Annotated in this window: 40 protein-coding genes (1 of these 40 only partly in view); 17 read left to right on the plus strand and 23 right to left on the minus strand. The window is 44.3% G+C overall.

Annotated elements, in window-relative coordinates; translation table 11 throughout:
- A protein-coding gene (locus tag GPUN_RS09400) for a TonB-dependent receptor (RefSeq protein ID WP_006006032.1) crosses the window boundary here: on the minus strand, window positions 1-1943 show its 5' portion. 517 nt of this gene lie to the left of the window's left edge; only the first 1943 of its 2460 coding nucleotides appear in the window; the start codon lies at window positions 1941-1943; its stop codon lies off the left edge, out of view.
- A 334-nt stretch (window positions 1944-2277) separates the two neighbouring features.
- Here GPUN_RS09400 and GPUN_RS09405 point away from each other — a divergent pair, with 334 nt between their 5' ends.
- From GPUN_RS09405 to msrA, 3 genes are all read left to right on the plus strand, one after another.
- Window positions 2278-2622 carry a DUF1294 domain-containing protein gene (locus GPUN_RS09405; protein WP_006006034.1) on the plus strand — a complete coding sequence of 115 codons (345 nt, stop codon included), beginning with the start codon at window positions 2278-2280 and terminating at the stop codon, window positions 2620-2622.
- A gap of 135 nt (window positions 2623-2757) precedes the next feature.
- Window positions 2758-3207: a peptide-methionine (R)-S-oxide reductase MsrB gene (gene msrB / locus GPUN_RS09410; protein WP_006006035.1), complete on the plus strand. Its 450-nt coding sequence runs from the start codon at window positions 2758-2760 to the stop codon at window positions 3205-3207.
- Window positions 3207-3704, plus strand: a complete 498-nt coding sequence (msrA, locus tag GPUN_RS09415; protein ID WP_006006036.1) for a peptide-methionine (S)-S-oxide reductase MsrA — start codon at window positions 3207-3209, stop codon at window positions 3702-3704. The genes msrB and msrA overlap by 1 nt, the downstream gene beginning before the upstream one ends.
- 90 nt (window positions 3705-3794) lie before the next feature.
- Here msrA and dld read toward each other — a convergent pair whose 3' ends face one another.
- The 6 genes from dld to arfB form a co-directional block, all read right to left on the minus strand.
- The gene (gene dld, locus GPUN_RS09420; RefSeq protein WP_006006037.1) at window positions 3795-5615 is read right to left on the minus strand and encodes a D-lactate dehydrogenase; all 1821 of its coding nucleotides are present in this window, start codon (window positions 5613-5615) and stop codon (window positions 3795-3797) included.
- Between the two features lie 310 nt (window positions 5616-5925).
- Entirely contained in the window at window positions 5926-7302 is a 1377-nt protein-coding gene (locus GPUN_RS09425; protein WP_006006038.1) for an NAD(P)(+) transhydrogenase (Re/Si-specific) subunit beta, read from the minus strand.
- Window positions 7292-7585, minus strand: a complete 294-nt coding sequence (locus GPUN_RS09430) for an NAD(P) transhydrogenase subunit alpha part 2 (RefSeq protein ID WP_006006039.1) — start codon at window positions 7583-7585, stop codon at window positions 7292-7294. The genes GPUN_RS09425 and GPUN_RS09430 overlap by 11 nt, the downstream gene beginning before the upstream one ends.
- Window positions 7585-8733, minus strand: coding sequence for an NAD(P) transhydrogenase subunit alpha (locus GPUN_RS09435; protein ID WP_006006040.1), 1149 nt, complete (start codon window positions 8731-8733; stop codon window positions 7585-7587). Before GPUN_RS09435 ends, GPUN_RS09430 begins: the two co-directional genes overlap by 1 nt.
- A 293-nt stretch (window positions 8734-9026) precedes the next feature.
- A complete protein-coding gene (locus tag GPUN_RS09440) occupies window positions 9027-9506 on the minus strand; it encodes a CreA family protein (protein ID WP_006006041.1) in 480 nt (159 codons plus the stop codon).
- Between the two features lie 96 nt (window positions 9507-9602).
- Complete coding sequence (arfB, locus tag GPUN_RS09445; protein ID WP_040520847.1) at window positions 9603-10016, minus strand: alternative ribosome rescue aminoacyl-tRNA hydrolase ArfB; 414 nt, start codon at window positions 10014-10016, stop codon at window positions 9603-9605.
- 300 nt (window positions 10017-10316) lie between these two features.
- On the opposite strand from arfB, the gene GPUN_RS09450 reads away from it, so the two are divergent.
- The 3 genes from GPUN_RS09450 (at window position 10317) to GPUN_RS09460 (ending at window position 12026) form a co-directional block, all read left to right on the plus strand.
- Window positions 10317-11243, plus strand: coding sequence for a M14 family metallopeptidase (locus GPUN_RS09450; RefSeq protein ID WP_006006043.1), 927 nt, complete (start codon window positions 10317-10319; stop codon window positions 11241-11243).
- Window positions 11244-11280: 37 nt separating this feature from the next.
- A complete protein-coding gene (gene cdd / locus GPUN_RS09455) occupies window positions 11281-11679 on the plus strand; it encodes a cytidine deaminase (RefSeq protein ID WP_006006044.1) in 399 nt (132 codons plus the stop codon).
- A 104-nt stretch (window positions 11680-11783) separates the two neighbouring features.
- Window positions 11784-12026: a hypothetical protein gene (locus GPUN_RS09460; protein WP_006006045.1), complete on the plus strand. Its 243-nt coding sequence runs from the start codon at window positions 11784-11786 to the stop codon at window positions 12024-12026.
- A 95-nt stretch (window positions 12027-12121) separates the two neighbouring features.
- On the opposite strand, the gene GPUN_RS09465 is transcribed toward GPUN_RS09460, so the two are convergent.
- Window positions 12122-12952 carry a LysR family transcriptional regulator gene (locus GPUN_RS09465; protein WP_006006046.1) on the minus strand — a complete coding sequence of 277 codons (831 nt, stop codon included), beginning with the start codon at window positions 12950-12952 and terminating at the stop codon, window positions 12122-12124.
- 212 nt (window positions 12953-13164) lie between these two features.
- Between GPUN_RS09465 and GPUN_RS09470 the strand changes: the two genes are divergently transcribed.
- On the plus strand, window positions 13165-15216 hold the full coding sequence (locus GPUN_RS09470) for a S9 family peptidase (protein WP_006006047.1): 2052 nt from the start codon (window positions 13165-13167) through the stop codon (window positions 15214-15216).
- Window positions 15217-15358: 142 nt separating this feature from the next.
- Here GPUN_RS09470 and GPUN_RS09475 read toward each other — a convergent pair whose 3' ends face one another.
- Genes GPUN_RS09475 through GPUN_RS14655 form a run of 3 tightly spaced genes read right to left on the minus strand, consistent with a single transcriptional unit; the run spans window position 15359 to window position 16971 of the window.
- Window positions 15359-16069: a hypothetical protein gene (locus tag GPUN_RS09475; RefSeq protein WP_006006048.1), complete on the minus strand. Its 711-nt coding sequence runs from the start codon at window positions 16067-16069 to the stop codon at window positions 15359-15361.
- A 33-nt stretch (window positions 16070-16102) separates the two neighbouring features.
- Window positions 16103-16783 carry an SDR family oxidoreductase gene (locus tag GPUN_RS09480; protein ID WP_006006049.1) on the minus strand — a complete coding sequence of 227 codons (681 nt, stop codon included), beginning with the start codon at window positions 16781-16783 and terminating at the stop codon, window positions 16103-16105.
- A gap of 20 nt (window positions 16784-16803) precedes the next feature.
- The gene (locus GPUN_RS14655) at window positions 16804-16971 is read right to left on the minus strand and encodes a DJ-1/PfpI family protein (RefSeq protein WP_081483943.1); all 168 of its coding nucleotides are present in this window, start codon (window positions 16969-16971) and stop codon (window positions 16804-16806) included.
- A 498-nt stretch (window positions 16972-17469) separates the two neighbouring features.
- Here GPUN_RS14655 and GPUN_RS09485 point away from each other — a divergent pair, with 498 nt between their 5' ends.
- On the plus strand, window positions 17470-18318 hold the full coding sequence (locus GPUN_RS09485) for an alpha/beta hydrolase (protein ID WP_006006050.1): 849 nt from the start codon (window positions 17470-17472) through the stop codon (window positions 18316-18318).
- Here the strand turns inward: GPUN_RS09485 and GPUN_RS09490 are convergent.
- The 4 genes from GPUN_RS09490 to iadA all read right to left on the minus strand — a co-directional run bounded on the left by GPUN_RS09490 (window position 18311) and on the right by iadA (window position 25026).
- Window positions 18311-20035, minus strand: coding sequence for a Mur ligase family protein (locus GPUN_RS09490; protein WP_006006051.1), 1725 nt, complete (start codon window positions 20033-20035; stop codon window positions 18311-18313). The genes GPUN_RS09485 and GPUN_RS09490 overlap by 8 nt on opposite strands.
- A 31-nt stretch (window positions 20036-20066) precedes the next feature.
- A complete protein-coding gene (gene cphA / locus GPUN_RS09495) occupies window positions 20067-22886 on the minus strand; it encodes a cyanophycin synthetase (RefSeq protein ID WP_006006052.1) in 2820 nt (939 codons plus the stop codon).
- Between the two features lie 167 nt (window positions 22887-23053).
- Window positions 23054-23872: a cyanophycinase gene (locus GPUN_RS09500; RefSeq protein WP_006006053.1), complete on the minus strand. Its 819-nt coding sequence runs from the start codon at window positions 23870-23872 to the stop codon at window positions 23054-23056.
- A 5-nt stretch (window positions 23873-23877) separates the two neighbouring features.
- Entirely contained in the window at window positions 23878-25026 is a 1149-nt protein-coding gene (iadA, locus tag GPUN_RS09505; protein WP_006006054.1) for a beta-aspartyl-peptidase, read from the minus strand.
- Window positions 25027-25312: 286 nt separating this feature from the next.
- On the opposite strand from iadA, the gene GPUN_RS09510 reads away from it, so the two are divergent.
- From GPUN_RS09510 to GPUN_RS09520, 3 genes are all read left to right on the plus strand, one after another.
- On the plus strand, window positions 25313-26260 hold the full coding sequence (locus tag GPUN_RS09510) for a hypothetical protein (protein ID WP_006006055.1): 948 nt from the start codon (window positions 25313-25315) through the stop codon (window positions 26258-26260).
- 72 nt (window positions 26261-26332) lie between these two features.
- Window positions 26333-28537 (plus strand): prolyl oligopeptidase family serine peptidase, encoded by a 2205-nt coding sequence (locus GPUN_RS09515; RefSeq protein WP_006006056.1) that lies wholly within the window; start codon window positions 26333-26335, stop codon window positions 28535-28537.
- A gap of 276 nt (window positions 28538-28813) precedes the next feature.
- Complete coding sequence (locus GPUN_RS09520) at window positions 28814-31954, plus strand: PAS domain S-box protein (protein ID WP_006006057.1); 3141 nt, start codon at window positions 28814-28816, stop codon at window positions 31952-31954.
- Between the two features lie 44 nt (window positions 31955-31998).
- Here the strand turns inward: GPUN_RS09520 and GPUN_RS09525 are convergent, their stop codons facing one another.
- The 3 genes from GPUN_RS09525 to GPUN_RS09535 all read right to left on the minus strand — a co-directional run bounded on the left by GPUN_RS09525 (window position 31999) and on the right by GPUN_RS09535 (window position 34468).
- Window positions 31999-32997, minus strand: coding sequence for a branched-chain amino acid aminotransferase (locus GPUN_RS09525; protein ID WP_006006058.1), 999 nt, complete (start codon window positions 32995-32997; stop codon window positions 31999-32001).
- Between the two features lie 317 nt (window positions 32998-33314).
- On the minus strand, window positions 33315-33845 hold the full coding sequence (locus GPUN_RS09530; protein ID WP_006006059.1) for a hypothetical protein: 531 nt from the start codon (window positions 33843-33845) through the stop codon (window positions 33315-33317).
- 122 nt (window positions 33846-33967) lie between these two features.
- Window positions 33968-34468: a hypothetical protein gene (locus GPUN_RS09535; protein WP_006006060.1), complete on the minus strand. Its 501-nt coding sequence runs from the start codon at window positions 34466-34468 to the stop codon at window positions 33968-33970.
- A gap of 359 nt (window positions 34469-34827) precedes the next feature.
- On the opposite strand from GPUN_RS09535, the gene GPUN_RS09540 reads away from it, so the two are divergent.
- The 3 genes from GPUN_RS09540 (at window position 34828) to GPUN_RS09550 (ending at window position 38966) form a co-directional block, all read left to right on the plus strand.
- Window positions 34828-35763, plus strand: coding sequence for a MipA/OmpV family protein (locus GPUN_RS09540; RefSeq protein ID WP_006006061.1), 936 nt, complete (start codon window positions 34828-34830; stop codon window positions 35761-35763).
- A 9-nt stretch (window positions 35764-35772) separates the two neighbouring features.
- Window positions 35773-36951, plus strand: a complete 1179-nt coding sequence (locus GPUN_RS09545; RefSeq protein WP_006006062.1) for a JmjC domain-containing protein — start codon at window positions 35773-35775, stop codon at window positions 36949-36951.
- Between the two features lie 101 nt (window positions 36952-37052).
- Complete coding sequence (locus GPUN_RS09550; RefSeq protein ID WP_081483945.1) at window positions 37053-38966, plus strand: alpha-amylase family glycosyl hydrolase; 1914 nt, start codon at window positions 37053-37055, stop codon at window positions 38964-38966.
- 96 nt (window positions 38967-39062) lie between these two features.
- Here the strand turns inward: GPUN_RS09550 and GPUN_RS09555 are convergent, their stop codons facing one another.
- The 3 genes from GPUN_RS09555 to GPUN_RS09565 form a co-directional block, all read right to left on the minus strand.
- Complete coding sequence (locus GPUN_RS09555) at window positions 39063-40571, minus strand: tryptophan halogenase family protein (RefSeq protein WP_006006064.1); 1509 nt, start codon at window positions 40569-40571, stop codon at window positions 39063-39065.
- 22 nt (window positions 40572-40593) lie between these two features.
- Complete coding sequence (locus GPUN_RS09560; RefSeq protein WP_006006065.1) at window positions 40594-43482, minus strand: TonB-dependent receptor plug domain-containing protein; 2889 nt, start codon at window positions 43480-43482, stop codon at window positions 40594-40596.
- 359 nt (window positions 43483-43841) lie between these two features.
- A complete protein-coding gene (locus GPUN_RS09565) occupies window positions 43842-45170 on the minus strand; it encodes a M14 family zinc carboxypeptidase (protein ID WP_006006066.1) in 1329 nt (442 codons plus the stop codon).
- Between the two features lie 122 nt (window positions 45171-45292).
- Here GPUN_RS09565 and GPUN_RS09570 point away from each other — a divergent pair, with 122 nt between their 5' ends.
- The 3 genes from GPUN_RS09570 (at window position 45293) to GPUN_RS09580 (ending at window position 48652) form a co-directional block, all read left to right on the plus strand.
- Window positions 45293-46141 (plus strand): SIS domain-containing protein, encoded by an 849-nt coding sequence (locus GPUN_RS09570; protein ID WP_006006067.1) that lies wholly within the window; start codon window positions 45293-45295, stop codon window positions 46139-46141.
- Window positions 46142-46790: 649 nt separating this feature from the next.
- On the plus strand, window positions 46791-47129 hold the full coding sequence (locus tag GPUN_RS09575) for a BrnT family toxin (protein ID WP_238528968.1): 339 nt from the start codon (window positions 46791-46793) through the stop codon (window positions 47127-47129).
- Window positions 47130-47254: 125 nt separating this feature from the next.
- Complete coding sequence (locus GPUN_RS09580; protein WP_238528969.1) at window positions 47255-48652, plus strand: ATP-binding protein; 1398 nt, start codon at window positions 47255-47257, stop codon at window positions 48650-48652.
- A 130-nt stretch (window positions 48653-48782) separates the two neighbouring features.
- On the opposite strand, the gene GPUN_RS09585 is transcribed toward GPUN_RS09580, so the two are convergent.
- Complete coding sequence (locus GPUN_RS09585) at window positions 48783-49007, minus strand: type II toxin-antitoxin system CcdA family antitoxin (protein WP_006006070.1); 225 nt, start codon at window positions 49005-49007, stop codon at window positions 48783-48785.
- A gap of 346 nt (window positions 49008-49353) precedes the next feature.
- Window positions 49354-50129, minus strand: a 776-nt coding sequence (locus GPUN_RS09590) for an enolase C-terminal domain-like protein (protein WP_274378077.1), incomplete at its 5' end; no start/stop codon positions are given.

Below are 50129 nucleotides of genomic sequence, written 5' to 3' on the forward strand. Positions count from 1 at the left end.
GCTAATACAAAGCCGGTGCCCACAAAGGTGCTAGACTGAAAGCCTTCTATTGTTTGGTCGAACAAGGTAATGTTAAACGCGCCTAGTTTAAAGCGTGATTTCATGCCAATTTCGAACACTTCTGACTCTTCTGGACCCGCAAAACGCGTGCCATAGCTCTGATTTTTCTGCAACAGGCCGGCTGTGCTCAAGTCACCTTGGTCTGCCGGGAAGGGGCGAGTATCGCGCGATAGGTTCCACGAGGTGGCTTTAAAGCCCGTCGCGGCGGTAGCAAAGAAGTTGAAGTTTCGGTTTAACTCATAGGCTAAACGTATGCTGTAAGTAGTTTGACTGTCATCGCTTTTACCGTCTTCGATCGCATTGGGGAAATCGAGTTGCTGTGGCAAAAACTGCACTGTTTGCAAGGTCGGTATAAAAATCCCCGTTATACCTGGAACGGAGCCTAAGGGTATGCCAAATACCGTTAAGTCATTTACTAAGTCAATGCTTGACAACACTTCAACATTGTTAGTTATCAACGACACTTCTTTTTGATCGTCGGTGTAGCTTGCGCCAAATGTTGCGGTTACATCTTGGGTAAGCTTATAGTCTAAATTGACGAACAGTGAAAAGGCGTCGTTTTGCTGTAAAAATTCAGAATTAACTGCTAAACCTTCCTGAAAGAATGTGCCGGGGGCTTGATTAAATAAGCTTTCGGCTGTCTCAAATAAAGGTTGCAACCCTAAGACATTAAAAAATGGCCTGGCGCCATTGCCGTAAATTAAAGAGTCACCGGTGTCTACTTCTTCACTGAAGAAAAATGCACCTGCCATCCAGCTAAAATCGTTATCACCCGTTGAGGTTAAGCGCAATTCTTGGGTGAAGGTCTCAATTTCGGTATGGCCCTCTTCGGTCAAAATATCTAAGGAGGTATAGTCAACATCTACCAAATAATTAGCATCGTTGTTGCGCAAAGCGGTAATTGACGTTAACGCAAAGGTATCAAAATCAACGTCTATTTGCATTGAGATACCGCTATCTTCTACCGTGTTGTTTGGGTCTATATTAAGCGCTGACTCAAAAGCGAATGGATCGGCTGTGTCAAGAACCACACCGCCTAATGCACGAACTGCTGCGGTTGTGGGTCCGTTAACTATATCGGCAACGGTACAGCAAGCTTCATCAAGCTCACTGGTGTCGGCTATGAAGCGAATAGTGACATCGTCAGTCGCTTGGAATAGCAATTGAGCGCGTAAATTCCAGCGATCACGATCATTTATATTGCCTAGGCCTACCACCGACTCGGTATAGCCATCGCTTTTATTGATGCCGCCAGACACACTAAACGCTAGGGTATCTGACAAACCACCGGTAAAGTGCCCGCGCAGCAGTGATTGACCATAATTACCAACACCAAACTCAATTTTTGCTTGGTTGTCGAATGATGGCGCGGCTGTGCGCACATTAATAACGCCCGCAGAGGCATTTTTTCCAAATAAGGTGCTTTGAGGACCGCTTAATATTTCCACTTGTTCTAGGCGGGGTAAATCGCCAATTTGCGCTGCTGCGCGTGAGCGATAAACACCGTCTATGAATACGCCCACAGAAGGCTCTATGCCGGTGTTATTAGCACCGTTACCAAATCCGCGAATTGAAAAGTTGGTATTGTAAGAACGCTGCAAAGGCGCAACGCGCAAAGTAGGTACCAAGCTTTGTAGATCTTGTAAATCCAATATGCGCGCTTGTTCTATTTCTTCAGCGCTAGTAACGCTAACGGCAATAGGTGTTTGCTGCAGGCTGGTGGGGCGTTTAGAAGCGGTTACCATTATAACTTCTAAGTCGTCTTCTTGATCTGCAGCGGGTGTTTCTTGTGAAATTGCAGCGGTAGATGATAGCCCTAACGAAAGCGCAATAATTGCTGCTAGGGGAGTGCGACTAAATATAGATGAAGTTTGTTTAAGCATATTTTTCTCGTGTGCCGTGTGTAGCATCGTAAGTGTGGTGAATTCTTTGCCCTATTTTGGGCGCCCTTTTTGCACTATCTGGCTAACTTCTGTGTTGGCAATAGTAGCCTGCAGTATTTAAGCATTTTTACATAAGTGCTCTACCTATGAGAATAGCAAAATTTATTATTAAAAGTAAATTATTTGTTAAGCGAGTGTAAATAAACTTTAGCGCTTCGGCAATAATCGCGATAAGTGTGCCGATCGCTATTTGCTTTATGCAGGGTGCAATTGTAAAGTTACGCGTATGGCATGGCATAACTAATCGTATTTACAAAGAGGGAGCGACTGCAGTATGCAATTCATTTATTTATCGCTTGCACTGTTGCTAGCTTTATTACTCGCCTTCTTTTTAGGCAATCTTCATGAAAGGTTTGTGCTTGGATACTTGGGCCTTAGTGTTATTACTTACTATGCGTATGCGCTCGACAAATCAAGATCTAAAAGGGGTACATGGCGAATACAAGAAAGTACATTGCACTTGCTCTCTTTACTTGGTGGTTGGCCAGGGGCAGCTTTCGCGCAGCAATATTTACGGCACAAGTGCTCGAAAAAGTCGTTTCAAATTACATACTGGGGCACTGTTATTGCTAATCTCGCCTTATTTGTGGGACTTATCTATTATATTAAAGTCAAATAACATGCTGGTTTTATTAAAGTGATTCCGCACATTTTGGTCTGTTCGCTATCTCAAAGCGTAAACCATACAGTCTAGGTCTACTTTTTAGCACAAGCTAGTCCAACATTGCAGACATTTATTAACAAAGAGGAAACTATGGGTAACTATCAAAAGTCGACGCAAGCAATCTCAGCTTTATCACCAGAGCAATATCGAGTGACGCAAGAAAATGGTACCGAGCATCCCGGCACCGGCGAGCTACTTCACAATACCGAAGTGGGAATATATGTTGATGTCGTTTCAGGGGAGCCTTTATTTGCTTCGTCTTCTAAATATGAGTCAGGGTGCGGTTGGCCTAGTTTCACCAAAGCCATAGACCCAGTCAATGTGAATGAAATTACCGATACGTCTTTAGGCATGATGCGCACTGAAGTTCGCTCTTCTCATGGTGATAGTCACCTTGGGCACGTATTTCCTGATGGACCTGCTGACCAAGGCGGTTTGCGCTATTGCATTAATTCAGCCTCACTGCGCTTTGTGCCAAAGGATGAAATGGCTAAGCAAGGCTACGAAGCCTATTTAGATCAAGTGCAGGAGTTATCATAATGGCAAGTGAACGCGCAGTATTAGCCGGCGGCTGTTTTTGGGGCATGCAGGACCTAATTCGCAAGCGAACTGGGGTTCTAGCAACCCGCGTGGGTTATACGGGCGGTGAGGTCGTAAATGCGACTTACCGCAATCATGGAACGCACGCCGAAGGCATTGAAATTGAATTTGACAATGACGTCACGAGCTACCGTGAAATTTTAGAATTTTTCTTTCAAATACACGATCCGAGCACTAAAAACAGGCAGGGCAACGACCTTGGAGTGTCTTATCGCTCCGCTATTTACTTTGTGTCGCAAACGCAAAAAGATGAGGCACTTAACACGATTGCCGACGTTGACGCCTCAGGTATATGGCCGGGTAAAGTAGTTACAGAAGTAGAGCCTGTTGGCGATTTTTGGGAAGCTGAGCCAGAGCATCAGGATTATTTGGAAACGCGTCCTAACGGATATACCTGCCACTTTCCAAGACCAAACTGGAGCCTACCTAAACGATAAAGACAAGTGTAGAGCGCATTGGCCTGTGCTTTGCAGCTTCTAATTACTCGCTTAAGTAAGCAAAACATGCCATTAGCAGACATGTTCGCGTTATAAGCAGCAATTACAGTTACGCTGATTTTTGTCCATTTTGCCTATACCTGGATTGAAAGTGTTGCTGGGATCGAGCTCTTTATAAAAGTCTCTCAAGGGGTCATCAGCTTTATATAAGTGGCCAACATTATGCTCTGCTGGATACTTAGCGCCGCGCTGGTCTAGCTGGGCTAGCATCAGCTTCTTAACATGGTGGGCATTAGCACCTTTCTTTAAAATATAGTCCTGATGGAAAACATGGCAAAAAAAATGGCCGTAATAGAGCTTCTTTTCAATGTGCTGTTCGATGTCTGGCGAAAATATTTCCACCCAGTCGCTCTCGTTGCGTTTAAGCGCAATGTCTAAAGCCAAAATGTCACCCACGTCTTTGCTGTGCATGGTGTGATATCTGATGGCGGCGCCAGCGGCGGCAAAACGGTGTAAATAAGCGCGGTTAGCTTCTGTAGTCGTGCATTCGAAAAAACCGCCTGACTGTTTGTTGTCAAAGTAGTTTTGTAATATTGTTTTGCCTTTTGCAACTGACGACCCACTAAGCTTCATAATCAAATGGTGCTCGTATTGCTGCCTATATTGGAGCATTCGTTTAGGTAAATGTTGAGGGAATAATCGACTAAATCCCTGTAGTAAACGATCGCTCAAATATTCAGGTAGCCATGTTTTTTTATTCAGGTAGGCATCTACAGCGCCCTTCATCGATAACATTTTAGGTAAACGCTTTGTGCCTAAATACAGTACGCTTAGAAAGGTGTCTTTTCCATATTTTTGCGCAACATCGAACATATCTCGATGCATATATTCACCCATTTCAGGCAGGTCATCTAGCTTAGATAACAGTAAGCGCCTAAGTTGATATAAGTCGCCCGGATCGTTGGTGCCGATATAAAAACTGGCCTGTTTTTCTGCTACCGGATAAGTATCTACCCGCACCGCGAATACGGCAACTTTTCCGGCGCAGCCGCTTGATTCATACAATCTTCGAGGATCAGCGTTAAAGCGACTGGGTGTGTCTGCATCAATATCTTTTACGCGTGCCTGATACAGTGTGTCACTGGCTTTGCGCTGACCTTGGCCAAGCCCTTGTGTGGCGAAGCTGCCGTCACTTAAGGTTTGAATTATAGCGTCTGGGTTGTTACCAAGATCTATACCCAAGTGGTTCACTAAGATCAGTTCCCCGTGTTTATCAATTTGCGCATATACCGATAATTCGGTGTAGGCGGGTCCTCTTTTAACCAAAGCGCCACCAGAATTATTGGCGATACCGCCTACAATTGACGCACCTAAGGAAGAAGACCCAATAACAGAATGTGGCGCCCTGTTAATTTTTATAAGTTCGCTTTGCAGCTGATACAGTGTGGCCCCCGGCATGCCGATAGCTTGAGCACCCTCATTAATGATGTGTAAGGCATTAAGAAAGCGTGTATTAATAATTACAACGGGTCGGTCGTAGTTGTTGCCACTAGGTGTTGAGCCTTCGGTTAAACCGGTATTAGCGGCCTGCATGACAATAATTAGATTATGACTGACCGCAATTTTTAAGGATCCCCAAAGCTGAATCAATGTTTGCGGGAACAGCACGGCAAGTGCGCTTCCTTCGCCAGATCGCCAGCCCGTGCGATAATGTGCATTCTTGCTTGGGTCAGCACTGATATTTTTAGCGCTTAAGACCCTTTCAAAAGCGCTAAGAATGTCTAAATGAGACTTAGCGTCAACGCCAAATTTTGGCTGGCGTATACCCGTTTCAAATACAACATCTAGCTCACATGGCGCAGCTGTCTTGTTTGCGCTCGAAGAAGTGTTACTTTCGATTGTTTCATTCATTATCTTTTGCCCTTGTATGTACATGTATTTGTTCATAGTAGTGCAGTTTAAGCAGAGCCTTTATTGAAAGACCCGGCCCGCAATATTTAACGTGTCCATGCTCTTACCTTTTAAGCTATTTTTTAAATTATTTGTTACAGCTTAGTAGGTTTTAAGGATAAGAAAAAGAGATAAAACAGCCATCACTTTTGCCAAAAAGCCTATAATCGTACGCTGATCATAGGCTAAATAGAAAACATTATGCTGTAAGCCATCAATAGTACAGTGGTAGCGGCGACTATTTCTGTCGCCATATTACACATCAATATTATTAGTCAGCAAACTGCCGAATGATGGCGTTAATAGAGTCTTTTGCATCGCCAAATATCATGCTGGCGTTGTCTTTAAAGAAAAGCGGGTTGTCTATACCCGCAAAACCTGAGGCCATACCGCGCTTCATAATAAACACGTTTTTGGCGAGATCGGCATTTATAACAGGCATGCCGTAAATCGGGCTTTCTTTAATTTCTCTAGCGGCTGGATTCACCACGTCGTTTGCGCCAATAACAATGGCTACATCGTAGTTTTCCATACGCGGATTCACTTCGTCCATTTCAAGCAATAGTTCGTATGGGACATCAGCTTCGGCCAGCAGTACGTTCATGTGACCTGGCATGCGCCCTGCTACAGGGTGAATGCCATAAACAACTTCTGCGCCGTTTCCTTCCAATAGAGATTGCAGCTCTTTCATGGCATGCTGAGCTTGTGCCACCGCCATTCCATAACCGGGGATCACAATGACCGACTGCGCAGCTTCCAATACATAATAAGCATCTTCACAGGAAATAGCTTTCACTTCGCCTTCAATTTTAGTGCTAACGCTAGACACTTCTTTAAAGCCAGAAAAAAGCACGTTTGTTAACGAACGATTCATTGCTTTACACATTATACTGGTCAAAATGATACCGCTTGCACCCACTAAAGCACCTGCCACAATAAGCAAGTTGTTATTTAGTGCTATACCGGCAGCACACGCCGCTAAACCTGAATAGCTATTGAGCAGTGAGATGACCACGGGCATGTCTGCGCCGCCAATAGGCAGTACAAGCATCACACCTAGCGCTAAACACAATATTACAAATACGAACACCAAAAACGTCATCTGCGGTACAAAAGATATTCCCACCGCAAATAAAACGATAGCTAACACCAGCAGCGAGTTAGCTATAGCTTGGCCTTTAAACACCATTGCTTTGGTCTGAATAATATTACCAAGCTTGCCGCTTAACTTTGCCCAAGCCACTAAACTGCCGGTAAACGTTACCCCACCAATTGCAATGGCTATTAATAATATTACCACTATATACGTTGCTAATGAGCCACCTACCACCATGGCAAAGGCCACCGCTAAACTAGCCAAGCCGCCAATACCGTTGAGCAATGAGACCAGTTCAGGCATAGACGTTAAGGCGATTTTTCTTGCCACTACCGCGCCCACAATACTGCCCGCGGCTAGGGCAATAAGAATCCATTGGTAGCTAACTATCTGCTGGTCAATTAAGGTGATGCAAATGGCCACCAGCATGCCCACAGCAGACAACAAGTTCCCTCGGCGTGCGGTGCTAGGATGGCTGAGTAATTTTAGGCCAATGATAAACAGTGCGGCGCTTATTAGATAAACCACATTAATTATGAATTCATTTTGCATTGCGGTCTCCTTTTCCTTTGAACATAGACAGCATACGATCAGTCACCATGTAGCCGCCAACCACGTTTATAGTGGCCAAAAATACCGCCAATACGCCAAAAAACTTGGCTAGACCGCCCATGTCATTGCCGGCAAATACAAATGCCCCAATTACCGTAATGCCTGAAACCGCATTTGCGCCCGACATTAAAGGCGTGTGCAAGGTAGCAGGCACCTTGCGTATAAGCTCAAAGCCTAAAAATATAGCGAGTAGTAACACCATGGCTAACGAAATAAAAGACATTACGCGGTCTCCTTTGTATATTGTGATTTCAAAATAGGGTTAATAACTTCACCGTTATAGGTGACTAAAGCAGACTTTAAAACATCGTTTTGCGCATCAACAGTAAATAACGACGTTTCGGTGTTATACATATCTTGTACCAAGGCCATTAAGTTATTGGCATACATTTGACTGGCATCTAATGCCACTTCGCCTGCCCAATCGCCGTCTCCCACTATTTTTACCGCTTTGTATATTATGGTTTCACCAGCGACAGAGGCCTCAACATTGCCGCCGTCTAGCGCAGCCATATCGACAATGACGGAGCCAGGTTTCATACGCAATATAACATCGTTTGAAATTAACAATGGGGGCTTGCGGCCAAACAACTGAGCGGTGGTTATCACAATGTCAGAATCGGCAATGCAGTCGGCCTGTGCCTGCTGCTGTAAAGTTAACTGTTCTTCGCTTAAGGCTTTAGCGTAGCCTTGGTCGGTCGACTCAGTCACACCTAAATCAATATTCAAAAACTTAGCGCCCAACGATTGAACTTGCTGAGCGCACTCTGGGCGGGTGTCATAGGCAATGACATTGGCACCCATGCGTTTAGCGGTCGCAATGGCCTGTAGTCCGGCAACGCCAACCCCAATAATAAACACTTTGGCTGGCTTGAGGGTACCTGCCGGCGTCATCATCATGGGTAAGGTTTTGTGCAAATTAGACATGGCTTTTAGGACCATGACATAACCCGCTAAACTAGCTTGCGAGCTTAAGGCATCCATTTTTTGGCAGCGCGTACTACGGGGAATTAGTTCCATACTAATGCAAGAGCGCTTGTTATCTAAAAGAGAGGTTATTTTGTCAGGGCTGTTGAAAGGGTCAAAAAAACTAATGCTGCAGCAAGACTGTGGTGTTTGTGCTAACTCTTCAAGGGCAAGCGGCCTGACCGATAGCACTGCATGGGCTGTTGACAGGGCAGCGCTGCGGTCGGTGAAAATTTCAGCACCAGCGTCAATGTAGTGCTGGTCTGTAAAGCCTAAGGTGTCGCCTATTTGGCTTTCTACCTGAACAGTCGCCCCAAGGCGCTTATAAATCTTAACGTTATCGGGAAGTAAAGCGCAGCGCTTTTCCAAGTGATAAGGTTCTTTCACGAACACGAGTACGCTCATAGCAATTCCTTAAATTTAAGCAGTGTTTATCACGCCAGCCTGTTTGACTAGTGCAGTTATTCTCGGTCGTTAGGTATATGCCTTTTTAAAAAGGTCTCTTTTTTATACTTCACTCCACTAAATAAGATAGCGTGATTTATCATTTGTGAATATAACGTAAATAGCAGTTGATAACATTTTTATAGTGTGGTTTTGTGAATTGATTACCTTAAAGTGTATTGCTTAGTGAACATCAGCTTACTTGCAAATCTAAATATTTCGAAAGACTAACTCGTTTTATTATATTTTGCGCGCTAATGGGCTGGCGTGTCAAATTTAGTGTAAGCGCCTGTGCCCCATAAAGGCACAGTTGACAAGCTATGCTTATAACTGCCGGTTGTTTCTTTAGTCGAATACGAGACGTACATTAGTGTTTGAGACCTTGGGTCAAAGATGCGTCTAACTTTCATGTTTTTGAAAAATATACTCTTTGATTTTTTGAACACGACTTCTCCTGATGCGCTTTTATCTATCTTGGCTATCATTTCTGCGCTGATGTTACCGGTTTGTCTACACGAAATTGAGCTGTCGGAAGGATCGGCTAAGTCTAAGTTCGCTTCTATACTGGCAATATGGCAGGTGACGCCGCTCACAATAGGATCTGTAAGTGAGTCAATTTTTATGTCTTTGGTAGTGAATACACCAAGCGAGACGTCGCCTACTTCGCTATCGCTACAGGCGCTCAACAAAAGCACAGTTACGCTAAATGCTAAGGTCGTGACTAATTTGTTCATTGGGTTTACTCCTTGTTTAAAGCTTGCTTACTGTGGTAGGAAAGCCTCATATAAACTTGGGATGGAATTAGATTTTTTGGGCGCTAGGAGGCTTTGTTAAAAGTCTACTTTACCGCGCAAGCTTTTGGTAGCACCACTTTTCTTTTTGCTTTCAATGCGTTTTCTTTTTGCGTTTAGCGAAGGTCTAGTGGCTTTTCTCGACTTAACTTCTTTCGTGGCTGATATTACCAGCATCCGCAAACGCTTAAGTGCATCTTCTCGATTTTTCTCCTGCGTTCTAAACGACTGCGCCTTTATTATCAGCACGCCTTCTTTGCTAATACGGTTATCGTTCAAGGCTAACAGTTTTTGTTTATAATGGTCAGGTAGTTGCGACGCATTAATATCGAAGCGTAAATGTATAGCGCTCGACACTTTGTTCACATTCTGTCCGCCACTGCCCATAGCCCTTATTGCAGACAGTTCGACTTCACTGTCTTCTATGACTATATTTTCAGTTATTTTCAACATCGTTTGCATGAGTGTGGTATTTTCATTTAGGCTAGCATATAAAAATCTCCAATTTATACTAATTTTCAAGGCATTTGGCCGTCACTTAATTACTTATTAAGTGAAATAAGCTGTTAAAACGAGCGATGCCAATAACGATGCCAATAATAGTGCAGACTAATAGTTAGCACGAACTGAATTTGCATACTTTGTATGCCAAACTGATCCTATAATGCTATAAAAACATTAAATGCAGCTGCACGCTGACCTTGCTTAACCACATAATAGCTTAAAACGATAACCCAAAATGCGAGATTTTTTATGCAAGATTACCCAATAGGCAGAACCGACATCCCTTGGAATGAAGATGAAAAAGACGAATGGCTAGAGTCGCAAACTATACAGCGAAGCTATGCTGATGAAGTACTCAGTAAATTTATCCGTATTAGCAAAGATTTCAAAAAGAACCACTACGGTGTTCTCCCCATAGACGCCAGCCGCTATCCACTATATGCATTTACCACCTCAAAGTGGGATGTCAACAAGCCCAATGTGCTGATAACCGGTGGCGTACACGGTTATGAAACGAGTGGTGTGCAAGGGGCTATCGAGTTTTTAATACATCATGCGCCTCGTTATTCGAGGCATTTCAATTTCATTGTTGCGCCGTGTGTATCGCCTTGGGGCTACGAAACCGTGAATAGATGGACTACTAACGCCTACGATCCAAATCGTTCTTTTGCGCCAATTAGTTTTTCAGCCGAAGCGCAACTGCTTATGGACTTTGTTAAGGGTTTTATAAGCTCAGAAGCGAAGGCGCTGCTGGCACACTTCGATTTACATGAAACTACCGACACTGACAACTCTGAATTTAGACCAGCCTTAGCCGCCCGCGACGGTTTACATATAGATAAATGGCAAATACCAGACGGTTTTTATACTGTTGCAGACACCAAAAAGCCGCAGTTGTCATTTCAACAAGCAATAATAGCGTCGGTCGAAAAAGTCACTCACATTGCACCTAGCGATGACGAAGGCAGAATAATTGGCGCAAAGATAATCTCTACCGGCGTAATTTGTTACGATAAATCGTCACTATTACTGTGTGGTGGCTTCACCGATGCTGAATATGTAACCACTACTGAAGTGTATCCTGACAGCCCAAATGCGACGCCACAAAGCTGTATTGAAGCACAGGTTGCGGCCATTACCGGCGGCTTAGATTTTCTTTTATCGCATGCAAAGTAAGTCATCATTCATCAACCGCAAGGCACACCTTAGTACCATGGAAACATCAGATATCAAAACGCAGTTAAAAGAGCTTCTGAAAAAAGCCTACAGTCCTTATTCAGCGGTGAAAGTAGCCGCCGCAGTTAAGTATGAAGTTGACGGAGAAAGCCGGATTGCCTATGGTGTTAACGTTGAAAATGTGTCTTACGGTTTAACGGTTTGTGCCGAGCGCTCGGCTATATCAAATGCCATTTTAAACGGTATGGCCAAGGTTACCGCGGTTTACGTTATGTCTAATCAAGCATCCCCCATTTCACCCTGTGGCGCGTGTCGACAAGTGCTTAGCGAATTCATGGACAGTCCTGATGGGCCGGTCGAATGTGTGAACGAAAGCCTTGATAAAACATGGCGAAGCACCTTGGGTGAATTGCTACCAAACCGTTTTGAGTTGTGATTAGGCTGAACAATTATTTTGTTCGTCAGGTCAATTTTATTTTGCTGTTCAATATTATACTTTAGCGATATGTTGCGGCCTCAACAATCCACAACGAGCACTAAATGAACAAATTATTGACAGGACTTTCTTGCGCAACACTTTTACTGTCAAGCGCACTAGCATTTGCTAATCAAGACCTTCCAGAAGCAGACCTTGAACTTTTACTTAATTTTAAAGATTATTGCCAAGAAGTAGCTGACGATGATGGCACCGGCGATTTATCCTTACAAGCGTTCTTGCTAGTATGCGTCAATGAAGAACTAGCGGCTGAAGGTTACCAAGCAATTACAAACTTACCTGAATAGTAGAAATTCAAGGGGTCACAAGGCAAAGGGGTCAGGTTTAGTGAGCGAATTTTTTGAAGAATAGTGGCTAACTGAACCTGACCTCTTTATCTTTTTTACTTAAAAGCCGCTTCAAAGTGAGCCACCAGTGACGTCACCAGCGGATGGTGATTACTTTTCAATACAAGCAAATAGCAAGGCAGTGTATCAAATGCCTCTGGCACTATTTGAATCAAATCCTTCTCTTTCATCAATGCCTTTGCATAAGCTTCAGGTAACAATATTGAACCGTTATTTTGCGCCAAATGACACACAGCAAGATCTAAGGCGTTGGTTTTCCAAACACTATTTTTAGCAGACGGATAGGCGCTGAAAAAGCGGCTTGAAATATCATTCCCCCAGTCTATATGTATATAGGTATCAGCATCAAATACGGCGGCGGCGCAGGCACTATATAAGTACATAGGCTGTCTAAAGAGCAGGACGCTTTCGATATAGCTAGACTTCACAGTTTCGGTAGAAAAGGCTAAATCAATACTTTGTTCGTGTAATTGCCTAGAAATGAGTTCTAAGTTGAAGATGTCAGCACGCAATATCAACTGATTATACTTTGACTTTATTTGGGCCAATGCTGACGAAAATATAAGTTTTGCAGCATTTGGCGTGGCTGCACAGGCCAAGTGTGCAAGGTTTTCTTGTGCCAGCGCAATGCGAGCTTGTTTAATTGTTTCAGCTAATTGAATAGCAAACGGGAGCAGTTTTTCGCCAGCAGGCGTAAGGTGTATATTGTTACGGTGGCGAATAAATAAGCTAACATTAAAATATTCTTCAACTTGCTTGATGCGAGCACTCACCGCCGCTGGGGTTAAATGCAGATTCTCGGCGGCCTTACCAAAATGTCGCGTGTGCGAAACTTCTATAAACGTAACTAAAAATCGTATGTCCACCAATGTTATCCATATTAATGCCCAATATTTACTGCATGGATTGTACAAGGTATGAAAAATAGTGCACGCGCATTGTTTACACGGATTAACATCTAGGCTGTTGAATAGTGTCAGGACATTGTTTATTCTTTGTTAATTGTTAAGCTAGACCCTGCATTGAATAAATTAGCTTAACAATTAACAACGATAATAAAACGACGGAGATTGACTTTATGCGAAACAACCCTTTTAAGGCGACTTTACTCGCTGTGGCCATGGCTACTGTAAGTGCAGGCGTAAAAGCGGACACCTTTGAAATTGAGCATTTACCTAAAGTACAGCACGCTGCTAACATTACCGTTTCGAGTGACGGAGAACTCACCGCTTATACCCTTGGGGCTCCACGCGATATACTTGCCGGTGACAAAGACGGTAGAGCCGATACTCACTTATATATCATGCGTGAAAATGGTGAACCGATTCAATTTATTGGCACCCAAGGCAGCATTTCAGGCCTGCAGTTCAGCCCTGATAAAAGCACGATTTATTTTAAAAGCAAACGCGATGGTGACGAAAATACCTCGCTATATTCAATATCTTTAGCCGGTGGTGAAGCACAAAAACGCTTCGAATATGAGACTAGCATTGGCGATTACCGCGTAAGCAACGACGGTAGCACCCTGCATTTTGTGGCGACCGAAAAAGACACGAGAAAAGATTTTAAAGACAAAGGTTTCGACGCAGTCGTATATGAAGAAGACCAACGCCTCGCTTCGCTTTGGTCAGTTAGTCTTAACGACAAAGACGCTAAGTCGGTCAAAGTATTTGACGGTGGGCATGTGTCTGACTTTGAAGTGTCAGCAAACGAAAAGACACTCGTGGCAGCAGTCGCACCGACTAATTTGGTCGATGATTCACTGATGCTCACAGATCTATTTTTCCTAGATATTGCCACGGGTGAAGTTAAATCACGCATCGATATCCCCGGTAAACTTGGCGCATTTGAGCTATCTGACAATGGCGAACATCTTGCCTTCTTAGCGGGTACTGACATACACGACTCGTCAAACGGGGTGCTGATGGTGGCAGAATCAAATAGCGACAGCTTCATGCAATTAACCAAAGACGCACCTCAGCATATAATGGACATTGACTGGCTAGGTAAAGATATTTTAGCGGTCGCGCACAGAGGTGTTGAAAGTGCATTAGTAGTATACGAGACAAACGGCGATGAAAAACGCACTCTTAAAACCCCTAACAACATCGTAGTAAGAAGCGTTGACATTGGCGATGGCCAGATACGCTTTATTGCTGACAGCGCCGAGCATCCTCGCGAAGTTTTCAGTATAAAGCGCAATAAAGTGGTGAAACTTAGCCACCATAATGCCTGGATTGACGAATTAGAACTGGCTCCTCAGACTACTCATACCTACACAGCCCGCGATGGCCGGCCAATTGAAGGCTTGTTAATTACGCCAAACGGCACCGCGCCAGAAGGTGGTTGGCCACTGATTCTAACCGTACACGGCGGCCCTGAAGCACACTATAGCGACGGTTGGATAACACGCTATTCAGACGGCGGCCAGTTTGCAGCAGCCGACGGCTACGCGGTATTTTACCCCAACTATCGTGGTTCAACTGGGCGCGGCGTGGCGTTTGCTAAAGAGCATCAAGACGACTACGCCGGCAAAGAGTTTAACGACTTAGTTGACGGCGTTGATGCACTTGTTGCAGACGGCGTTGTCAACAAAGATAGAGTTGGCATTACTGGCGGTTCTTACGGCGGCTATGCGGCAATGTGGGGAGCCACTTCGCAAAGCGAGCATTTTGCGGCAGCGGTAGCGTTTGTGGGTATTTCGAATCAGATATCAAAGTTTGGTACCAGCGACATTCCAAATGAAATGCATCTAGTGCACTCGTTAAAGTGGCCATGGGAAGACAACTGGATGAACTTGCTTGAGCGCTCACCCATTTATCATGCAGGTAAAAGCACCACGCCTACCTTAATAATGCATGGCGAAAAAGACACGCGCGTGCATCCAAGTCAGTCAATGGAACTCTACAGGGCCATGAAAGTGCGTACACAAACACCCGTGCGCTTAGTCTTCTACCCAAATGAAGGGCATGGCAATCGCAATGCAGCCGCGCAATACGACTATTCACTGCGGTTTATGCGCTGGATGGATACGTACTTAGCGCAAGATGCAACACGCAGTGACCCAATGCCGCCAACCGACTTAGATCTCGCTGATAAGCTTGAGCCTGAGAAGGATGACGCTGAGTAAACATTAATACTGACCCTTTTCTTATATTCGAATTCGTCCTGAACAGAAACTAACAGCTTGCGTTAGTTTCTGTTCAGGACTAAAACACACCCGGCGTTAAGAAAAATAACAGTGTGCTAATAACTTCTACCCCGCCTAGTATTTACGTGTGATCTGGCATATTGTCCGGATCATATTCTGCGCACTGCGCTATTTGCGCCACGCTAATATTCAGCTTCACTGATTTGGTGTCCCAGCGGATACTGTCTATATGCTTGCACGCTACCAGTACCTTTTTTGTTTCTGGTAGCCAGTCGCCCGTATCAACCACTAGATATTTTAGTGACCAGTTGTAGCTGTCCCAGATGAAGTCTTCAAGTTGGGCGCTGTCGGCGCTGTCAATATGGATGTCGTACTCCAGGACTTCTTGGGCAGACCTTAGATGATTGTTTTTTTCACGGTCATCTTGTTCAATTTCAGTGTGCACAATGGTGCCGGGTGCTGTTAGGGCGCCCGGGTATAAATAATCTCCCCAAAGGTCCATACCAGTCCAATAGTAACCGTAGCCAAAGTATTCATAGTACTGTTTTTCAAAGCCACGAGAAACGGTGTCTTGGTCTTCCACTTTTGGACTATCTTTTACTTTCTCCATAGTCATCGACACCGCTAGCTCTTCATCTTCTTTATTAAAGTCGCGCAGGGAAATAGGGCTAAGCAGTACTTTTTGACTAAGTGGCATCCAGCGCGATGTGTCCACTACTAAAAAGCGCACCGTCCAGTTTTGATCGTCAAAATAAACATCTTTTATATGCCCGAGTTCGCCGTCGCTGGCTTTTATTCGGCTTGAATTGAGTTGGTCTGAGCTAATTAACATATCCTTCTCCTTTGTGTCAAAGATGCCAAAGTGTCACTGCGTAGGCATTAAACATACTTCGCGTATACTACACCTTGGGTCTGCTGAAATTGCATATAATACAGCGTCGGCCACATCCGACGGGTCTAGCTTTTCGGGCTTGGCTTCATCAAAAAATGGTGTGTTGACCACGCCTGGGCATATTGTTGTGCAGCGTCCCTCCCACTGCGCCATTTCTGCCGCTAAATTTTGCCCAAAGCCGTAGGCAAACCATTTCGTTGCACCATATACTGAACCTTTTAAACTTATTTTTCCGGCAATAGAGCTTGTAATGATGAAATGACCTTTGGTTTCTTTAAGTAACGCAAGGCTTGCTTTAGCGGTGTATAACAAGGCGTTAATGTTCACGTCTGTCATTGTCTTCCATTCATCTATATCGCCATTTTCAATCCCTGGTGTGTTAATGCCCGTGCCAGCGTTAGCAAAGACAACATCAATGCGGCCGAATTTTTGCTTGGCTTTTTCTACCACGCGTTCTATCTCGGCGAATTTTGACGCATCGGCTTGTACCGCTAAGACTTTGTCTTCACCCCAGCGCTTTACAATTTTTTCCAGTTTATCGAGGCTACGAGCGGTTATTACAGCCTTGTGGCCTGCACTTACCACCTTATCTACCGTTGCTGCGCCAATGCCGCTTGAGGCACCGGTGATGATTATTACCTTTTCATTTTCCATTGTTTTTTTCCTTATAACGTTTAGCTAATAAGTTTTTGCGCTATCGCGTCTATAAAATTAGGGATGTCGTCAGGATTGCGGCTGGTGACTATTTTACCGTCAATCACCACCGATCCATCTTTGTAGCTTGCACTCGCGTTTTTACTGCCGGTGCTAATACTAGGGTAAGAGCGCTTGCTAACGTATATAAAGTATCATTCAATAACTCCCTATTATTAAGGGCCTATTGGCATTAGCCGGCTAATACAACTAACCTACAAAATGCGTGCCGTTTATTATATTGGTTTATCGCAGATCCCACGCAGATGATATGGCGCGTGCTAGCAGGCCCTGTTGAACTGATAGACAGTCTGGGTAAGTTTATAGACAGTCTAGGTAATCTTGTGTGGAGAACTTAAATTTAGGCCATCTTTTACAGTGGTGTGAATAATTTACACGTTGAAATTGACTATCTACTGCAGAGTCTGGCGATTTTCTATCCTTCCAATTTACAGTGCTATACATTTTTTGAACGTTTTATGTGTTTATGTCTCAACTGTGGATGGTTTTGTAAAAGTTGACTATTAATAGTTGAGCCATTATGTCGGTCAATTTATTGCACTAATCTTGCAATATTGTATAAATAGCAATAGTGACAGCACAGTACAGCACACCACAGCAATAACACTACAAAGAGAAATAACACCATGATTAAAGCTTTTACCTCAATAACCCTTACAGCGTTCCTGTTTTCCTGTACTCCTTTGCAGTTTGCATTAGTGAATGCGCCCTTGATAAGTTATGAGGGGGAAATAGTAAAAGACGTTTCTTATGGCGAGCATCAGCGCCAAGCCTTAGATATTTATATCCCTAAAGTTGAGAAAGAGAACTTTCCTGTAGTGGTGTTTTTTCACGGTGGTCGCTGGACTGAAGGTTCTAAAGAACAGTACAAGTTCGTGGGAATGACATTGTCTAACATGGGGTATGTCGTTGTGCTGCCCAATACGCGCCTTTACCCCGAGGTAAAATTTCCTGTCTTTGCGCAAGACGCAGCCAAATCGCTTGCATGGGTCTATGACAATATTAGTCAGTATAAGGGCAACCAAAATTTGTTTGTTTCTGGTCATTCATCGGGCGCTCATCTAGGGGCGCTAATCGTTGCGGATGAGTCATTCTTAGGTGCTTATCAGCTTTCGCCTGGCATTGTTAATGCGTTTGCTGGTATTTCTGGGCCTTATGATTTTGTCCCACAAGCGCCCGATGTAAGAGATATCTTCGGACCACCTGAAAACTTCCCCAATTTAGTTGTGACCAATTTTATTGATGGTGACGAACCACCGATGCTATTACTTTACACTGGTGAAGACGAAACAGTGCATATTAGAAATTTAGAAAAACTTAAAGCTGGAATAGAGGAGGCAGGCGGCATTGTTGAAACGATTATTTACGAAGATGGCGGACACGCGGCTTCTGTAGCGGCGTTTAGCTGGGCAAATCTTTCAGATTTGCCTGTTCCTAAAGACATAGATGATTTCTTCATGAGACATCTTAGGTAGAGAAAGTTGAGCCCGTTAAGTAAGTATGCACTTGCTCTCGCTTAGCTAGCACAAACAGCAGCAGGAGGTCGCCTGGCTTGGCGTTTTGCACCGCTAATTTAACGCCCGCTATAGGATCGATGGTTTCGAATATAGAGGCACTCGCTACGCCTTTGTTTAGTAAGTGAGACTTAACTAAGGCTGATACCTCGCCCATTTCTCGCCCGCGCAGGTATTCTTCAATTTCTGCAAGTATGTAAGTGTCGGGCTGTAAACCGAACACGGCGTTGGCCACGTCGTAAATTTCTGTGTTTGAGCGATCTCCGGCGTTGCTAAACAACACCGTAATGCGACCTTCTTTAGGCAAGTCATTGGCCATGTTTTGCGCCATATCCATAACGGCCTGCATGCTGTGCGCGTTATGGGCAAAATCAACAACTACGGTGGCACCTTTGACGTGGTATATATTACCGCGTCCGGGGTTGTCACTTGGGTTTTGTCCAAAGCGCATAAGGCCCGTATGGATCGCACTAGTGCTAATCCCCATTATTTTACATAAGCCTACTACGCCAAGCGCATTTTCTATGTTGTGCTTGGCGGTGCCAGAGACAGTCATTGGAATTTCGTCTATTTGCGCGATGACCTCAGTGCTGCTATAGCTATAGATAATTTGATTATTGTCGACATATACACAGGGCCGCTGCTGCTGAATTTGCGCCAATATTATGGGGTTGTCAGCGTGCATACTAAACCAACAAATAGGGGCTACAGCATCTTTTAAAAAAAACTCAGGCGCGAATTTGACCAGCCTTTTGTCGTCGGCGTTTAGTACAATGAAGTCGCCAGCGCCTTTAATAGCTTTGGCAACCATTAGTTTAACGTGTGCAATTTCATCTATCGTATTTATGCCGTACTGACCCAAATGATCGCCGGCTACATTGGTCACTAAAGATGCGGTGGCGAGATTAACCGGTAAACCGCGGCGCAATAAACCGCCGCGAGCAACTTCTAAAAAAGCAATTTCTGTGCGGGTATCACGTAACAACATTCGCGCTCCGCCTGGGCCTGAATAATCGCCATCATCAATAATAGTGTCACCCACTTTAATGAAGTCCGTTGAGGTTACCCCTGCCTGCATACCAGCGGCTTTTGCAATTTGAGCGGCTAATCTTACACTGGTTGATTTGCCATTAGTGCCTGTAATTAAAGCCAGTGGCACTTGAGCGTATTGCTCCCAGTCTACCTCGCTAGCATCCGGGAAGTCGTCTATTGACCACGTTTGAGAACCCGTACCTGAGCCTAAACTTACTTCGTCATCGTCGCTTAAACACAAAACGCCGTGTTGACGGGCAGCGTTAAGTAAAATAATTAGTTTGGGATTTGCCTCTTCTTTAATCGCTTCTTGCAAAATTAAGAGCCGTTCATCTTTTAAGGCGTTTTGTTCGCCCTTAAGTTCATCAACGCAGCAGTCCCAGGCTAACTCTAATACGTCGCAGGCGCTATATAGCAAGTCCATGGGAGCACTTAATGACATACTCGCGCCGCCTTCATATAGTCGGTGAAAGTACTGCTCTTGCCAGCCAAGAGAGCTAAGACAGTAATCAAGTTGTTTTTGCCAACAAATAATTACTTCTTGCTGGCTTATACCTTCAATAAATACGTCGGCAATGGTGCCAGGGTAATCCGATAACAAGTTGGGACCCGTAAGGCGGCGCACTTCGTCTAAACTTAACTGCATGTTCGGCACTATCCTTCTACTTCACTTTTACTCAGTCAGAATCTTCATCGCGGTCAACCACTATGTGCACGCCGCGCTCGTCTTGCACTAATCGAGAGCCCTCTTGAAGTTCAAATTTATGCTCAACATACTCAAACAGTTTTTCGGGGAAATCTTGCGATGGCTTCTCGCCCTCCAATATCGTTTTGTCGCCGTCTTCATTGAAATGCACAATTTGTTTCCAGCAGCGCGTGATGTTGTCGCCTAATACGACTAGCAGGTCTCCTGATTGACAGCTAGTTAAGCCCGCATCAATCGCGTCCACCTCACTTGGAATTACCTGTATGTTGGCTTCATCAACGCCCGCTGCCATCAGCGTCGCTTTGAGAAGTTGGGGGACTTCGTCAACGCCACGGCCGCGGCGATCGTCGTCTGCTTTACACACGAAGGTATCAAAGGTATCGGCAACCGCACTTGCAGCATCAATAATATCTTCGTCACGTCTATCCCCAGGCATCGCGATGACTAAACGGCGCTTGCCTTTTACGTCTAAGCGTCCGGCTAAACCAGTAATGCCCCTAATTGCTGCAGGGTTGTGGGCGTAGTCTAAGATCACTTTGAAAGGATACTCATCAAATATGTTCAATCGGCCAGGCGCTTGGTAGAATGAGGTGTTGAATATACGAAGACCTTGGCGAATGTCTTCTAGCGATGTGTCAAAACTGTAGGCCATGGCCGTGGCAAACATAGCGTTTTGCACATTATGCAAGGCTTTGCCTTCAATAGTGGCTGGGATTAGATGCGTCCACAATAGCGGGATATGAGCGCCTTTATCATAAATGGTGATCATGTCGCCGTTTATGCCTTTTTCCAATACAACCGCCATACCGCCTTGGCGTATATGCTGGCGCACCAACCCGTGACCTGGGTCCATGGTGATATAACAAATTTGTTTAGCGCTGCAAAATTCTGCCATCTGTAAGCAGTCGATGTCGTCGGCGTTGAGGACTACACAGTCTTGAGCGACTTCCACCACTACTCGTTTTATTTGTGCAAGCTGTTCTAAAGTGTCTATGCCGCGCTGGCCTAAATGATCGGCAGAAATGTTTAAACAAGCGCCTACATTACATGTAGTGTAGCCTAAACCACGTTTTATAATGCCCCCGCGTGCGGTTTCTAAAATGGCAAAGTCTACGCTTGGGTCGCGCAGTACTATTTGGGCTGAAGTGGGGCCGGTCATGTCGCCTTTCACGGTCAAATGGCCGTCTATATAAACACCGTCGGTGGAGGTCATGCCGGTGGTATAGCCTGCACTCTTCATAATACTGGCTAGCATACGAGAGGTGGTTGTTTTACCGTTTGTGCCTGTGATTGCGGCTACTGGAATGCGTGAGTTTGTGCCTGGGGGAAATAACATATCAATAACTTTACCCGCGACATCACGAGGCTTACCTTCACTCGGTGCTACGTGCATTCTAAAACCTGGCGCGGCATTACACTCACAAATGCCGCCGCCAATTTCTTTATAAGATTTACTAATATCGTCGGTCAGAAAGTCTACTCCACCTATATCAAGTCCAATGGCGCGAATAGCGCGAATGGCCATGTCGCGATTGTCAGGGTGGACCACGTCGGTGACGTCTATGGCAGTGCCTCCGGTAGAAAGATTTGCCGTTGAACGTAAGTAAAATGCTTCACCATTGGGTAATACGCTTTCTTTAGTATGGCCGGCTTCTTCCATTAAACGGCTTGCCTGACTGTCTAGCTCTAGGCGTGTTAATACCTTTTCATGCCCAACACCGCGCCTTGTATCTTGGTTTACAATATTAATAAGCTGCTCAATCGTACTTACGCCGTCACCCTTTACGTGTCCGGGAACGCGTTTAGCCACTGCTACTAATTCGTTATTGACCACCAGCATTCTGTGGTCATATCCGGTTATGAAGCTTTCAAGCAAAACGGCGCGGCCAGTGCCGTATTTTAAAGCTTCCTGAAAGGCAGTAACAATCTCTTCATCGGTAGTTAAATTAATACTCACTCCGCGCCCGTGATTGGCGTTTAATGGCTTTACCACTACGGGGTAGCCGATTCTTTTGGCCGCTCGAACGGCTTGACGTTCATCATAGACCATCATCTGCTTGGGCACGGGTAAGCCTAGATCATTCAATAAATTGTGCGTATCTTCTTTGTCGCAGGAAATTTCTACCGCAATATGCTTAGTTTCGCTGGTAATGGTTGCTTGAATTCGCTGCTGATATTTACCGTGGCCAAACTGCACTAAACTGTAGTTGTTTAACCGCAACCAAGGTATGTCTCGCGCTTGGGCTGCGTTAACGAGTGACGCCGTACTAGGACCAAACTCTTTACGCTGTGCCATTTTGATGAAGTCGGTAAGCTCTTGGCTAAAGTCGAAGTCGTCTTCTATTTTGGCGTTTATGGTTTTTTGGATATGTTCAGGCATTAAATGATTGAGTAGTTTAAGCCCTAATGCGCCTGCTTCAAGTCCAACGTCTTGCTGCTGATACTGATACACTACATAGTAAGTGCCTTTTTCGGCTAGGCTACGCGTGCGTCCAAAGGTAACTGCTACACCTGCGAGGTTTTGTAACTCAATGGCAACATGCTCCCATATATGTCCAACCCAAGTGCCTTCATCTTCGCGCAGGCGGCGCAAGAACCCGCCTGTTTCGCCGTACGAGCAGCCATGGCTTTGCAAAGAAGGGATAGTTTTCACTAAGCCCTCAATAAAGTCATGACCAAGCTTGACTGAAGGCCAGTTTTCTAACTCGCCTAAATCTATTTGATAACAAATGACGGGGAAGTTGGCATATACATTTGGCCCGACATATACATTGCGACTTAGAATTTTCATTGAGACGGAATCCCTTTGCTAATTTTACAATTTATTATTTTTATGCGAAGTATCTCAGTTTAAAAGGAAAACGACACTCTCATGCCTATAAGCTACATAAAAAAAGTAGCTTTCGCTACCTTTGATTATTGAATGTTTTCAATTACAGTAAAATAATTTCGACAGACTTAACTCACGTATGCTTTTCGTTCGCCGATGTCGTAGCGGGCGCCAGACGATAAAATATGCACTTTGAGGTTTAGCAAGGTCAGGGCATCGCCTGCGCGCGCCTTAGCCATTGATGAATATTCAATGTCACTGGGGTCTACTACCGTAATTGCGCCGCTGCCCACTACCGTAAATACGTTGTTATGGTCAATAAATGCAGCGGTGTCTTCGTCTAGTCCTATGCCGACAAGAAATGGGTTGAAGGATACGGCCGACAATAAGCGTGCTAAGCGATTACGTTCGTTGAAGTGCTGGTCTACCACAATAGTATTAATGAGGCCCATGCCGGGGGCTAAGTTTACACCGCCTTCGGTGGGTACGGTGCCAGAACTGCCGCCCGTGATCATATGCTGCGATACTATCGCAGCCCCTGCAGAGGTGCCTGCATAATTAACACCCTTAGCATTTAACTGGCGTATTGCTTGCGCAATAGGGGTGCCGCCTAAAATTGTCGATAGCCTAAGTTGATTTCCGCCGGTGACGAAAATACCGGTGCTTTTTTCCAATATCTTTACGTAAGCAGGGTTTTTAGCGTCGTTGCGATCGGTAATAGGCAACGAATAGGTTTTTTTAACGCCTATTTCTTCAAATATTTTTTGATAGCGTTTGCCAGTATCGTCTAGTTGAGAAGCGGTGGGCACTACCGTAATAACCGCGTCGTTACCGCCTGAAAGCTTAACAAACTTGCTCAGTATTTCAGGGTTGTTCATTTTTTCTTCACCGCCACCAATAGGGATTACATATCCTCTAAGAGTGCCGTCTATTGTAGGAGAGGGCATAATATTTACTCGAAAGTGCCTTTTAGCAATTGTTGTTTATGTTTAACATGCCACTGGCCCATGGCCATTACATGATCTATTTTATTGTGTTTATCTAATATTAAAATATCGGCGTTTGCGCCTACTTCAATACGTCCTTTTTTATGAAAATTCATTAACTGGGCAACGTTTAGGGTAAAAAAGGGCAGTATAGCCGTCATATTCTCCCCGTGGTCGAGCAGTTCGTAAAAAACATTTGTCATAGATTGGGACGCTGCAAAAGCCATTTTTTTCAAGCTACCGTCGGCATGAAAGTCGGGTAAACAGCCGCCGCCATCTGAGCTAATGGTCAGTTTGTCCTGAGGTAAGTCTTGTCCCATATATCGCAGCAAAGCCTCAGCCGGCTCATAGCCAACACCGTCTGTCTCAAATGCAGTTACGTCAACCCAACAGCCTTTTTTGGCCAAGTCACAGGCCTCTTCAAACAGAAATTTTTGCCTGTTAATATGCGTTGGATTGTAAGTGCGAGGTGGGATCTCAGCATGTTCAAGCGCATCTCTTACCATACTTAAGCCACTTGCGCCGTCGCCTAAATGTAAATGCAACATCCCTGCTTTACCTGTCATTAAGCGAGCTACATGGGCTTGGGAAGCAATTTTTAGCAGCTCATTTAGCGTGGGTTGGCTTGAACGATGGTCGCTAATGGCAAGCTCACCCACCCCTATTACAGGCTCAATAAATACAATATCGCGTTGCACCGAGCCGGTTAGGGTAGTGGGTGGTAAGTGATAGCCGCCGGTGTAGCAGTAGGCTGAAAATCCTTCTTCGCGCAGCGCGTAAACTTGCGCAACTAGCGACTCGGTAGAGCGCGTAATGTCGTCGGTACCTAACAAACCCACCGCCGTGGTTACCCCGGCGCTGGTAAATTTACTCAATGGTACTGGCGGCACACGGGTAGAAAACCCAGCTTCGCCACCGCCACCGGTTAAATGCGTGTGCCCGTCAACAAAGCCGGGTATGAGCGCGCAGCCTTGGGCGTCGACTACTTGATGCTCTAGCCCAATGTCTGGACAGCTATCGGTAATTGAAATAATGCTGCTGTGAGCAACCACCACGTGCTTTAAGCCAAGGTGAGTTGGCGCATAAACATTGGCATTCTTTATTAGGGTAATCAAAAAAAGGCTCGCAGGAGTTGTTGCTTATAACGTGCGCACAATTCTAAAGGTTTATTCGTTAATTACAACAAAACAAGCACTTATAAGATCGACTAAAGCGTCAATAAAGCGTCAATAAAGCCGCTTATGCGCTTGCGAGTGTACACGTTTAGGGCAGATTTTAGGCTTGTTTAATACCTCCCTGAAATTCCACGCTAAATGCCTACAAAAGTCTAAAATAATGCGCAAAGTTAGGGTATAGTTAACAGTAATTATAGTGTTAAAAAAAGGTTATCAAAAATCATCTATGAACAGTTTAGTGCCGCGCAATAGCGCACTCACCACCCTTGCATGCTTCTTAATTCTTAGTACAGTGCTCATTCTAGTGAATGTAGGGTCAGTAAGCGCGCAGTCGTTTTCACAAAAACTAGACGTACAGCTGCGTGCAGACGATCGTTCTTCAAGAGAAATAAGATACCAATACCGTGTGCGATATCGTCCACAAATTAGTTTCAACGACACTTGGAGCGTAAACGCATTTGCGGTAACTGGCGACGAATTTGGTTCAAGTCACAACACGCTTAACGATTCCAGTGCAGATCACTTATATGTACGCCGGGTCTTTGGAAGGCACCAAGGTGACTATGGCAAAACTGAATTCGGTATTATTCCGACTTACAAGGGCCGTGTCTCGTCATCTGGTTTGTCGAAATACGGTTGGATTAAAGGTGTGCGTCATGTTCGTGCTATAGGCGACAACAACCTCGAAATAGTCGTGGGCCAGCTTACTTCGCTTGACCCCGCAAGAGCCCTTAACGCACCGGATGAGTTTGACTATGTAGAAGTAGAGTACTCTGTTCAAATTAATGATATTTGGAGCTATGAGCTTAGTGCCGAAAGAATGAAGAATGAGAATTTTTTACGTACCGAATTGCGCTACCAGTACAACAACAATATTACCTTGTTTGGTGAAGTAGTCGGCCGCTTAGACTCGGCTAAGACAAAAGCAGTATTAGGCGGTGAAGGCGAGTTCTCAATTAGTGAATATTCGGTTGAATACTTCGCACACTATAGTTACGTCAGTGAGAACTTTGGTTTGCGCGCTGAGTTGACAGAGGACTTTTTAGGCACTGGCCATGGGTTTTCAGGTGAGCTAAGCGGCGCGCTTGCCAGTACTCAGTGCGATTGGTTTGTTCGCTACGACGCAGTAAAAGACAGAACCCGATTGCTGGCAGGGTTGAAATGGTCACTGTAACAATCACCGTAGCGCTACTTATTAAGAACGAGTATTAGATTTACTATTAAATAAAAATAAATGGGAAAGCATATGAAAATTACAAGACCTGTATTGTTAAAAGGCGCTATTGCGTTAACAATGGGAGGTTTATTAATGGCCTGCCAACCTAAAATAGATGAAGCTGACACCGCCAGTGCGCAAGTAAGCAGTGCGCAAAATGTGAATGCAGACAGGCTAGTTTACCCAGTAACGACAAAAGGTGATGTTGTAGACACCTACTTTGGTCAAGACGTACCCGACCCTTTTCGCTGGCTAGAAGACGATCGTAGCCCTGAAACTCAAGCGTGGGTAGCCGCGCAAAATATAACCACGCAAGAGTATTTACAGAATATTCCGTATCGCAATGAAATTGCTGACGTGGTGCGCGATATGCTCGATTACGAGCGCGTATCAGCGCCGTTCAAAGAAGGTGACTACACCTACTTTTACAAGAATGATGGTTTGCAAAATCAAAGCGTTGTGTATCGCCAAAAAGACGATGGGCAAGCCGAGATATTTTTAGATCCTAACGGGTTTAGTGAAGACGGTACGGTGTCTTTAGCGGGCTTATCGTTCACTAACGATGGCACACTGGCCGCTTATCAAACCTCGACCGGTGGCAGCGACTGGCGCGAAATAACGATTATTAATACCACTACCATGGAGCAAATAGGCGACACGCTCAAAGAGATTAAGTTTAGCGGTATGCAATGGTATAAAAATGCGGGTATTTACTATTCTAGCTATGATAAACCCGAAGGCTCTGAATTAAGTGAAAAAACCGACCAGCATAAGCTATATTTCCACGAATTAAATACGCCACAGGCACAGGACGTGAAAGTATTTGGCCACAGCGACGCTGAAAAACACCGCTATATAGGCGCGCAGGTGAGTGATGACAATCGTTACTTAATGGTAAGCGCGGCGGATTCCACCTCGGGCAACCGCGCTTTCCTCAAAGATTTAAGTAAACCCAATAGTGAGTGGATGACGGTAAAAGATAGCGTAGCATCAGACGTTTATATGCTCACTAATGTGGGCAGTAAACTTTATTTTGTAACCAACCACGACGCACCTAACACCAAAATAGTTATGGTAGATGCGAGCGAGCCTAACATTAGCAATTGGAAAGACGTCATTAGCGAAACCGACAACGTGCTAGTGCCAAGTACTGCCGGTGGCTTTATATTTGCCAAATATATGGTTGACGCTATCTCTAAAGTTTACCAATACGATTTATCTGGTAAACAAATAAGAGAAGTGACATTGCCTAACATTGGCACCGCGGGTACCTTTAACGGCAAGGCCAAAGACACTTCAACGTTTTACACCTTTAGCAACTACATCACCCCATCGTCGATATATGCTTATGATATGAACACCGGTGAATCGTCTTTATTCAATAAGCCTAAGGCAAAGTTTGACGGCGATAAATATGTGTCTACACAAATTTTTTACACGTCAAAAGACGGTACCAAGGTGCCGATGATAATCACTCACAGTAAAGACACTGTATTGAACGGTAAAACCCCGACCATTTTATTTGGCTACGGCGGCTTTAACATAAGCCTTACGCCGCGCTTTAGTGCAACTGTGTCAGCTTGGCTTAAACTTGGCGGAATATACGCAGTGCCGAATATTCGCGGTGGTGGAGAATATGGTAAAGCGTGGCATTCGGCAGGGATACAAATGAACAAGCAAAATGTGTTTGACGATTTCATTGCCGCCGCCGAATACTTAATTGACGAAAACTATACCAGCAGCGAGTATTTAGCCATACGCGGTGGTTCTAACGGCGGCTTATTAGTAGGCGCAGTAATGACTCAGCGCCCTGAGTTAGCTCAAGTCGCGCTGCCAGCGGTAGGCGTACTTGACATGCTTCGCTACCATACTTTCACCGCCGGTGCAGGATGGGCATATGACTACGGTACGTCTGCACAAAGTGCAGAAATGTTCAAATATCTGAAAGCGTATTCGCCGGTGCACAATGTGCGAGCGGGTATTGAGTACCCCGCCACCATGATTACTACTGCGGATCGCGACGATCGCGTTGTGCCAGCTCACTCTTTCAAATTTGCGGCCATGCTGCAGCAATACCAAGTAGGTGACAATCCCACTATAATTCGCATAGAGACAGACGCCGGGCATGGCGCAGGCACACCAATTAGTAAAACCATTGAGCAATTTGCAGATATTTATGGTTTCACTTTGTATAACATGGGTATTATGTCATTGGGCCAGCTTAAGGCGGAGTAAATAAAAAGGCCTTCTTTTAAGGAGGTCTTTTTCGTAAACATGTCAAAAAACTCATTGAGCGGGGCAAACACATTTATGTCGCTTGTTGATTGCTCAGTGAGTCGTTTTTAGATAAGAGTCTACAGAATGTTGAGGAGTCCATCTCAGGCCTTGACACTATTGCATAACGGGCGCATTGCATTTAAGCATGCTATTTTGCTCCTTGTTTTCACTTCTTAAAACCGCACCTGCAGGTCGATAGGGGCAATGTATTATCACAATTTTTAAGGATAAGGCATGAGATCAAAAAGCGCCTGTGGAGCAGCATTACGCGCAAGCCAAGAAATACGACGGCTACAAGCCATTTTAGATGCAACTGCTAATACTGTAATAGAATGTGCCTTAAACGGCAAAATTTTATATGTGAATAAAGCGGCAGTAGATTTATATGGGTATTCAAGTCTAGAATTTAGTCAGATGAACATTTCAAACTTATTTGTGCCCTCACACGTGCAAGCCTTAAATAGCTATTTTCAACATACTGTCGCGCAAGACAGTAAAGTGTTAAGCGGTACTGATGAAGTCTTCTTTGCCATCCATCAAAATAAGCGAAAATTCAAGGTAAGTCTGCATTTAAAAATTTCATCTGAAGGACTGGTCGCGACTATTTGTGAGCTGTCTGGCTTAAAAAGTGTGCAAGATGAATTAATGCGCAGCAATGAACGTTTAAAAGTGGCAAAAGCGGCGGCACAAATAGGCGTTTGGGAATTTAACATACATACTCAGGAACTGATCTGGGACGCGCAAATGTTTACTTTGTATCAGCGCAGTGACCAGTCATTCAATGGCACCGTGTCTGCGTGGAATGAGTCTTTACATCCAGATGATCAGCAAAAAGCCCTTCATGCAGTCCAACATACTATAGCAACAGGTAAGACATTTGATACCACTTTTAGGATACTTACACCAGGCAATGAGGTTCGTTATTTAAAAGCTTATGGGCATGCCGTGCTTGATCAGCAAAACAAAGTCAGCAAAGTCGTAGGCGTTAATTACGATTTAACTGACAATTACAATACGCAAGAAAGCCTTAAAAATAGTCTGAAAAGTAACCGTTTATTAGCGAAAGTCGCAGAAGAAACCGTCAATGCGGTGATTATTACCGACCCCGATGGAAAAATTACTTGGGTAAACAAAGGTTTTACCCGTATCTCTGGCTTCGAGTTAGAGGAGGTTATAGGACTTAAGCCCGGCCGCGTATTACAAGGTAAAGGCACTGATCAAGCGTTTGTTCAGCAAATTCGAGATTCACTTATTTTTGAAAAAGGCTTTGATACTGAACTGCTTAACTATCATAAAAACGGAAGCCCTTATTGGATCAAAATTCACTGCCAAGCGCTTTATGAAGACGATGTGCTCGTTGGTTATATGGCTATCCAAACTGACATTACGGATCTCAAGCGTTTAGAAAAAGAGCGAATTACGCAGCGAGAGATATTAGAACGTACTGGCGATATGGCGAAGCTTGGTGGCTGGCAACTCGACTTAGTGACTAACACGCCAATTTGGTCAGACATGGTGTATAAAATCCACGAGGTGACGCCGGATTATGCAGTAGATTTAGATAATGCGATCAATTTTTATCCACCAGAAACACGGCCCCTGATTGAAAAAGCCATTGAGCGTGCAATTAACGAAAATATTCCGTGGGATATACAAACTCCTTTTAAAACAGCTAAAGGCAACTCTATTTGGGTGCGCACAACGGGCTACGCAGAGTTTACCAATGGCGTTGCAAGCTCTTTACGAGGTGCCTTTCAAGACATTACAGAGCTAAAGCGTGCTGAACAGCAGGCAAATGAAGCGAACCTCGCCAAAAGTCAGTTTTTAGCCAATATGAGTCATGAAATACGCACGCCTATTAATGGTATTTTGGGTATGAATGACTTACTGCTTAATTCGGACATAGACGATCGGCAGCGTCATTTTGCTAAATTAATAAAAGTAAGCAGTCAGTCACTGCTGCTGTTAGTCAATGATATTCTGGATTTTTCAAAGATTGAAGCAGGCAAGCTCGATATTAATTACCAACACACCAATTTATATGCCTTGCTTGGCAACATAGTAGACACTATGTCAATGCTGGCATTAGATCGTCACCTCGACCTTGTGCTAAATATTGCACCAAGCTTGCCGCAATGGGTGAATATTGACCCTGACAGGCTAAAACAGGTGCTTAATAACTTGCTCGGTAACGCTATTAAATTTACGAATGAGGGTGAGGTAATATTAAAAGCCCAGTTGTCCAAAGAGCAGCAGCTAGAATTCTTAATTATTGATACCGGCATAGGTATTGCACCTAATAAGCGGTCTTTGCTTTTTGCTAAATTCATGCAAATTGATAGTTCGTCAACCCGCAAACAGGGCGGCACTGGTTTGGGTTTAGCCATTAGTCAAGAGCTGGTTGAGATGATGGGCGGACGCATTGAGGTAAAAAGCACGTTCAAAAAAGGCTCTATTTTTTCATTCACAATTACTAATAAACCAGCCAAGGAAAACAGTGTTTTGGCGCCTCTTAGCGATTTTAGTTCTTTGGCTCAAAAGAAACTACTGCTCGTTGATACTAACAAAAGTGTGCAAGAAGCTATTACAAACTTTTTGCACCACTGCGGCATTGAAATTCACATTGCCAATACTGCAGCCAATACAATACAGCAGCTACAGCAAGCGTATAAAGAGCAGTCAGCCTTTGATTTTGTGCTGATAGACCTGAATTTTGTCGACATGAACGCCATGGAACTCAGCAAGGCTATTTATAATAATAAGCAGTGTGGTAAGCCGGCGATTATTGTCATGACTTCTCAAGCTTGGTCGTTAAAAAGCCAACAAAACTCTGCGCCGGCTATTGCTGCCTACTTAGCAAAGCCTTTAAAGTCCGATTCGCTAATTTCGTCTTTGTTAACGCAAACCTTAGGCAGCAAAAGCGACAGCTCAAACCCAGACTCCAATGGATTTTTGCAACATACAGGCTCGCTTACTAAACGAAAAATTCTTGTAGTCGAAGACAACTACATCAACCAAGAAGTTATTGGCAGTATGCTTACGCAACTAAATTACGACTTCGAGCTGGGCGTTAATGGCAAAGAAGCACTACATCTTCTTGCCAAAACGCCTCACGCATATAGCTTAATTCTTATGGACTGCCAAATGCCGGTCATGGATGGTTACGAGGCCAGTAAAATCATTAGAGCAAATGAAGATGCGTTGTTTGACAATTGCATACCCATCGTCGCGGTGACGGCAAACGCCATGTCAGATGACAGAGCAAAATGTTTAGCGGCCGGCATGAATGATTACTTGGAGAAACCCATTTTGTTAAGCAATTTAACTGCATCACTAAAAAAATGGGCTTTTACGAACGTCAATAAGACGACTTAAAAGCCGTATCACACTGCTGTGCTGCTTGTTACAGCCATTTTGGTTTATTTTACCTTTACTAACCAACCGTGCGTGTCTGGCGCTTTACCCCATTGGATGTCATTAAGTGCCTGCCTGAGCTTCATAGTAGTAGGTCCGGCTGCGCCGCTGCCGACTGTGTATTCTGTATCTTTATGAACAAATGTACCTACTGGGGTCAGCACCGCTGCCGTGCCCGACAGCGCGGCCTCTGTGCCTGGTTTACTAGCGCGTTCTAATAGTTCTTTTACCGTTAAGCTGCGCTCACTAACCTGCATACCAAGGTCTTTAGCTAAGGTTAATATAGAGTTTCGAGTGACGCCGTGCAGAAAACTTGAGTCTAGCGCTTTGGTGATAATTTCATTGCCGTCGATAAGCAGAAAGTTAGCAGCGCCTGTTTCTTGTACATCGCCATTGGGGCAAAACAGTATTTGGTCGGCCTGCACTTCTTTTTGCGCCTTCATGATGGGCGGCAAAGCGCTGGCATAATTACCACCGCTTTTAACCATGCCCATATGCGGTGCACAGCGCATACCGTCTTCATCTAGCAGCAGTCGTAAAGGTTTAGCGCCGCCAGCAAAATAATCGCCCACGGGAGATAAAAGTACATATAACATAGATGACAGCGAGGGCGCTGCGGCTTTGCCGATAGACGCTTCGATGCCAATATGTGTGGGGCGAATATACATAGATCCTGGTGGCTCGGGGACATCGTTTGCGTATTGACCAACAATATTGAGGATCATGTCGCTTATTTGCTGTTTATCAACGTTTGGTAACGACAGTAATTGACTGCTTTGGGCAAAGCGTGCAATGTTCTGATCCATTCTGAAAGTATAAATGCTGCCATCGCTGTGGCGAAAAGCTTTTAAGCCTTCAAAGCACGTGCTTGAGTAGTGCAAAACATGCGCACCTGGGTGTAAGTTTATGCTTTGTGAACTAACGACTTGCGCATCGCTCCATTTTTCGTTTTCAAAGGTTATCATTGTCATTTGAGGCATAAAAACAGTACCGAATACAGCCATTTACGTGCTTCCTAAAGTTATATGTTGGTCATATTTGTAGAATGAATATGAGATGGTATAGATTATTGCGAGGATCATCAATAGTAGCCCTTATTCTACAGGGTGATTGGGGAATAGTGTACGTCAACAACAGAAATAAACCAGAATGCTTTTAGTTATTTTCTAGCTTGGGAAAATAGAGGATGTCTCTTTAGTAAAATAGTCGACGCTATTATGTTCAGTGTTTTTGTTCACGATGCTTTGATTGGCCTAGCCTTGTTGGCTTTGTTGATGGCCTTCGTGTATTGGCTTATTTTATTACATCGTCTGGTAGTTCGCTACTTGCTGACTTTTACGACTACACACTCAGTTTGTTCTATCTCGTCGCAAATATCTTGTTTACTTATATCAGTGTCGTTTGTATTCACGATCAGTGACCAATAGTCTTGTTCTTTTGCCTGCAAGGCGTGCTGATTAAGATGGTCGTGCTCTGGCTTTAAAGAGCGAAAACCAGCAAAAAAAGCGCCAATAAAAACGCCATGGCTTATGAAAGCGATGAAGGTAAACATAGGGCTTATTTGGGCAAAGGCCGGACCAAATAGCACTAGTAAGAACGCGATACACATACCAATTAAAAAGCCCATGGCTGGATATTTCAGGTGTAATAACAACATTTTTTTGCCAATGGGTTTACTACTACCTTCTAATTTTTCGCTCGGCGTTTTTTCGTTGGGCTCAACAATTTTAATGCTGCCGCTTAGAAGGCCCAATTTGCGCATAAGGACTACTTTTGCCTGTTTTGCTTTGTCGTTTGTTGGGTAGGTTGCTATTATTCGTTCATCTAGTGAGTTTGTCACTGCTGCAGTCATAGAATTACCTATTTTTAGCTAGAGAAAATTGAAACAAGCGCTTAACACCGAATGAAAGGGTGTTAGTGTTTATTTATGATTGTCAGAACAAGCCTCAATGGACAATGGGTTTATCTTGATGTCTATTTTGACTCGTTGTTAACCGTATAGGTGGCTAGCGAGTCGCTTAAAGACACACAGGCGGCTTCTAAGCCTTTTGCTAACTCACTCAAAATACTGCTTACCTTGGTAGAACCTGCAGCCATAGAAGCGCTCAGTACTTGTTCAGTGTGCGCTGTCTCAGATTCAATAATATATTCGCAAAGTTTTATGTCAGACCCACCTAAGCTTGAAATGCGCTTTATTAATAACGACACAATTTCATTATTAATAGAAGTTTCGTTAGGGCACGCTTGCCCACGCACTTTTAACAAATTCAGAACATAGTCTTTGTTATTTAAACGCTCACTGTGCAGGTCTTTAATACACTGCAGTAGGGTTTTACTGTTGATTAAATCGCTCGCCAGTGACAGCAATGACAAGCTGTCGTAGAGAGCATTATAAGCGTTTTCTAAAGCGTTCACATCTATTGGGAATGCTACGTCTTCATTACTTCCAATTACCGTTTTTATTACCCTAATCACTGTAACACTCACCCTAAAACGTTGTGTTCGATTGTTTAGAGTATTCAAGTTGTGTGCCAACGGCACCTGCAGATTAAGGCATCATGTAAATGGCGTAAGATCACCAGACACCCTTGAAAACGCGATGTGCTAGTGGGCTTGTTTGCGTCATTTTTACACTCAGTGGGCATAATTTACCGGAATTGAGCGGAAAGCCTCGCCCTTTAGGGCGGGGAGGATGTCAAACGTAATTCTTATATAGCTCTTATAAAATATCGCCGTATATAAAGGCAAACTAACAGGAGATTAATGTTGGGTTTTTGCTCTTTTTTGCTCCAAATGAGTATATTATAATAGTCTGCTATTTGTGAGGAAAATTAATGTTCAGTATCTTGCTACCAAAAAGATTACGTTTTGCTGTGTCTATTCTGGTCTTGTCGTTGTCGACAATAGCGCATGCTAATGTCGACAACGACAAGACCAACGCAGATGTCACTAGCGAATCTCCTGACCGAAACCTCACTGGCTTTGAAGCGCTTGATGAAGAGCAACCCCTATGGGAGTTTGGCGTGGGCGGCGGCGTAATAGACGTAGCGAACTATCCCGCCTCTAGCGAGCGTAATTTTATCGCCTTAGCCGCACCTTATTTAGTATATCGTGGCGATGTATTTCGAGTGGGTGGCGGCGGCGCGCGCGCGGTGGTCGTGGAAAAAGGAAACGTTGAGCTTGACCTATCCTTTGGCGGGGCATTTGCCGCCGACAGCGAAGATAACAGCGCACGAGAGGGTATGCCTGAGCTCGATTTTTTGTTTGAAGTAGGCCCGGAAATCATTTACAAAGTAAAAGACATTTCTTTTGATGGCGGCGGTAATGGCCGACTAAACGCAAAACTGCAAACCAGAGCCGTATTTTCCACCGATTTTGGCAGAATTGACCAGCGCGGCTATGTAATAGAGCCAGAGTTGTCTTATCAACAGCGTGGCGGCCTTTTTGAAAAAACAGGTTTAAACGTATCTTTAAGCGCAACCTTTGCAAGCGAGAAGCTGCATGATTACTTCTATCAGGTCGGCAACGAATTTGTAAGCGACGAAAGGCAAGCGTATGATGCCAAAGGCGGCTATTTAGGCAGTGAATTATCCATCGGTTTTTCGTTCCCTGTTTTTGAAAACGCGCGCGGATTCTTGGGTGGCAGCGCTTCCTTTCATCAAGGCTCAGCAAACGAAGACAGTCCTTTATTCGAAGATGACGTTACCTTCAGTATTGGCGCAGGCTTTGTATGGCGTTTATATGAAAGTGACGCTAAAGCAAGCTGGTAGAACCTACGCATGATTATTAAAAATTTTGACCCACAGCATTTTGTAAAAGAATATTGGCAAAAAAAGCCCTGCTTAATTAGGCAGTTTGTGCCTAATTTTGTTGATCCCATTGATGAAAACGACTTAGCTGGCTTAGCACAAGAAGAGGGCGTAGACAGCCGTATAGTCTCGCATTCAGATGGCGCATGGGATGTTCATCAAGGCCCATTTGATGACTTTGAACCCTACTGTAAAGGTGATTGGGCACTGCTGGTGCAAGGGGTAAATAATTACATTGATGATGTAAATGCACTAGCCAGCATAGTTGACTTCATTCCCCATTGGCGCTTTGACGATGTAATGGTGAGTTACTCCACCAAAAATGCAGGCGTTGGCGCACACACCGACCAGTACGATGTGTTTATAATACAAGGTAAGGGCAGCCGCCGCTGGCAGGTAGGTTTACCCATCGATGCTACCACAAACGCTAAGCTGATTATTCCGCATCCACTACTAAAACAAATAGAAGACTTCGACGCGCTTATTGATGAAGTGCTGCTGCCAGGCGATGCCATTTATATTCCACCCCAGCACCCACACAAAGGTATGACATTATCGCCATGCTTAAACTATTCACTTGGGTTTAGGGCGCCGACCAACCTAGAAGCGCTCACCGGTTTATTAGATGAAAGCGATAGCATAACGCAAGCTCAAAGCCGCTACTGCGACCCTGATATTGCTGAGCTACGCGTAGCAAGTTCATCGCCAATGCAGGTTAGTACGAATGAGCTTAATAAACTCAAAGACACTATTGTTGAGCTCTTAAATAGCCCTGAAGCAGAACAAGCGCTGCTGCAGTATCTGTCGCGCCAAGGCTTGGCGACTGAGCAAGAACTGTCGCTTTATGAAATAGCAGATATTAGTGAGGCGGTAGCACAAGGCGAAACCTTTGAAAAATTACCTGGGGTGAAACCTATTTACGCTGAGCGGCAGCTGCATACGTTTACGTTTTACATTGATGGTAATAGGTTTGAGGTAGATAAGTCTATTTTTACACAAACAGTGACCTTACTTGAGAGCAGGCAGGTGCAGGGCTTACCCCAAGGCTTCACCTTGCAAACTGCGCAAAGCACACACTGGCTGAATTTATTACTGCAGCTGGTCAACGCCGGTTATTGGGATTTTGCTGAAAACAGTGATCAACATTAAAGGGCGCATCACGCGTCAATGCAATTTACAGTTAAGGAAAATTAATAGTGCAAAGCTTACCGCGAGGCAATGTGCCTCTTCTTACGATACCCGCTATATTGATGCTTTGTTTTTCATTAAGCGCCTGCAGTGACAAGTCAGCGGCGGCTAAACAGAACTCTCAGCAGGACCCAGTTACTATGTCCAAGCAAAATGACAATTTACCGAAAAATGGACTGCCACACCATTCCCAAGGAGAAGGCAAGCCTGTCATTTATCAGGTGTTTACCCGCCTGTTCGGTAACACCAATACCACCAATAAGGAATGGGGCACGCTAGCAGAAAACGGCGTAGGCAAGTTTGACGATTTTACCGACGAAGCGCTGCAAGGTATTCGCGAACTAGGTGTATCTTACATTTGGTACACCGGCGTTCCTCATCATGCCTTAATCGCAGATTACACCGAATACGGCATTAGTGCAGATGATCCCGATGTAGTGAAAGGACACGCCGGCTCGCCCTTTGCGGTAAAAGACTACTACAATGTTAACCCCGACCTTGCCAATAATGTTAGCAATCGTATGCAAGAGTTTGAAGCACTAATTGCGCGCACGCATGCCAACGATATGAAGGTGATCATAGATATAGTGCCAAACCATGTGGCTCGGCACTATGTTTCGCTAAATAAGCCAGCGGGTATTGAAGATTTTGGTGTTAACGACAACACCGATCTAGAGTACTCGCGCGACAATAACTTCTATTATATTGTGGGAGAATCATTTCAAGTACCGACATCTGCTGACTATGCTCCCTTAGGCGGTGAGAAACACCCACTAGCCGACGCGACATTTAGCGAAACACCGGCTAAATGGAGCGGCAATGGCGCAAGGCAAGCGCAGCCCGATATCAGCGATTTGTATGAAACCGTTAAGATAAACTACGGCGTGAAACCCGACGGCAGCTACGATTTTGTTAGGCTGCCTGATGAATATAGAACACGCGATTATAAAGCGCATCACGCGTTTTGGGCAGACCAAGATTTACCCAACTCATGGTATAAGTTTGAAGATATAGTGCACTTCTGGCTCGATAAAGGTGTGGATGGTTTTCGCTTTGACATGGCGGAAATGGTGCCTGTGGAGTTTTGGTCTTTTTTAAACTCATCTATTAAAACTAAGCGCCCCGATGCACTGCTGCTTGCCGAGGTATACCAGCCTCACTTGTACCGTGACTATTTGCATTTAGGTAAAATGGACTACCTGTACAACAAAGTAGACTTTTACGATGCCCTTAAAAGCGTGATGCAGGGCAATGGGGATATGCAGAGCATTGACGACATACAGCACAGCATGGCCGATATTGAAGCGCATATGCTGCACTTTTTAGAAAATCATGACGAACAACGCATTGCCAGCCCCGATTTTGCCGGCAGTGCGCAAAAGGGCAAACCCGCTTTGGTAGTATCAGCGCTTATCAGTCGCTCTCCTACCATGCTTTACTTTGGTCAAGAAGTAGGTGAAGACGGCAGTGAAAAGGGGGGTTTTGGCTTACCTACACGCACCAGTATTTTTGATTACGTGGGTGTGCCTGCTCATCAACGCTGGATGAATAACGGTAAGTTTGACGGCGGGCAGCTAAGTGAATCTGAAAAAGCGTTAAGGCAGTTTTATATTGATGTGCTTAATATATCGGCGAATCACCCGGCAATGCGCGGCGCATACTACAGTATTCATGCGTTTAATATTGGGCTTGATAGTGATTATTCGCAGCAGCAGTTTGCTTTTGTGAGGCAAAGTGAGGACACGGCGCTGCTAGTACTGAGCAATTTTAGTGAAGAAGCAGTTGACACAACAATACAACTTCCGATTAGCCTAGTGGTAAAGTGGCAGCTTAATGAGGGGCGACAACCGCTAACAGACTTAATCAGCGAACAGCAAAATACACTCACCGTGGGCAGGAAACGCAGCGTCGCCAGTATAGATGTTAACTTACCGCCGTTGGGATCGTTTGTGTATGAACTGAGCTTAAAAGATTAACAGTGAATATGTTGAGCGAGCGCTTACGCGCAAGTAAGAGAAAGCGCCTGAAACGCGCTTAGTGATCCGCGGCAGTTGCCCTGATTAAGCGATCATTTAAGTGCTAACCCTGCAGTACTTCTGTAAATAAGCTTTGTGGTCGGGCATTTGTTGCTCAGCCTCGCGCATTGCACCGGCTATATGAGACAGGTTTTGTTGGCGCTGCTGTTCGGATAAGTTATTTACTAAAGGATGATAAGCTTTGGGTACCAACCCCTGCCCGTTCATCACTGAAAGCCAGCTTATTTCACTGAACAACTCATTGTTTTCCCTAAATATGCGCCCGCTAGACTGATAGAGTTCGATTTTATTTTGCAGTGAATCAGGAATAGGCATTGACGCACAATAGCGCCAAAACGCTGAGTCATTTCGCTGGGTAGCTTTATAGTGCAGAATAATAAAATCACGGATGCGCCATAGTTCGTCATCCGTGTAGCGATTGTAGGTGTCGATATCAACTTGTTGGCACCTGCCACTGGGAAATAACGACAGCAGTCGCATAATTGCTGATTGAATTAACTGTAAACCTGTGGATTCTAGGGGCTCAATAAATCCTGCGGACAGCCCAATGGCAATGCAGTTGTTTTTCCAAGCTTGTTGGCGTTTTCCATTGATCCAGTTTAGCTGGCGTGGCTCAGACAAGGCTTTGCTTGGTAAGCGTTTAGCCAAACAGTCAATAGCGAGGTCTTTAGACAGAAACTGTGACGAGAAGACAAAGCCGTTGCCTATTCTATGCTGCAATGGTATCTGCCACTGCCAGCCGCACTCGTGTGCGGTGGATATTGTGTAAGGTTTTATAGTGGATAAAGACTCACTTGGCTGCGCTATCGCTGAGTCGCAGGGCAGGTACTGTCGCCAGTCTTCAAAGCCCACCTTAAGCGTTTGCGCGATTAACAGACCTTTGAAGCCAGAGCAATCGATGAACAAATCACCTTCAATGAGTTCGCCATTGCTAAGCGCCACTGATGAAATGTCTTGTGTTTGGGCATGCTGATGAACTTTTGTAATCTGTGCGATGATTTTGTTAACGCCGCGTTTCACCGAAAACGCAGATAGATACTCGGCGTATTTTACTGCATCAAAATGATAAGCATATTTAATATTTGCCATCGCCGAGCGAGACTGTGCCTGTGGATGGCAAAATTTATTATTCAACGCCGCTTGGTATTCTAGGCAATAGTCAGACAACGGGTCTTCTTTGCCCTGTAGCTTATCTTTGAGCCAATAATGATGAAAAGGGATGCCATTCATGTTCACGCCATAAGGCCCAAAGGGGTGCATATACTGATGCCCCTTTTTATACCAGTCGTGAAACTCTATACCCAGTTTAAATGAGCCATGCGTAAAACTAAGAAATTCAGCCTCATCAATCCCCAGCATTTGATTAAATTCAAGTATTGATGGGATAGTTGCTTCACCCACAGATACTGTACCAATGGTTTTTGATTCAATCAGTGTAATGGCGAAGCGGTCGCGCGGCAGTAGATGCGATAGCGCAGCAGCGGTCATCCATCCCGCTGAACCGCCGCCGACTATTACTACTTTTGATTTTTTTTCTGTGTCCATGTTTCTATCATTTAGCTAATGCTTAGAAGTTGTAGTTGAACTGCACCGTGTATGCCCTTCCGCGAGGATCAGCGACACGTGGATCAAATGCAGCACCGGGTGAAAAATCATTTTGATGCGCCGTAAAAGGTGGATCTCTATCAAGCAGGTTTTTTATGCCCATTATCAGCTCGATATTTTCAAAGCCGGTATAGTTCATGCTGTAGTTGTATACTAAATAACTATCAACCGAATCGTCATATAAAGGTGGATTTGCTTCGCCTGAAGCCACCCCTGGAGGTGTCTCATCGTCATAACCAGAGCGAAAAATTTGCGTGAAGGTATGGATGAAATCGTCGTAGTTGTAAGTAAATACTGCAGTATTCTTCCAACGAAGTGGGATGTTACCGCGGGAGTGTGTGCCGACTAAGTTTGGCCCAAAAGGCGCGTTATCGCGCTCTTGTTTTTTGTCCTCAATTAGATAGCTTGCGTTAATGTTTAAGCCCCAAGTACCATCCCACAGCTCGCCGTTGGTAGCAATACCAAGCTCAATACCGCTGGTGGAGCGCCCACCCGCGTTAATAAAGCGTCGGTCAATAGAAACAATCTCTCCACTGGTGCCGCCTCCGTCAAAAACGTAGTTGTCTCGAAACAATTCTGGATTTTCAATGAGCTCTTTAAAGCCTGGTGTTTGTATAGTGCCTTCAATTTCAATTTCCCACCAGTCAACGTTTACTATCCAGTCTCCCTTGGCAAATACAAAACCGAAGCTAAGCTGTTCAGATTCTTCAGGTCCAAGATCAATCTGACCGCCAAATAAAATTTCGGGCGTGATAATCTGGCAGTTCGGATCGCTGATATCTACCACGCCGTCTTGACATAAAAACGGATTAGCTAAGTCAGTGCCAGTATAGGGCTCTTCTGTTACCCCGTTAAACAACTGGTTGAAGCTGGGTACTCTAAAGCCTGTGCTGTAGGCGCCGCGAAACAAAAGCTCCTCAACAGGGGTAAATTTAAACCCGACTTTCGGATTAGTGGTGCCACCAAAACCATCGTACTTGTCATGGCGTACTGCAAGGTTTAGTTCAAAATTCTCACTTACGGGTATTAACGCCTCTACAAACACTGCTTTTATGTCGCGACTCACATTATCAAGTGCATTTGCATCGTCAAACGGAGCACCATAAATTCTAGGACGGGTGTCGGCCGCGCGGCGGTCGCCGTTGAATTTGTATTCTTCGCGTCGTAAGTCTATACCGGCCGCCACATAAATGCTGTCACCGCCAAATCCTAACTCATAGCCGGTATTGCCGGAGATTGACGCATCTATTTGAGTCATGGTGGTTTCCCCCCCAAACAGTTCTATGCCTCTTGCTGAGGCGGCATCAAGGGCTTGAATAGCCTGTGTAGTTTGCGACTCACCCGGCAGTAAGAACGGATTGAGTACGCCGGTACCGATGGCTTGTGCAAGTCCAGAAGTAAAGTGGTAGCCACTGCCTAGCTCGGATGTAGACTCGTTTGCCGAACGCGACAAACCGGCCATGTAATCCCAATCGCCAATAACGCCTTCTAAACCAAGCTGGATTTTATAGGAGGAAGTGGTGGTTTCGATTTCGCGCGGGCCACAGTCCATGCAGCGCCATCGATAGGCGATGGGTGCGCCTATGTTTAATTGGTCAGCGCCATAAAAATCAGATAAGGCATCAACAATATAGTCATATGATGCACCTGTGCTTGGGTAGAAGCCGCCGCCAAAGGTATCCCAGTCACCTGCACCAATCGCCCATGGGGTGATTTGGTTAGGCTCAAATACTTTTTTAGAGACCACTTCCGATCCGAGTAATTCAACAAATGCTTCAGAATCCTCACCAATTTTCATGGTGGCGCGGCCAACAAAGTCGATATTTTCAACAGGCTGTTGTAACACCGACGCCCTTGGATAATCCCATGAACAGCTTACACCTAAGTTGCGCGATCGGTTCCACAAATCAGCGGCGTCTGGTCCCATGTTTTCAAAGGCATCACAGCCGGGTTGCCCAGGCAGTGCCAAAACATTGAGTACGTCGTTTTCTAAACCAGTGTTTGGATTAATAAGCCCAGAACCAACTAAATTGTACTGGCTTGATGTGGGATCATTTGGACGACTAAAACGGTCGTTGACCGATGCAAATGGCGCGCCGCGAGTGTCGGGCGACAAACCTCGCAGTGGTTGGAAGGTGTTGGTAAAGTCACGATCGGAGCCGCGCAGTATTTCGGCCGACTTATACGTCAGCGACCCCATTATATTAAAGCCGTCTCGTTCAACATCGCCGGTTCCGGCAAGTACGTTGAAGCGGTAAATATTGCCGCCACCCTCTTCGGTATGATCAGCAAAGGCACCAAGTTGTGCGCCTTCAAAGTTCTTTTTCAAAATAAAGTTTATGACGCCGCCAATGGCGTCAGTACCATAGATGGCTGACGCTCCGTCACGCAGCACTTCAACACGCTCGATGGCGGCAAAAGGAATAGAGTTTAAGTCAACCGAGCGGCCCTTCAAACCATGCGTGGCAACGCGACGTCCGTTTAATAACACCAGCGTTGAACCAACGCCCTGTTGGCGAAGGTTAGCGCTTGATGCTCCGTTATTACCGCGCTCTTCACCGCCCACTATCCCGGCATTACTAGCGAGGTTGTCGTTAGAATTAGACGAAATGTTAAGCTGTAGCAATAGTTGTTCGGCAGAGGTAATACCGCCTGCGTCTATTTGCGCCCGTGTAATCACGGTAATAGGTAGGTCTCCCTCCAAGCTAGTTCGCTTAATATTCGAACCGGTGACTGAAATACGTTCTATTGTTTGCTCTGATTCAGTATTATCTTCAGCTGGCTGCTGGGCAATGGCGTGAGCGCCAAAACCTGACATCGCTAGCACTAATGCTATTTTATTTAGCTTCACGGTGCGTTCTCCCTATGTGATTAATGTTGGTATCGTTTTTTATCACTTGTGATCAGCCGAGGTTGAACACGCCACAGCATATATTCACTGAACCCAGATTATGCGACACTCTTTTGACTTGCTTGTTGGCAAGCATGAGTTTTGCTGTTTGCACTCACGCCGAATTCTACGTTAGCATAATCAAAAATAATGTAAATAATAAATTATTCCAAATATACAGCCTAAAGTGTAAATAAATTATTTTAAAATATGAAAGAGTGACTCAGGTTAGTTATAAAGGTGAATAATGCGCAGCATACATCCGATTAAGCGGCTAAAGTATTAGTGCTTTTCGTTTTTGATCGATCCATTATAGGGTCTTAGTCTATTTCAATTAGTGCGCCATTGATCACTGCCGCGACTATTGCTTTTCCCTTGCGCATTAAAAAGTATGCAGGCTGTTGTAATACTAGCGCCTGTGAGTTGGCTCCAACTGGCTGATTAAGCATTACTTGATAATCAGATTGGTTACTTAGGTGGTGAGTCTCTCCTTGAAACTGAATCACCCCTTGCTTTAGCCACTGTTTATAGCTTTCGTTTGTTATAATGGTAGGCGCATTAAGCGTATGCGTCTTGCCAGTATCATATGTTAATTCACTTGCGTCATAATCTACTAGCCCTGCTTGAACATGTAAATCACCAACCGTGTCAATATAAAACTGACGTGAATAGCGCGACGTTTGTTTAATGCTTATACTTGCTTGATAAGAGTGCACGCCTGAAAAATGCAATCCTCGAATAAGTAATGATGAAAGCGTTTCACAGATGTTTTCAGGTATTTTCCAGTACTGCTGCTGGTATTTATCAAAAGCTGCTTGGCTGATTTTTTGATGATGCCTATCTTGCAGCATGCTCATTGCTTCAAGTATCGCTATAACGTTCATTGATCGTGCAATCTGTCTGTTAGGATCCCCGCGCGCTGCGCCAGATTCAATTAATATAGTTGCAGCACCTTTACCTGCAATGCGATCGCCAAAGGAGCGGGGAGAAAAGGTGTCGTCGTAGCGTGCTACGCAGGCTTCAATATGCGGGTAAATCGCCTCTGTCATTCTGCCGATAAGCGCCATGGCTAACTGCCGGCTATCATCCACGCTTTTCTCAATGTCAAAAGCGGGTGCTAAGAAGGCAATGGTCGATGGATTACCCGTTGTACCACATTGATAATAAGGGCTTTGGTCATGCAAATTAAAGGCAACATTAGGCTGCAGTGTATCGACTAAATGCATCAATATGTTGCCTTCTGGCGTTTGCTTGGCCATCGCGTCGCGATTGATATCAATACCTTGGGCATTATGGCGAATGCAGCGCTGGGCACCGTCGGGATTAAGCATGGGAACAATATGCACAGTGAACAGCGTTTGTGCGTTGTTTAGGCGTTTATCACTGCTTTGTAAAAGTGTGTCGAGTAAGTCAAATACCGAGGCCGTTGCCGTTGCCTCATTGCCATGCATTTGGGTCCACGCTAAAATCACGATAGGGCCGTGTCCATAGCTTATACGCTTTATGCTGCGTCCCTCAAAGGAGCTTCCCTCATGGGTAATTTGCACCCGCGTTTCTTTGTGCAGCACCTCAAAAAATGGCTGTATGTCACTATGCGTAATGTGCTCAAGATTAAGCTTGCTAAGCAAATGTGCAATGGATGATGGCATGAAAACATCAACAATAGTTATCGATAAAGTATTGTTACTTTACCGAAAAAATGTATCTTTATGCAAATTATTCTATTATTAATCAGTAAATAGGAATAATGTATTCATTAAAAGGATTTTTAATGGCCGCGTTTTCTAAAATAAAAGCCTTACTGCCCTCTTTATCAAGCAGTGAAGAGAAGCTAGCATTCTACATCTTAAATTCACCGGGCGATCTTCGTGACCTGTCGTCGCAAAAACTTGCAAGCATAGTTGGGGTTAGCCAAAGCTCAGTCATTAAGTTTGCTCAAAAGCTAAAGTATAAAGGCTACCCAGCGCTCAAGCTTGGCATTTTAGATGATTTAAATAATGTTGAAACCGACCATCAAAAGCTGCATGGCCGCATTGCTGTAGGTGATGATTATGAAACAATGTCGTCAAAGTTGCTGCAAAGTAAAATTGCAGTGCTCAATCAAACTAAAAACCTGAACGACAAACATTCTTTTGCCGAAGCGGTTATTTTGCTTCAAGAAGCCAAACGCGTATTAATAACAGGGCTTGGTGGCTCTGCTTTAGTGGGTAAAGATTTTTCATTCAAACTGCAAAAGCTTGGTATTGCGGCTATCTCTGAAATTGACGGGCACGCACAACTGGCCATCGCATCAACGCTGGGTGAAACCGACCTGGTGTTTGCCCTGAGTGAGTCAGGCGCAACGCGAGAAGTGGTCAATGTCGTAACGGAAGCGGTGGCAAACAAAACACCTGTTATTTCGCTTACTAAATTTGGTGATACAGCGGTTTCAATGCATGCTCAGGTAAGACTTTACTCGGTGGCTGAAGAAGCCGCTACGCGAATATCGTCGATATTGGCGCGCACCGCACAAGAACTCGTAATAGATATGCTGTTTATTTCACTGATGCAGACGTCGAGTAAGCGACGAGCAATGCTGGAGAAATCACGCAAGGTGGTATCTGAATTTAGAAATTATTGAGCGATGGGGCTTTTGGTGTTTAACAAATTAGTTAACAAACATGCTCGTGTTTTTTTGATTTTAAGGAGATGCGGACCGCTTTATAAAAATAAAGCTCTTAACTTTAGTCGAATTAGGAGCCGCGGACCGCTGTAGGCTATCTTAATCGTCGCTCAATTTTGTATTCGGAACCTAGTTGACTTTGTGTTGCGCACCACGCTGCACTTGAACTTAGCAGCCTCGACAGACCTTGGATTTGAATGGGATACAACCGTTGAAGTTAAACGTTGCCTAGCTAAAAGCATTAATTCATTCACTTCGTCAACTTTATGGACACATTTTGCAACTTAAAAACTTTCATCATAAATTTGTCCATTATGCCGAGTGTTAATCCGAATACGTCCCATTTAGAAAGAATAAATAAAAAACATCATCACTTCACTTTTAGAATTCTTCAACGACTACTCCTCGCCCTATTTATAACTTACTTTTCAACACGGCTTTAGTCGGCTTTGTGCACAGCCTAATGATAATCTTTAGACAAAGTCTCATCGACTGGCTTCTTTTGGTACCGAGCCGATAGACGGCAATGAGCTATCTATAGTCATTCGGTTTACTTGCGAACGTTTAAGCTTTGCGTAGCAGTATAATCATCATGTGTTGATGACATATGGCACACGGTCCTATACTTTCAGCCATGAAAACATTTGATTGGAATTCTGATAAAAACAAGCGCTTAATTGAGGAGCGTGGCATTTCATTTGAAGATGTCATATATTATTTACAAAATCAGTGTTTATTAGATGACTTAAAGCATGTAAATCAAGAAAAATATCCGAACCAAAGGATTTTTGTTATTAATATTGAAAATTATGCTTATCTAGTTTCGTATATTGAAACCGATGAATCAATTTTCTTAAAGACAGTCATTCCTAGTCGCAAGGCTACAAAACAAGACACAAAACGTGCCAACCTAAATCATATTCTCAATAGGATTAAAATGGGCTAAATATGTTTCGTTTATTATTTGGAAATGAACAAAAAATGCTTGATTTATTGTTTGGAAATTAGCATAAACGTGCTAGTTTATTGTTTGGAATTGAACTATTTTGAAAAATCCCATAGGAGGATTCTTTGTATAGAAGATGTATTGAGCAATTGAAATCGTGGGCTAGCGCTACTTCTCGGGGTGTTATGGTGCTACGAGGTGCGCGACAGGTTGGTAAAACCACATTGATTCGTATGCTGGCAAAAGAGCTTGGTTTAATATTAATCGAGCTTAACTTAGAAGATACCCCCAGCTTTGCAGGGATGTTAAATAAGCGCTCTAATGCAAAAGACATTCTAGAGCTGTTGCTGTTAGAGAAAGGTGTAGTAGCCGAGCCCGAAAATGTTTTGTTTTTCTTCGATGAGATTCAAGAGCTTCCTGGGTTCTATGAGTATCTTCGTTACTTTAAAGAATTGGCGCCCGAATATAAGGTAATTACAGCAGGCTCACTGCTAGAGCTTGAAATCCAAAAAGAGAAGTCAGGGCAAGGGCCTTCTGGGCGTGTGGAGTTTGCCTTTTTAGACCCTATGACGTTTGAAGAATTTGTCTTGGCGGCGAATCCAGTTGCATATAAAAAGCTTATTAATTTGGATGTCTTAGCGCCTATAGGAAGTAGTTTTCATGAAATTTTCTATAGCTTGTATAAGCAATATATGGTTTGCGGCGGTATGCCTGCAGTGGTGGAGGCATTCGTTAATAATGAAGGTGTGCTGCGACTAGACGAGATTAAGAATAACTTACTCACTGGCTATATCAATGACTTCGCTGACTTTGGTAAGTTGTCGGGGCAAAAATACGACCCAAAACTATTAGAGCTGATTTTCAGGCAGGTTTATAGCCATCCATGTAACTCTATGACTTTGTCAAAGCTTGCGCCAGGGTTTAGATCAGATAAAATCCGCGATCATATAGAAATCCTGGTTAAGTCAAAGCTGATTAGAAGAAGTGTTCATACTCACGAAAACAAAGCCCCTTTGCTCAGTGGAGCCGATAAGTACACTCACAAGCTATTTGCATTAGATATCGGCTTGGCTTACTCGTATATGGACTTATTACCACAAGAGGTCTATGGCAGTGGGGATGTTAACAGTGTTGCCGAAGGTGCAATGGCAGAACAATTTGTAGCTCAGACCTTACAGTCGGTGCCTCCTTATTACAAGGCTAAGTCCTTGTATCATTGGGAGCGAAAGAAGAAAAATGCTATCTCTGAGGTTGATTTTGTCGCCGCATTGGATTCAAGAGTTGTTCCTATTGAATGTAAGTCTGGTCACTCGAACAAGATGATATCTTTGAAGCTAATGCTTGGTGCCAAGACATACCCCATGGCCTTAAGGTTATATGCTGGCGATATTGAGTATGGATTAATTAAACCAAGACCAGAGCAGCAAGATTTGAAAGAAGTGCCTTTGGTTAGTATGCCTCACTATATGCTCGAACGATTCGTGTCTAAATTTAGCACTATAAGCGCTAAGGCAATATCTTAATTTGGAAGCGTGGGACAAACCATACATTTTCCTAATTCATTTATCAGAACAAACGTAAGGATAACGTTTTCTGCCTTTAACCACGGGATTTACATAGATATCGAACTGGTTCACTTACCGCTTTGACAAATTAAATGCATAAATCGCCGTCATCAAATGGCAGACCATCACAAGCAATATACTGATTACATGTCTCTATTTTCTGTTTATTACGCTCTTTCCATTTAGTTTCTCGCTCTGACTTCAGCGCAATTTCTAAGCTGTTGCTGAGATTTATACCGAGGCGTTTTGCGTCCTCTGTCACAGTCTTATCTAAATATACATTTACTCTAACTTTTTCTTTGGCAGTACCCATAACTTATCTCTACGTAAATTACTATACGCACAATATAATGCGCACAAATATTTTATCAACTATAAACCAAACTTGTCTTATACGTTCGCTACAGGCTTGTTCACTCTAAATTAACCTATCGCGCAATTTAGCGATTAATGACCGCCGGTCAAGTTTAAGTGATCGTATGATTATTTTTAGCTGAAATTAAGTTAAGTTGCGGGACAACTAAACGAAAGGCCTAGAAAAACGTTAGAGTATTCTTAATATAGACAGTTTCGCACCCATCTTGTCGGGACTGAATTGGCTTAGCCCACAATTAATGGATACGGTGGGACGATATTTATCATTTTTTTAGTGAGTAACCTTAGCGACATCCAAAAACACAGAGCACTTGCCAAGGGCTGATCCCAAGTCCAGGTGTGGTATTTAAAAAAATATTTGCATCTTTAAACCGGGAGGCGCCCATAATAGGGTCATATTGTCCTAAGGTAGGTCCGTCTAAGTCGATTAGCGTAATCACATCAGCGTATGCCAGCGCTAAATGAGCCGCTGCGGCAACGCCTATGCTGCCTTCTAGCATACAACCCATCATACACCTTAGCTTATGCGCTCGGCAATAATCTGCAATCTGCATAGCGGGGTACAGACCGCCCGCCTTCATTAATTTTATATTAATGATGTCTATAGCGTCTAGCTGATGCAGTTGTACGACTTGGGCAAGATTAAACGCGCTCTCGTCTGCCATAATGGGGGTCTTAATCGCGCGTTTAATGCGGGCTAAACCTTCGATGTCATTCGCCACTAAGGGTTGTTCTATTAATTCAAACGCGACTCCCTCATGCTCAAGTTTCTGCATAATATCGATTGTGGTTTGGGTATCCCAACCTTGGTTTACGTCAAGGCGCATCCGTAGATTGACCTTATCGCTTTGTAAGCTTTGCGCGTGGGCATAAATTACGCGCAGACGCTCCAAATCTTCACAGGCTTGATTGCCGATTTTTATTTTAAGACAGCGATAACCGCGCGCTACGGCTACGTCAATGTCACTGCACATTTGCTTAACGGGATTAACACTTATCGTATAATCGGTTTCAATTGTGGTGTCGGTTTTACGTGTAGTTTGAATCCCCCCACTTAAAC

This window comes from Glaciecola punicea ACAM 611 (assembly GCF_000252165.1).
Taxonomy (GTDB): domain Bacteria; phylum Pseudomonadota; class Gammaproteobacteria; order Enterobacterales; family Alteromonadaceae; genus Glaciecola; species Glaciecola punicea.

Coding starts and splice junctions, on each gene's coding strand:
- GPUN_RS09405 (WP_006006034.1), top strand. CDS start 2,278: ATGCAATTCATTTATTTATCGCTTGCACTGTTGCTAGCTTTATTACTC.
- GPUN_RS09480 (WP_006006049.1), bottom strand. CDS start 16,783: ATGGAAAATGAAAAGGTAATAATCATCACCGGTGCCTCAAGCGGCATT.
- GPUN_RS09425 (WP_006006038.1), bottom strand. CDS start 7,302: ATGCAAAATGAATTCATAATTAATGTGGTTTATCTAATAAGCGCCGCA.
- GPUN_RS09430 (WP_006006039.1), bottom strand. CDS start 7,585: ATGTCTTTTATTTCGTTAGCCATGGTGTTACTACTCGCTATATTTTTA.
- GPUN_RS09440 (WP_006006041.1), bottom strand. CDS start 9,506: ATGAACAAATTAGTCACGACCTTAGCATTTAGCGTAACTGTGCTTTTG.
- cphA (WP_006006052.1), bottom strand. CDS start 22,886: ATGAAAATTCTAAGTCGCAATGTATATGTCGGGCCAAATGTATATGCC.
- GPUN_RS09435 (WP_006006040.1), bottom strand. CDS start 8,733: ATGAGCGTACTCGTGTTCGTGAAAGAACCTTATCACTTGGAAAAGCGC.
- msrA (WP_006006036.1), top strand. CDS start 3,207: ATGGCAAGTGAACGCGCAGTATTAGCCGGCGGCTGTTTTTGGGGCATG.
- GPUN_RS09485 (WP_006006050.1), top strand. CDS start 17,470: ATGATTAAAGCTTTTACCTCAATAACCCTTACAGCGTTCCTGTTTTCC.
- GPUN_RS09565 (WP_006006066.1), bottom strand. CDS start 45,170: ATGCCATCATCCATTGCACATTTGCTTAGCAAGCTTAATCTTGAGCAC.
- GPUN_RS09500 (WP_006006053.1), bottom strand. CDS start 23,872: ATGCCCTCTCCTACAATAGACGGCACTCTTAGAGGATATGTAATCCCT.
- GPUN_RS09585 (WP_006006070.1), bottom strand. CDS start 49,007: ATGGGTACTGCCAAAGAAAAAGTTAGAGTAAATGTATATTTAGATAAG.
- GPUN_RS09575 (WP_238528968.1), top strand. CDS start 46,791: ATGGCACACGGTCCTATACTTTCAGCCATGAAAACATTTGATTGGAAT.
- GPUN_RS09545 (WP_006006062.1), top strand. CDS start 35,773: ATGATTATTAAAAATTTTGACCCACAGCATTTTGTAAAAGAATATTGG.
- GPUN_RS09550 (WP_081483945.1), top strand. CDS start 37,053: ATGCTTTGTTTTTCATTAAGCGCCTGCAGTGACAAGTCAGCGGCGGCT.
- GPUN_RS09470 (WP_006006047.1), top strand. CDS start 13,165: ATGCGAAACAACCCTTTTAAGGCGACTTTACTCGCTGTGGCCATGGCT.
- GPUN_RS09525 (WP_006006058.1), bottom strand. CDS start 32,997: ATGGCTGTATTCGGTACTGTTTTTATGCCTCAAATGACAATGATAACC.
- GPUN_RS09510 (WP_006006055.1), top strand. CDS start 25,313: ATGAACAGTTTAGTGCCGCGCAATAGCGCACTCACCACCCTTGCATGC.
- GPUN_RS09475 (WP_006006048.1), bottom strand. CDS start 16,069: ATGTTAATTAGCTCAGACCAACTCAATTCAAGCCGAATAAAAGCCAGC.
- cdd (WP_006006044.1), top strand. CDS start 11,281: ATGGAAACATCAGATATCAAAACGCAGTTAAAAGAGCTTCTGAAAAAA.
- msrB (WP_006006035.1), top strand. CDS start 2,758: ATGGGTAACTATCAAAAGTCGACGCAAGCAATCTCAGCTTTATCACCA.
- GPUN_RS09570 (WP_006006067.1), top strand. CDS start 45,293: ATGGCCGCGTTTTCTAAAATAAAAGCCTTACTGCCCTCTTTATCAAGC.
- GPUN_RS09490 (WP_006006051.1), bottom strand. CDS start 20,035: ATGCAGTTAAGTTTAGACGAAGTGCGCCGCCTTACGGGTCCCAACTTG.
- dld (WP_006006037.1), bottom strand. CDS start 5,615: ATGAATGAAACAATCGAAAGTAACACTTCTTCGAGCGCAAACAAGACA.
- GPUN_RS09540 (WP_006006061.1), top strand. CDS start 34,828: ATGTTCAGTATCTTGCTACCAAAAAGATTACGTTTTGCTGTGTCTATT.
- GPUN_RS09530 (WP_006006059.1), bottom strand. CDS start 33,845: ATGACTGCAGCAGTGACAAACTCACTAGATGAACGAATAATAGCAACC.
- GPUN_RS09520 (WP_006006057.1), top strand. CDS start 28,814: ATGAGATCAAAAAGCGCCTGTGGAGCAGCATTACGCGCAAGCCAAGAA.
- arfB (WP_040520847.1), bottom strand. CDS start 10,016: ATGTTGAAAATAACTGAAAATATAGTCATAGAAGACAGTGAAGTCGAA.
- GPUN_RS09515 (WP_006006056.1), top strand. CDS start 26,333: ATGAAAATTACAAGACCTGTATTGTTAAAAGGCGCTATTGCGTTAACA.
- GPUN_RS09450 (WP_006006043.1), top strand. CDS start 10,317: ATGCAAGATTACCCAATAGGCAGAACCGACATCCCTTGGAATGAAGAT.
- GPUN_RS09555 (WP_006006064.1), bottom strand. CDS start 40,571: ATGGACACAGAAAAAAAATCAAAAGTAGTAATAGTCGGCGGCGGTTCA.
- GPUN_RS09460 (WP_006006045.1), top strand. CDS start 11,784: ATGAACAAATTATTGACAGGACTTTCTTGCGCAACACTTTTACTGTCA.